The sequence below is a fragment of the Gordonia hankookensis genome (genome assembly GCF_014673215.1).
Lineage (GTDB): Bacteria > Actinomycetota > Actinomycetes > Mycobacteriales > Mycobacteriaceae > Gordonia > Gordonia hankookensis.
Genome location: NZ_JACWMS010000001.1, coordinates 1,379,978 through 1,436,718 on the forward strand (window position 1 = coordinate 1,379,978; position 56,741 = coordinate 1,436,718).

Annotated in this window: 54 protein-coding genes (2 of these 54 running past the window's edge); 19 read left to right on the forward strand and 35 right to left on the reverse strand. The window is 67.0% G+C overall.

Translation table 11 applies throughout. The features are described from left to right. Positions 1 to 86, reverse strand: partial view of a ferredoxin gene (locus tag IDF66_RS06185; RefSeq protein WP_164310824.1) — the 5' portion only. Its footprint begins 103 nt before the window's first position; the window shows 86 of its 189 coding nt (coding positions 1–86); its start codon is at positions 84 to 86; its stop codon lies off the left edge, out of view. Positions 87 to 244: 158 nt separating this feature from the next. On the opposite strand from IDF66_RS06185, the gene IDF66_RS06190 reads away from it, so the two are divergent. The 3 genes from IDF66_RS06190 (at position 245) to IDF66_RS06200 (ending at position 4,417) form a co-directional block, all read left to right on the forward strand. After that, complete coding sequence (locus IDF66_RS06190; protein ID WP_164310823.1) at positions 245 to 1,447, forward strand: acyl-CoA dehydrogenase family protein; 1,203 nt, start codon at positions 245 to 247, stop codon at positions 1,445 to 1,447. A gap of 139 nt (positions 1,448 to 1,586) precedes the next feature. Then, positions 1,587 to 2,735, forward strand: a complete 1,149-nt coding sequence (locus IDF66_RS06195; RefSeq protein ID WP_190266055.1) for an acyl-CoA dehydrogenase family protein — start codon at positions 1,587 to 1,589, stop codon at positions 2,733 to 2,735. Then, a complete protein-coding gene (locus tag IDF66_RS06200) occupies positions 2,732 to 4,417 on the forward strand; it encodes a long-chain-fatty-acid--CoA ligase (protein WP_190266056.1) in 1,686 nt (561 codons plus the stop codon). Before IDF66_RS06195 ends, IDF66_RS06200 begins: the two co-directional genes overlap by 4 nt. Here the strand turns inward: IDF66_RS06200 and IDF66_RS06205 are convergent. The 3 genes from IDF66_RS06205 to IDF66_RS06215 form a co-directional block, all read right to left on the reverse strand. Next, positions 4,381 to 5,199: a DUF1206 domain-containing protein gene (locus IDF66_RS06205; protein WP_190266057.1), complete on the reverse strand. Its 819-nt coding sequence runs from the start codon at positions 5,197 to 5,199 to the stop codon at positions 4,381 to 4,383. The genes IDF66_RS06200 and IDF66_RS06205 overlap by 37 nt on opposite strands. A 114-nt stretch (positions 5,200 to 5,313) precedes the next feature. Beyond that, positions 5,314 to 6,462: an NAD(P)H-dependent flavin oxidoreductase gene (locus IDF66_RS06210; protein WP_190266058.1), complete on the reverse strand. Its 1,149-nt coding sequence runs from the start codon at positions 6,460 to 6,462 to the stop codon at positions 5,314 to 5,316. Position 6,463: 1 nt separating this feature from the next. Further along, positions 6,464 to 8,107 (reverse strand): acyl-CoA synthetase, encoded by a 1,644-nt coding sequence (locus IDF66_RS06215; protein WP_190266059.1) that lies wholly within the window; start codon positions 8,105 to 8,107, stop codon positions 6,464 to 6,466. A 71-nt stretch (positions 8,108 to 8,178) separates the two neighbouring features. On the opposite strand from IDF66_RS06215, the gene IDF66_RS06220 reads away from it, so the two are divergent. Continuing rightward, positions 8,179 to 9,000, forward strand: coding sequence for a crotonase/enoyl-CoA hydratase family protein (locus tag IDF66_RS06220; RefSeq protein ID WP_190266060.1), 822 nt, complete (start codon positions 8,179 to 8,181; stop codon positions 8,998 to 9,000). 125 nt (positions 9,001 to 9,125) lie between these two features. Here the strand turns inward: IDF66_RS06220 and IDF66_RS06225 are convergent, their stop codons facing one another. The 3 genes from IDF66_RS06225 to IDF66_RS06235 all read right to left on the reverse strand — a co-directional run bounded on the left by IDF66_RS06225 (position 9,126) and on the right by IDF66_RS06235 (position 12,400). Next, the gene (locus tag IDF66_RS06225; protein WP_190266061.1) at positions 9,126 to 10,601 is read right to left on the reverse strand and encodes a cytochrome P450; all 1,476 of its coding nucleotides are present in this window, start codon (positions 10,599 to 10,601) and stop codon (positions 9,126 to 9,128) included. Continuing rightward, a complete protein-coding gene (locus IDF66_RS06230) occupies positions 10,588 to 11,232 on the reverse strand; it encodes a TetR/AcrR family transcriptional regulator (protein ID WP_190266062.1) in 645 nt (214 codons plus the stop codon). Before IDF66_RS06230 ends, IDF66_RS06225 begins: the two co-directional genes overlap by 14 nt. Positions 11,233 to 11,362: 130 nt before the next feature. Next, the gene (locus IDF66_RS06235; RefSeq protein WP_190266063.1) at positions 11,363 to 12,400 is read right to left on the reverse strand and encodes an LLM class F420-dependent oxidoreductase; all 1,038 of its coding nucleotides are present in this window, start codon (positions 12,398 to 12,400) and stop codon (positions 11,363 to 11,365) included. 92 nt (positions 12,401 to 12,492) lie between these two features. On the opposite strand from IDF66_RS06235, the gene IDF66_RS06240 reads away from it, so the two are divergent. From IDF66_RS06240 to IDF66_RS06250, 3 genes are read left to right on the forward strand one after another with little or no spacing between them, the layout of a single operon-like run. Then, positions 12,493 to 13,527: a Zn-ribbon domain-containing OB-fold protein gene (locus IDF66_RS06240; RefSeq protein WP_190266064.1), complete on the forward strand. Its 1,035-nt coding sequence runs from the start codon at positions 12,493 to 12,495 to the stop codon at positions 13,525 to 13,527. A 42-nt stretch (positions 13,528 to 13,569) separates the two neighbouring features. Continuing rightward, positions 13,570 to 14,619 (forward strand): thiolase domain-containing protein, encoded by a 1,050-nt coding sequence (locus tag IDF66_RS06245; protein ID WP_190266065.1) that lies wholly within the window; start codon positions 13,570 to 13,572, stop codon positions 14,617 to 14,619. Continuing rightward, complete coding sequence (locus tag IDF66_RS06250) at positions 14,619 to 15,797, forward strand: thiolase domain-containing protein (RefSeq protein ID WP_164310812.1); 1,179 nt, start codon at positions 14,619 to 14,621, stop codon at positions 15,795 to 15,797. Before IDF66_RS06245 ends, IDF66_RS06250 begins: the two co-directional genes overlap by 1 nt. Before the next feature lie 128 nt (positions 15,798 to 15,925). On the opposite strand, the gene IDF66_RS06255 is transcribed toward IDF66_RS06250, so the two are convergent. From IDF66_RS06255 to IDF66_RS06265, 3 genes are all read right to left on the reverse strand, one after another. Continuing rightward, on the reverse strand, positions 15,926 to 16,474 hold the full coding sequence (locus tag IDF66_RS06255; protein ID WP_190266066.1) for a carboxymuconolactone decarboxylase family protein: 549 nt from the start codon (positions 16,472 to 16,474) through the stop codon (positions 15,926 to 15,928). A gap of 142 nt (positions 16,475 to 16,616) precedes the next feature. Then, positions 16,617 to 17,078, reverse strand: coding sequence for a nuclear transport factor 2 family protein (locus IDF66_RS06260; protein WP_164310810.1), 462 nt, complete (start codon positions 17,076 to 17,078; stop codon positions 16,617 to 16,619). Beyond that, positions 17,075 to 18,364 (reverse strand): cytochrome P450, encoded by a 1,290-nt coding sequence (locus IDF66_RS06265; protein WP_388000308.1) that lies wholly within the window; start codon positions 18,362 to 18,364, stop codon positions 17,075 to 17,077. Before IDF66_RS06265 ends, IDF66_RS06260 begins: the two co-directional genes overlap by 4 nt. A 338-nt stretch (positions 18,365 to 18,702) precedes the next feature. Between IDF66_RS06265 and IDF66_RS06270 the strand changes: the two genes are divergently transcribed. Further along, entirely contained in the window at positions 18,703 to 19,866 is a 1,164-nt protein-coding gene (locus IDF66_RS06270) for a steroid 3-ketoacyl-CoA thiolase (protein WP_190266067.1), read from the forward strand. Further along, on the forward strand, positions 19,866 to 20,354 hold the full coding sequence (locus tag IDF66_RS06275; protein ID WP_190266068.1) for a nitroreductase family deazaflavin-dependent oxidoreductase: 489 nt from the start codon (positions 19,866 to 19,868) through the stop codon (positions 20,352 to 20,354). The genes IDF66_RS06270 and IDF66_RS06275 overlap by 1 nt, the downstream gene beginning before the upstream one ends. Here the strand turns inward: IDF66_RS06275 and IDF66_RS06280 are convergent. Beyond that, on the reverse strand, positions 20,335 to 20,988 hold the full coding sequence (locus IDF66_RS06280) for a TetR/AcrR family transcriptional regulator (protein ID WP_164310807.1): 654 nt from the start codon (positions 20,986 to 20,988) through the stop codon (positions 20,335 to 20,337). The genes IDF66_RS06275 and IDF66_RS06280 overlap by 20 nt on opposite strands. Positions 20,989 to 21,175: 187 nt before the next feature. Here IDF66_RS06280 and IDF66_RS06285 point away from each other — a divergent pair, with 187 nt between their 5' ends. Next, positions 21,176 to 22,432 (forward strand): cytochrome P450, encoded by a 1,257-nt coding sequence (locus tag IDF66_RS06285; protein WP_190266069.1) that lies wholly within the window; start codon positions 21,176 to 21,178, stop codon positions 22,430 to 22,432. A gap of 114 nt (positions 22,433 to 22,546) precedes the next feature. After that, positions 22,547 to 23,788, forward strand: a complete 1,242-nt coding sequence (locus tag IDF66_RS06290; RefSeq protein ID WP_190266070.1) for a cytochrome P450 — start codon at positions 22,547 to 22,549, stop codon at positions 23,786 to 23,788. 349 nt (positions 23,789 to 24,137) lie between these two features. Here the strand turns inward: IDF66_RS06290 and fadD8 are convergent, their stop codons facing one another. Continuing rightward, positions 24,138 to 25,778, reverse strand: a complete 1,641-nt coding sequence (gene fadD8, locus IDF66_RS06295) for a fatty-acid--CoA ligase FadD8 (RefSeq protein ID WP_164310804.1) — start codon at positions 25,776 to 25,778, stop codon at positions 24,138 to 24,140. A 182-nt stretch (positions 25,779 to 25,960) separates the two neighbouring features. On the opposite strand from fadD8, the gene IDF66_RS06300 reads away from it, so the two are divergent. Continuing rightward, a complete protein-coding gene (locus IDF66_RS06300) occupies positions 25,961 to 26,614 on the forward strand; it encodes a GNAT family N-acetyltransferase (protein WP_164310803.1) in 654 nt (217 codons plus the stop codon). Positions 26,615 to 26,712: 98 nt separating this feature from the next. Here the strand turns inward: IDF66_RS06300 and IDF66_RS06305 are convergent, their stop codons facing one another. Genes IDF66_RS06305 through IDF66_RS06315 form a run of 3 tightly spaced genes read right to left on the reverse strand, consistent with a single transcriptional unit; the run spans position 26,713 to position 28,833 of the window. Continuing rightward, on the reverse strand, positions 26,713 to 27,096 hold the full coding sequence (locus IDF66_RS06305; RefSeq protein ID WP_190266071.1) for a hypothetical protein: 384 nt from the start codon (positions 27,094 to 27,096) through the stop codon (positions 26,713 to 26,715). A gap of 2 nt (positions 27,097 to 27,098) precedes the next feature. Next, on the reverse strand, positions 27,099 to 27,995 hold the full coding sequence (locus IDF66_RS06310; RefSeq protein WP_190266072.1) for an SDR family oxidoreductase: 897 nt from the start codon (positions 27,993 to 27,995) through the stop codon (positions 27,099 to 27,101). Positions 27,996 to 28,041: 46 nt separating this feature from the next. Continuing rightward, positions 28,042 to 28,833, reverse strand: a complete 792-nt coding sequence (locus IDF66_RS06315) for an SDR family oxidoreductase (RefSeq protein ID WP_164310800.1) — start codon at positions 28,831 to 28,833, stop codon at positions 28,042 to 28,044. A 77-nt stretch (positions 28,834 to 28,910) separates the two neighbouring features. On the opposite strand from IDF66_RS06315, the gene echA20 reads away from it, so the two are divergent. From echA20 to IDF66_RS06335, 4 genes are read left to right on the forward strand one after another with little or no spacing between them, the layout of a single operon-like run. Continuing rightward, entirely contained in the window at positions 28,911 to 29,684 is a 774-nt protein-coding gene (gene echA20 / locus IDF66_RS06320) for a (7aS)-7a-methyl-1,5-dioxo-2,3,5,6,7,7a-hexahydro-1H-indene-carboxyl-CoA hydrolase (RefSeq protein WP_190266073.1), read from the forward strand. Further along, a complete protein-coding gene (locus tag IDF66_RS06325; RefSeq protein ID WP_164310798.1) occupies positions 29,684 to 30,619 on the forward strand; it encodes a CoA transferase subunit A in 936 nt (311 codons plus the stop codon). The genes echA20 and IDF66_RS06325 overlap by 1 nt, the downstream gene beginning before the upstream one ends. Further along, a complete protein-coding gene (locus IDF66_RS06330; RefSeq protein ID WP_164310797.1) occupies positions 30,616 to 31,398 on the forward strand; it encodes a CoA-transferase subunit beta in 783 nt (260 codons plus the stop codon). Before IDF66_RS06325 ends, IDF66_RS06330 begins: the two co-directional genes overlap by 4 nt. Further along, entirely contained in the window at positions 31,395 to 32,507 is a 1,113-nt protein-coding gene (locus tag IDF66_RS06335; RefSeq protein ID WP_190266074.1) for an NAD(P)H-dependent flavin oxidoreductase, read from the forward strand. The genes IDF66_RS06330 and IDF66_RS06335 overlap by 4 nt, the downstream gene beginning before the upstream one ends. Before the next feature lie 36 nt (positions 32,508 to 32,543). Here the strand turns inward: IDF66_RS06335 and IDF66_RS06340 are convergent, their stop codons facing one another. Next, positions 32,544 to 33,509 carry a quinone oxidoreductase family protein gene (locus tag IDF66_RS06340; protein ID WP_190266075.1) on the reverse strand — a complete coding sequence of 322 codons (966 nt, stop codon included), beginning with the start codon at positions 33,507 to 33,509 and terminating at the stop codon, positions 32,544 to 32,546. Between the two features lie 74 nt (positions 33,510 to 33,583). Between IDF66_RS06340 and IDF66_RS06345 the strand changes: the two genes are divergently transcribed. Beyond that, positions 33,584 to 34,006: a MarR family winged helix-turn-helix transcriptional regulator gene (locus IDF66_RS06345; protein ID WP_190266076.1), complete on the forward strand. Its 423-nt coding sequence runs from the start codon at positions 33,584 to 33,586 to the stop codon at positions 34,004 to 34,006. Here IDF66_RS06345 and IDF66_RS06350 read toward each other — a convergent pair. The 6 genes from IDF66_RS06350 to IDF66_RS06375 form a co-directional block, all read right to left on the reverse strand. Next, on the reverse strand, positions 33,981 to 35,594 hold the full coding sequence (locus IDF66_RS06350) for an acyl-CoA synthetase (RefSeq protein WP_190266077.1): 1,614 nt from the start codon (positions 35,592 to 35,594) through the stop codon (positions 33,981 to 33,983). The two genes, IDF66_RS06345 and IDF66_RS06350, sit on opposite strands and share 26 nt — an antisense overlap. A 70-nt stretch (positions 35,595 to 35,664) precedes the next feature. Next, positions 35,665 to 36,264, reverse strand: coding sequence for a TetR/AcrR family transcriptional regulator (locus tag IDF66_RS06355; protein WP_164310794.1), 600 nt, complete (start codon positions 36,262 to 36,264; stop codon positions 35,665 to 35,667). Between the two features lie 115 nt (positions 36,265 to 36,379). Continuing rightward, on the reverse strand, positions 36,380 to 37,888 hold the full coding sequence (locus tag IDF66_RS06360; RefSeq protein WP_190266078.1) for an aldehyde dehydrogenase family protein: 1,509 nt from the start codon (positions 37,886 to 37,888) through the stop codon (positions 36,380 to 36,382). 336 nt (positions 37,889 to 38,224) lie between these two features. Next, a complete protein-coding gene (locus IDF66_RS06365; protein ID WP_190266079.1) occupies positions 38,225 to 39,382 on the reverse strand; it encodes an acetyl-CoA C-acetyltransferase in 1,158 nt (385 codons plus the stop codon). Positions 39,383 to 39,424: 42 nt separating this feature from the next. Further along, complete coding sequence (locus tag IDF66_RS06370) at positions 39,425 to 40,246, reverse strand: SDR family oxidoreductase (protein WP_190266080.1); 822 nt, start codon at positions 40,244 to 40,246, stop codon at positions 39,425 to 39,427. Beyond that, positions 40,246 to 41,541 (reverse strand): acyl-CoA dehydrogenase family protein, encoded by a 1,296-nt coding sequence (locus IDF66_RS06375; RefSeq protein ID WP_190266081.1) that lies wholly within the window; start codon positions 41,539 to 41,541, stop codon positions 40,246 to 40,248. Before IDF66_RS06375 ends, IDF66_RS06370 begins: the two co-directional genes overlap by 1 nt. A gap of 42 nt (positions 41,542 to 41,583) precedes the next feature. Between IDF66_RS06375 and IDF66_RS06380 the strand changes: the two genes are divergently transcribed. Continuing rightward, entirely contained in the window at positions 41,584 to 43,137 is a 1,554-nt protein-coding gene (locus IDF66_RS06380) for a FadD3 family acyl-CoA ligase (RefSeq protein WP_190266082.1), read from the forward strand. Positions 43,138 to 43,205: 68 nt separating this feature from the next. Here the strand turns inward: IDF66_RS06380 and lysS are convergent, their stop codons facing one another. Continuing rightward, positions 43,206 to 44,774, reverse strand: coding sequence for a lysine--tRNA ligase (gene lysS / locus IDF66_RS06385; RefSeq protein ID WP_388000323.1), 1,569 nt, complete (start codon positions 44,772 to 44,774; stop codon positions 43,206 to 43,208). Positions 44,775 to 44,826: 52 nt separating this feature from the next. Then, positions 44,827 to 46,281 carry an aldehyde dehydrogenase family protein gene (locus IDF66_RS06390; protein ID WP_190266083.1) on the reverse strand — a complete coding sequence of 485 codons (1,455 nt, stop codon included), beginning with the start codon at positions 46,279 to 46,281 and terminating at the stop codon, positions 44,827 to 44,829. Positions 46,282 to 46,475: 194 nt separating this feature from the next. On the opposite strand from IDF66_RS06390, the gene IDF66_RS06395 reads away from it, so the two are divergent. Next, positions 46,476 to 46,916: a rhodanese-like domain-containing protein gene (locus tag IDF66_RS06395; RefSeq protein ID WP_190266084.1), complete on the forward strand. Its 441-nt coding sequence runs from the start codon at positions 46,476 to 46,478 to the stop codon at positions 46,914 to 46,916. A gap of 36 nt (positions 46,917 to 46,952) precedes the next feature. Here IDF66_RS06395 and IDF66_RS06400 read toward each other — a convergent pair whose 3' ends face one another. The 11 genes from IDF66_RS06400 to ftsH all read right to left on the reverse strand — a co-directional run. Further along, positions 46,953 to 47,762, reverse strand: a complete 810-nt coding sequence (locus tag IDF66_RS06400) for a type III pantothenate kinase (protein ID WP_190266085.1) — start codon at positions 47,760 to 47,762, stop codon at positions 46,953 to 46,955. A 1-nt stretch (position 47,763) separates the two neighbouring features. After that, complete coding sequence (gene panD / locus IDF66_RS06405) at positions 47,764 to 48,189, reverse strand: aspartate 1-decarboxylase (RefSeq protein ID WP_190266086.1); 426 nt, start codon at positions 48,187 to 48,189, stop codon at positions 47,764 to 47,766. A 32-nt stretch (positions 48,190 to 48,221) separates the two neighbouring features. Beyond that, positions 48,222 to 49,139 carry a pantoate--beta-alanine ligase gene (gene panC / locus IDF66_RS06410; RefSeq protein WP_190266087.1) on the reverse strand — a complete coding sequence of 306 codons (918 nt, stop codon included), beginning with the start codon at positions 49,137 to 49,139 and terminating at the stop codon, positions 48,222 to 48,224. Then, positions 49,136 to 50,107, reverse strand: coding sequence for a Rossmann-like and DUF2520 domain-containing protein (locus tag IDF66_RS06415; protein WP_190266344.1), 972 nt, complete (start codon positions 50,105 to 50,107; stop codon positions 49,136 to 49,138). Before IDF66_RS06415 ends, panC begins: the two co-directional genes overlap by 4 nt. A gap of 200 nt (positions 50,108 to 50,307) precedes the next feature. Further along, entirely contained in the window at positions 50,308 to 51,582 is a 1,275-nt protein-coding gene (locus IDF66_RS06420; protein ID WP_190266088.1) for a DUF6779 domain-containing protein, read from the reverse strand. 84 nt (positions 51,583 to 51,666) lie between these two features. Next, positions 51,667 to 52,200 (reverse strand): DUF3180 domain-containing protein, encoded by a 534-nt coding sequence (locus IDF66_RS06425; RefSeq protein ID WP_190266089.1) that lies wholly within the window; start codon positions 52,198 to 52,200, stop codon positions 51,667 to 51,669. Beyond that, entirely contained in the window at positions 52,197 to 52,724 is a 528-nt protein-coding gene (gene folK, locus IDF66_RS06430; protein ID WP_190266090.1) for a 2-amino-4-hydroxy-6-hydroxymethyldihydropteridine diphosphokinase, read from the reverse strand. Before folK ends, IDF66_RS06425 begins: the two co-directional genes overlap by 4 nt. Further along, positions 52,721 to 53,095 carry a dihydroneopterin aldolase gene (gene folB, locus IDF66_RS06435; RefSeq protein WP_164310781.1) on the reverse strand — a complete coding sequence of 125 codons (375 nt, stop codon included), beginning with the start codon at positions 53,093 to 53,095 and terminating at the stop codon, positions 52,721 to 52,723. The genes folK and folB overlap by 4 nt, the downstream gene beginning before the upstream one ends. Beyond that, a complete protein-coding gene (gene folP / locus IDF66_RS06440) occupies positions 53,095 to 54,072 on the reverse strand; it encodes a dihydropteroate synthase (RefSeq protein WP_455428725.1) in 978 nt (325 codons plus the stop codon). Before folP ends, folB begins: the two co-directional genes overlap by 1 nt. Positions 54,073 to 54,089: 17 nt before the next feature. Continuing rightward, a complete protein-coding gene (folE, locus tag IDF66_RS06445; protein ID WP_223309122.1) occupies positions 54,090 to 54,788 on the reverse strand; it encodes a GTP cyclohydrolase I FolE in 699 nt (232 codons plus the stop codon). Between the two features lie 63 nt (positions 54,789 to 54,851). Next, positions 54,852 to 56,741, reverse strand: partial view of an ATP-dependent zinc metalloprotease FtsH gene (ftsH, locus tag IDF66_RS06450; RefSeq protein WP_190266091.1) — the 3' portion only. It continues 480 nt past the right edge of the window; 1,890 of the gene's 2,370 nt are visible here — the last part of the coding sequence; the start codon falls outside the window, past its right edge — the gene reads right to left on this strand; it ends in the stop codon at positions 54,852 to 54,854.

Sequence of the window (56,741 nt, forward strand, 5' to 3'; positions counted from 1 at the left end):
TCATCATCGAGGTCGAATACATCCGGCGCCATGCCCACGCACACGGCGTTGGACTCGCAGAGGTCGAAATCTGCCTTGATTCGCATCCTGGCCACTCCTTCGAGACGGTTCGTCTGGTTGACGGGCTGTGTCATTCAGGTTAGAACGTGTTTCAGAAGTTGGCGAGTACCGCCTCGCCATCCCCGGTGGATCACTGTGACATATCGCCGGTACGCCCCATCAGCCCGAGGACACGGAGAGCCCGATGCGCATCGCCTACACCGACCAGCAGACAGACCTTCGTCGGGAGTTGCGATCCTACTTCGCGGCCCTGATGACCGATGAGCGCCGAGCCGCCCTGACCGGCGGCGAAGGTGAACTCGGCGAGGGTGACGCATACCGCGACGTGGTCGCCCAGATGGGTAGCGACGGGTGGCTGGCCCTGGGTTGGCCGACCGAGTTCGGCGGCCAGAACCGATCCATGATGGACCAGCTGATCTTCACCGACGAGGCGGCGATCGCCGGCGCCCCGGTCCCGTTCCTGACCATCAATTCGGTCGCACCGACGATCATGCACTACGGCACGGACGAGCAGAAGGCGTTCTTCCTGCCGAAGATCGCGGCGGGGCAGTTGCACTTCTCCATCGGCTATTCGGAGCCCGGCGCAGGCACCGACCTGGCGGCCCTGCGGACCACGGCCATCCGCGACGGCGACGAGTACGTGATCAACGGTCAGAAGATGTGGACCAGCCTGGTCCCCTACGCCGACTACATCTGGCTCGCCTGTCGGACCGACCCGAGCGCGCTGGAACCGGGCGGGAAGAAACACAAGGGCATCTCCATGCTGATCGTCCCCGCCACCGCGGAGGGCTTCAGCTACACGCCGGTGCACACGATGGCCGGGGTCGACACCAGCGCCACCTACTACCAGGACGTCCGGGTGCCCACCTCGGCGCTCGTCGGCGAGGAGGGCGGCGGCTGGCCCCTGGTGACCAATCAGCTCAACCACGAGCGTGTCGCACTGTGCAGCGCCGCTCCCATCCAAACCGCTCTACGGGAGACGGTCGAATGGGCGCAGAACACCAAGACCGGTGACGGGCAGCGGGTCATCGACACCCCGTGGGTCCAGAGCAATCTCGCCCGCGTGCACGCCAAGGTCGAGTTCTTGAAGCTGATCAACTGGAAGATCGCATCCATCGCTGCATCCGGTGCGTCGCCGAGCCCGGCCGATGCGTCGGCGACGAAGGTGTACGGCACCGAGTTCGCCACCGAGGCATACCGATTGCTGATGGAGACCGTCGGCCCCGCCGCGACCCTGCGGCGCGGCAGCACCGGCGCACACCTGCAGGGCCGCCTCGAGCGGTTCCAGCGTTCCTCGCTGATCCTCACCTTCGGCGGTGGGACGAACGAGGTCCAGCGCGACATCATCGGCATGCTCGCCCTCGGACTGCCGCACCAGCGCCGATAACCCGCCCGACCCCGCCCGAACCCGTTGGTCGAGTAGCCGCCCGAACCCGCTCCCCCGCTGGTCGAGTAGCCGCGCGAGCGCAGCGAGCCGGCGTATCGAGACCACTCCCCCGACCCACACCGAAAGCAGCAGAAGAACAATGGATTTCACACTTCCCGAATCCGGCGAGGACGTCCGCGGGCTCGCACGCGACATCGCCACCAAGATCAGCACGCCCGAGCGGGTGGCCGAGCTCGAGGCCGCCGACGCATCGATGGACGCCGACCTCTGGCGCGAACTCGGCGCCGCAGGCCTCCTCGGTCTGGAGCTGTCGACCGAGCTCGCCGGTGATCGCGGCGGCGACCTGTCGGCGATCGAGAACTCCCTCGTCGCCGAGGAACTCGGCCGGGTACTCGCCCGTGTCCCGTTCACCGCACACGCCTGTGCCGCACTCCCCGTCATCGCGACCCGGGGCACCGCCACACTGCGCGAGTCCGTCATCGTCCCCGGAGCCGGCGGGGACATCGTCGTCACCGTCGCGTTCGAGGAGGATCTCGGCACCGACGTGACGGCACCGATCACCGGCGTGACGCGGGCAGGCGACCGTCTCACCCTCACCGGCACCAAGGTCAATGTGCCCTACGCGGGGATCGCGAACACATTCGTGGTGAATGCGATCGGACCCGACGGTCCGGTTGTCGTCGTCGTGTCCGCCGACGATCCCGGCGTGGAGATCACCGCCACATCGTCGACGGGCAGGATCCCAACCGGTCAGGTCGACCTCACCGACGTGACCGTCGATGCCGATCACGTGCTGGACGGTGGCGTCACCGCAATTCACGACATCGCCGATCGACTCACGTTGGCAATCTGCGCGGAGCAATCCGGAATCGTCTCTCGTGCACTCGAACTCACTGCCGAGTATGCCCGCGAACGGGAGCAGTTCGGTCGCGCCATCGGTTCCTTCCAGGCTGTGGCGCAGCGTCTCGCCGACGGGTACATCGACTCACAGGGGCTCTCGCTCACCACCACACAGGCCGCGTGGATGCTCGCGAACCTGCACGGCGATGCGCCGACCGGCACCGAGACGGATCTGCGGACCGCGATCAACACCGCAAAGTTCTGGGCGACCGAGGCAGGCCACCGCGTCGCCCACACCACGGTGCACGTCCATGGCGGAGTGGGTCTGGACACGAGTCACCCGGTGCACCGATACTTCCTGCGCGCCAAGCAGAACGAGTTCACCCTCGGCTCGTCTCCGGTCGTGCTCGCATCCATCGGCGCCGTCCTCGCCGACACACCGGTGTGACTCTCGCGGAACTGCTGTCCGCGCTCGCCGAGGTCGATGATCGCGGGCTCCGCCACGAGGACGAGTTCGTCTCGTGGCGGTCCCACGTGGCCGCGTCGAACGCGCGGGGTGAGGTCCTACGGAAGCTGTTATCGGCAGATCGTCCACCGCACGTCGGCGTGCTCATGGAGAACTCCCCCGAGTTCAGCTACCTGCTCGGCGCGGCGGCGATGGGTGCGTTCGTCCTCGTCGGGCTGAACACCACCAGGCGCGGCGCAGGACTGGCCGCCGATGTCGCCCGTGCGGACTGCCAGATCGTGCTGACGGACAACCGGACACGACATCTGCTCGATGACGTGGACCTCGATGACGTGCCGGTGATCGACGTGGACGACGAGCAATGGGTGATCTCGATTTCGACAGGCTCAATCCGGCGGATACGCGACTCACTCCGTTCGCCGCTACTCGATCAGCAGGACTTCCGCCGGTCGAGTAGCCGCGACAACGGCGACGCATCCCCCCGCCCGCCGAGTAGCCGCAACCACAGCGACGCATCCCCCCGCCGGTCGAGTAGACGCGACGAAGGAGCGGCGTATCGAGACCACACCCCCGCTCCCGATGACCTCATGATGCTGATCTTCACCTCCGGCACCACCGGCGACCCGAAGGCCGTCCGGTGTACACAGCGGAAGTTTGCCGAGAGCGGCCGCATGCTCGCCGACCGGTTCGAGATCGGCGCCGACGACGTCGTCTATCTGGCCATGCCGATGTTCCATTCCAACGCGGTCATCGCCGGCTGGTCGGTCGCAGTCGCGGGCGGCGCGTCGATCGCCCTTCGTGATCGGTTCTCCGCCGGCGGCTTTCTCCGCGATGTCCGTCGCCACGGGGTCACCTTCGCCAATTACGTCGGCAAGCCACTCAACTACATCCTGTCCACGCCGCAACGCCCTGACGACGCCGACAACACGCTGCGAATCATGTACGGCAACGAGGCGTCGGCGCGCGATCGGGCCGCTTTCGCCGAACGGTTCGGCACCCGGGTGATCGACGGATTCGGTTCCACCGAGGGCGGCGTGGCCATCACTCGCACCCCAGACACCCCACCGGACGCCCTGGGCCCGCTGCGCGCTCCCACCGCGGTGATCGATCCGGCCACCGGCGATCCGGTGCACACCGGCCAGATCGGCGAGATCGTCAATTCATCGGGTCCGGGACTGTTCAGCGGCTACTACAACGATCCCGAGGCCTCCGACGAGCGACTCCGCGACGGCGTCTACCACACCGGCGACCTCGCCTGGGTCGACGAGGACGGCTATCTCCATTTCGCCGGGCGCCTGGGCGACTGGCTCCGTGTCGACGGGGAGAACCTCGGCACCGGTCCGATCGAACGAATCCTGCTGCGCCATCCCGATGTCCGGCAGGTGGCCGTGTACGGGGTGCCCGTGGAGATCGGCGACGAGATCGAGGCCGTGCTGGTCGTCGACGGCGGACTCGACCCGGAATCGTTCACCGAGTTCCTGCACAGACAAGGCGATCTGGGCCCCAAGCAATGGCCGCATCGGGTGCGGCTCACCGATGCGCTGCCCGACACGGCCACCTTCAAGACGGTCAAACGCGTCTTGCGCGACGACGCGGCCGCGCCCACCTGGGTCCGCGAGCAGGGTCGCTACATCCGCGACCAGCGCGCCATCACGAAGCAGTAGATGCCGTAGGCGGCGAGGCCCAGGGCGGCGAGGATGAGCAGGATCTGGCCCGCGGGCAGTCCGGCGAGTGTCTTGACCGCAGCGTCGACGCCTGCGGCCTTCGACGGGTCGGACCGGACGGCGGCCACGATGACCAGGATGCCGGCGCCGGCGAGAACCAACCCTTTGGCCGCGTAGCCGATCACCCCGGTCGTGGTGACCAATTTCCCGCCGCCGGTGCGCAGGTCGTCGAGGAAGTTGCGCGTCACGCCCTTGTAGACGAAGTATCCGCCCACCGCGATGATCACCAATCCAACCACGACGAGAGCCACCCGGCCGCCGGTGTGTTCCATGAGCCGAGCACTCATACCCGCGTTCTGCCGACCGCTCGATTTGCCACTGCCCAACGCGAAAGTGGCGGCAGACCAGGCGAACGCGAAGTAGACCACGCACAGCGACAACGCCTTGCCGCGGTCGAACCAACCACTGAGTCCGTCGTCGTCGGACCGCTGTTCGTTGGCCTTTCCGCCGACGATGGCCTCGGCCAGACGCCACAGGGCGAGCGCCACGAACGCGACCACAGCGATCCACAACGCCACTCGCCCGCCCGGCTCCTTCGCGAACACGGCCAGGGCGCCGGACTGGTCGGCGTTGCCCGAATCGCCGAACGCGAGCTGCGCGATGATGTAGGCGATCAGCAGGTGCAGCAGACCGGTGACGACGTATCCCGCGCGGGCGGCACGTTCGAACCAGTCACTGTCAGTGACGCGATCGACGGCCTGAGTCACCTGATTGCGTGTCATCGAAATCCATTCGTCGGTTGCGACCCCCGGATCGGGTGGCTCCGCCGATTCTGCACTGTCCGACGACCGAGGACCCAACCATCGACATACGACCTCCTGCGCGCGCCCCGACCGTCAGCTCACGGGAGCCTTCAGGGTCTCGTTCATCCGCCCGACGGCCTGCTCGTACTCACCGACCAGATCGGCGATCATGTCGGCGACCGGGACGATCTCGTTGCACCGTCCGACGATCTGACCGGCAGGCATCGCGACGACGTCCGGATCGTCGGCCGCGGAGATCCGTGCATGAGCCTCCGCGACGAGCAGGTTCTGCAACGGCATGGGCAGCGGGTCCGGCGCACCGGGTGCATCCCAGGCGTCGGTCCACTTGGTCTTCAGCAGCCGTGCGGGTTTGCCCGAGTAGATGCGACGACGCACGGTGTCGCGCGACGTCGCCTTCAGCAGCGCCTTCTGGACTGTCGACGGCCCGTCGGCGTCTGGCTCCATGCCCAGTTTGTATTCGGCGGCGGTGAGCCAGTAGGTACCCATCCACACGCCCTGCGCGCCCAGCGCGATCGCGGCGGCGATCTGACGACCGCTGCCGACGCCACCGGCGGCGAGCACCGGCGCCGAATCCTGCACCGCGTCCACGAGTTCCGGCCACAGGATCATCGACGTGACCTCACCGGTGTGGCCACCACCCTCGTAACCCTGCGCGATGACGATGTCGACGCCGGCCTCGACGTGATGCAGCGCATGCTCTTTGGCGCCGGCCAGGGCCGCCACCAGCACGCCATTGTCATGCGAGGTCTGGATGACATCGGAGGGCGGCGAGCCGAGTGCGTTGGCGATCAGCTTGATCTGACCGTACTTCCGCGTGTGTTCCATCGCGATGTCCACGTGGGACCGGGCCACCGAGTGCAGCCACCCCAGCACGCCGGCATCCACCCGCTCGCCGTTCGGCAGCGGTGGGACACCCAGGTCGTCGAGGGTGCGCTCGACGAACGCGCGATGCTCCGGCGAGATCATCGAATCGAGGTCGACCTTGCTGCCCTCGGTCGGGATCTTCGCGGGCATCACGATGTCGACGCCGAACGGCTTGCCGTCGGTGTTCTCGTGCATCCACTCGAGGACCTCGTCGAGTTCCTCGGCGTCGTTGAACCGGACACAACCGAGGACGCCGAGGCCACCCGCACGACTGATCGCAGCCGCCACGTCCTGACTCGGGGTGAACCCGAAGATCGGGTATTCGATGCCGAATCGATCGGCGAGTTCGGTGCGCATGTCAGCTCTTCTCCGGGGCGCCGAGCGCCTCATCTGCGGGACGTTCCTGGGTGATTCCGGCACCCCACCGGTAGTCGGGTTTGCCCGCAGGTGATCGCTTGATCTCCTCGACGAACCACACACTGCGGGGACACTTGTAGCCGGCGAGTTCCTTGCGGACGACGTCGTTGAGGTCGGCCAGTGTGGGACGCGCGCCTCCGCGAGTGGCGATCACCGCGGCGACCCGCTGACCGAACCGGTCGTCGGGAACACCGACGACGACGGTGTCGAACACGTCCGCGTGGGCCTTCAGAGCGCCCTCCACCTCCTCGGGGAACACCTTCTCGCCGCCCGTGTTGATGGACACCGAACCGCGGCCGAGCATCGTGATGCTGCCGTCGGCCTCCAGCTGGGCCGAATCGCCGGGAAGGGAATACCGAACACCGTTGAACTCCCGGAAGGTCTTCGCCGACTTCTCCGGATCGTTGTGATAGCGCAGCGGGATGTGCCCGGACCGCGCCAGCACACCGACCTCACCGCTGCCCGGCTCCACCGGCGTCCCGTCCTCGCGCAGGACGTGGGTCTCGCTGTCGGCGTTCACGCGCGGTCCGCCGGTGTGCGGGGTGTCCTTGGCGACCACGCCCAGCCCACCGAATCCGGTCTCCGACGAACCGATCGCGTCGATGATCACCGCATTGGGGAACCGGTCGAGGAACTGCTCCTTGATGCTCGGCGAGAACAGGCAGGCCGACGACGCGACCGACACCACACTGGAGAGGTCGTAGTCGTCCTTCTGATCGAGCGCCTCGATCATCGGCCGCCCCATGGCATCTCCGGTGATGAAGATGACGTTGACCCCGTGCCGCTCGACCGCCTCCCACGCGGCCGGGCCGCTGAAGTCCGGGTAGACAACGGCTTTCCCGCCGCCGAACAGTGCCTGGAACACCGCCCACTGCGAGCCGCCGTGGATGAACGGCGGTATCGGGAAGCGCACCAGCTGCCCACCGTCGGCGCCCGCACGGGCCAGCTGCCATTCGTCTGCCACGGGTTCGCTTGTGTACCAGTCGATGCCGCCTCCGAGGACACGCCAGACATCTTCCTGACGCCACACCACACCCTTCGGCTTGCCGGTGGTGCCTCCGGTGTAGAGCATGTACAGGTCGTCGCCGGAGCGCTCCTCGAAATCCCGTTCGCTCGAGGACGTGGCGATGGCATCCTCGTAGCCGATCGCATCCCCGTGGCCTGCACACTCCAGAGATGCGTCGGAGCCGTCGGCGATCGCGATCCGGTGCTCGATCGAGGGCGCCTTGGGCAACGTGTTGCAGACCCGTTCGCAGTACTGGCGCTCATGGATGAGCACCTTCATCCCCGAGTCGGTGAAGATGTGCTCGAGCTCGGCCTCCACGTAGCGGAAGTTGACGTTGACCATCACCGCCCGGGCCTTGAAGATGGCGACCATCGCCTCGACGGATTCGATGGTGTTCCGGCTGTAGAGCCCCACCCGGTCGCCCGGCTGCACGCCGAGATCACGCAGCTTGTGGGCGAGCGCGTTGGACCGCGCCTCCAGTTCGGTGTACGTCCGGGACTCCGTACCCGAGACGAGGGCTGTTCGTTCGGGCATGAGATCGACCGCATGCTCGATGAGGTCGGCAATCGTATAGGCCATGGCATCAAAATTAGAACGTGTTATCGTTTCGGGCAAGCAGCAATCACGTACTGGATTCGCGAGGGACGACGATGACCACATTTGCCGGTTCCGACACCACCACCGACCGAGGGCCGGACTGCCTCGTCGAGAAGCGCGGGCACGTTCTGATCGTGACGATGAATCGCCCCGAGGCACGGAACGCGCTGTCGGCCGAGATGATGCGGATCATGGTCGAGGCCTGGGATCAGGTCGACAACGATCCGGATATCCGGGTGGCCGTCCTGACGGGTGCCGGCGGCGCCTTCTGCGCGGGCATGGACCTCAAGGCGATGAACCAGAACTCCCCCGGCGACACCGCCGATTCGGGATCGTGGAATCCCGCCAGCCTGCCCGCCCTGCTCAAGGGCCGCCGTCTCACCAAGCCGTTGATCGCCGCCGTCGAGGGGGCCGCCATCGCAGGCGGTACGGAGATCCTGCAGGGCACCGACATCCGGGTGGCCGGCGAGAAGGCCAAATTCGGTGTCGCCGAGGCTCGCTGGGGGCTGTTCCCGCTCGGCGGCAGCGCGGTTCGACTGCCGCGTCAGATCCCGTACACGATCGCAGCCGACCTGTTGTTGACCGGCAGGCACATCACCGCCGATGAGGCCAAGGAGTACGGCCTCATCGGTTATGTGGTGCCCGACGGTTCGGCGCTCGACAAGGCGCTCGAGATCGCCGACACCATTGCGGCCAACGGCCCGCTCGCAGTCCAGGCGATCCTCAAGACCATGCGCGACACCGAGGGCATGCACGAGCTCGACGCCTTCGAGATCGAGTCCAAGCTCGGCATCTCGGTGTTCAAGAGCAAGGACGCCAAGATCGGCCCGAAGGCCTTCGCCAACAAGGAAAAGCCCGTCTTCACCGGCGAGTGAACGCCGGAGTTCCGAAACCCGGTCACACCCCAACGGCCGGTCGAGTAGTTCGAGGCGCCAGCCGAGAACGTATCGAGACCTGGCGTCCCGGCCTCGATACGGCGACTCGGCTGGCGCCTCGTCACCTACTCGACCATCGAAGTCGCCAGCTGCTTTCGCGGCTGTAGACCGAGTTCGAAGTCCCGTGGCACCATCGTGAGCCGTTCGTCGACGGCGAGTTCGTAGTCGGGATCGCCGGTCAGGTCGTATCGATGGAGCAGGCAAGCCAACACCAGCACCGCCTCGTGGATCGCGAACTGTCGGCCGATACATGCCCGCAGGCCGCTGCCGAAGGGTTTGTAGCTGTGCGCGGGACGTTTCTTGATGTTCGCCGGCAGGAATCGATCCGGATCGTAGACGTCGGGCTCCTCCCAGACCGAGGGATCGCGGTGCACCTGACCGAGCACGATCACCGCCCAGTCCTCCGGCCGCATCCGGTACCGATCCGCCAGCATCGTCTCCGACCGCGGGCTCCGTGCGAACGCCGGCACCGTGGGCCAGATCCGGAGCGCCTCGTCCAGACATCGGCGGATGTGGCGAAACTTCGGCACCTGCTCGAAGGTCGGCGTCGCCCGGGGATCGGCGCCGAGGATCTCATCGGCCTCCCGCTGCGCTGCTGCCAGCACTTCCGGGTTCCGGGACAGGTAGTAGAGCGTGAAGGACAATGCACCCGAGGTGGTTTCGTGTCCCGCCACCAGGAAGGTCAGGATCTGATACCGAATGTTCAACGGGGACAGCCGCTCTCCGGTCTCCGGATGCGACACGTTGAGCATGATCCCGAGCAGATCGTGCTGATCGGAGGACCCGGTGCGTTCGGCGATCAGGTCGTCGAGGAGCCGATCCACATACGCCTGCTGGTCGGCGTTGCGATGGTCCAGGTAGCGTCCGAGCAACCGACCGCCGGGGGCGGTCAACAGTCCCCCTTTGCGCCGCCCCGTCTCCAGCGCACGGATCATCGCCCCCACGAACGGATGCGGTTGCGACGTGGTGAACGAACCGAAGTCGTGACTGAACGCGGCACGGCTGAGCGTCTCCATGGTCAGCTTGGTCATCGACCGGGTGACGTCCACCGGTCCGCTCTGCCGGTCCCAGTAGTCGAACAGCTCGCCTGCCGTCTCCAGCATTGTCGGGTGATACGACTGCATGGCCGACTTCGTGAAGGCCGGCATCAGGAGTTCATGTGCGAGCTGCCAATTCGGCTCGTCGTTATGAGCCGTGAACAGACCGTCGCCTGCGTACTGGCGGAGCGCGGTGATGGCGGGCGGTAGCGCCTTGCAGAAGCGCGACTCGTCGCACAATTCGGCCGCGAGCTCGACGTTCGAGACGAACACGAAGTTCTGCCGGAATATCCGCATCTCGTAGATCGGCCCGAGGTCGGCTCCCCATTCGAGAAGACTCAGCAGCGGATGTCGGGGGTCGGACACGCCGAGATCACCGATGAAGGGTTTGCGCCGGCCGGCGTGCGGAAAGGCCTGCCCCGACCAATCGTTCTTCAGTTTCCTGCCCACGATTCGACGATGCGCGCGCCGACAACGGATGTCAATCCGCCTATGGGTGGACATTGGAGACGTCTACGCGTGCGCTCGCCGCATCCGCTCCGACCTCGACGGCCGGTGCGACCCACCGGCGCAGGTAGCACCGCAGGCTCTCCCCCGTCCGGGGTGGCTCGCCGGGATCGACGATGAAGGATTGCAGGGTACGCAACATGAACTCGACCAGTTCGTCGAGATCGGTGTCGCTCCAACCCCGGACATGCCAATCCACGTTGACCTCGTCGAGAATCGATCGCCCGATACCGATGGCCTCCGGCGAGGTGACCTCGTCGAGATACCGCGATCTGCCGGTGGCGTTGAACAGCAGGGCGAAACGTTGGTCGGCACGCAGTTGCTCGATCGTGATGGCGATCCCCTCCACCACCGCGTCGACTGGGCAGGCGGTCTCACGCAACGCCGTCGAGAGCTCCAGAATGAACGCCGCCGCCGCCGATTCGGCCGCCGCCAACACAATCGAGTCCGCGCTCGAGAAGTAGCGGTAGACGGTCTCGCGGGTCACGCCGGAGCGCTGCGCCACCCGTCGGATACTGACCGACTCGCCACATTCGATGAGATCGCCGGCGACTTGCACGATGCGATCGATCGCTTCGGCGTCATCGCCGGGTGCGGAGGCGCCTCGTCCGTGTGCCTGGTCGATCATGACTGGACAGTGTAGCCACGAAGTGTATGGTCGGCCCCACGCCAGGCCGCCGTTGCGCCCTCCGACGCCGGATGTCGGAGGCGGATCACCTTGGTGTCCAACATATTTCGCAAGATCCCCGCTCCGCGGATCAGACGAGAGTGGCGAGCTCGGCGATCGTCCCGGTGTCTCGAGCGGTCACCAGGAGCATGCTCACCCCGGCCGCCTCCCACTGCTTGATCTGGGCGCGGACCTCGTCAGCGGTCCCCGCGATCATCGTCTCCCGGACCATCTCGTCCGGCACCGCGGCCATCGCCTCGGCTTTCTTGCCCGCACGGAACAACGCGCCGATCTCATCGACCGCGTCGCCGTAGCCCATCCGGCGATAGAGTTCCGCGTGAAAGTTCTTCTCCTTGGCGCCCATCCCACCGACGTAGAGCGCCGTCGACGGCCGGTACCGCTCGATCGCGGCGGCGACGTCGTCGGTGATGACCACCTGAGCGGTCGCCGCCACCTCGAAGTCGTCGCGACTGCGCCGCGCACCGGGCCGCCCGAAACCTTCGGCCAGCCATTCCTCGTACTGGTCGGCCAGCCGCAGACTGTAGAAGATGGCCAGCCAGCCGTCGGCGATCTCCGCGGTCTGTGCCACGTTCTTCGGCCCCTCGGCCCCGAGCCAGATCGGGATGTCCGCGCGCAGCGGATGGGTGATCGGTTTGAGCGACTTGCCCAGTCCGCTCGATCCGGGCGCATCGTCCGGGTACGGCAGTGGGTAGTGCGGCCCGGGGTTGCGTACCGGCGCCTCGCGCGCCAGCACATCCCGCACGATCTGCACGTATTCCCGCGTCCTGGCAAGCGGCTTGGTGAACGGCTGGCCGTACCAACCCTCGACGACCTGCGGCCCCGACACCCCGAGACCCACGATGTGGCGTCCGCCCGACAGATGGTCGAGCGTCAGCGCGTGCATCGCCAGCGAGGTCGGCGGCCGCGCGGAGAGCTGAGCCACGGCGGTGCCCAGCCTGATGCGCTCCGTCGCCGCACCCCACCACGCAAGCGGCGTGTAGGCATCCGACCCCCACGATTCGGCCGTGAAGACCGCCTCGAAGCCTGCTTCCTCGGCGGCCGCGATCAATGCAGGCGCATTGTCGATGGGGCCCTGCCCCCAATATCCGAGCTGTAGTCCGAGCTTCATCTGGCGTCCTCCAACGTCGCCCCGGCCACGGCGGGTCCGAGTCTGTGACATGCACCTTGTGCCTCAATACTAGAACGTGTTCTACTCGATGCGTGAGCACCAGCACAACAGCACCCCGTCCGGCCCCGGCCAGCCCCGTCGCGGCGGTACCCGAGCCGGAGTCCCCGATCCTCACCGCTCCCCTGAAGAACTCGTTCGAATACACGCGTTCCCTGGGTCCGGTCCTGAGTCAGTTCGCACTCGCGTTGCGCGACGGTCGCATCGTGGGCTCCAAGAGCAGCGGTGGCACCGTCTCGGTTCCGCCCGTCGAGTTCGATCCTGCCGGCGGCGCCCCGACCACCGAATTGGTCGACGTCGCCCCGACCGGCACCGTCGTCTCCTGGTCGTGGCAGCAGGAACCTCTCGACCCCCAGCCCCTGGACAAGCCGTTCGCCTGGGCGCTCATCAAGCTCGACGGCGCCGACACGTCCTTGCTGCACGCGGTCGCCGTCGATTCCCCCGGCGACATCTCGACCGGCCTTCGCGTGCACGCGGTCTGGCGCCCCGCTCGGATCGGCCGGATCGACGACATCGCATACTTCGCTCCCGGCGAGTCCGGGGATGCCGCTCCCGCCAACGAGGCCGACAATCCCGAGGGCGACCTCGTGGTCATGACGACGCCGATCACCACCGAGATCGCGCACTCCGCAACCGAAGAGGAGTCCTGGTACCTCGAGGGGCTCAAGGCAGGCAAGCTCTACGGCTCCCGAATCGGTTCCGGAGTCGACGAGGGACGCGTGTACTTCCCGCCCCGCAAGGTCAGTCCGGCCGACGGGGCCGCTGCGGCCGAGCGGGTGGAGTTGGGCCACACCGGCATCGTCACGACGTTCTGCATCGTCAACGTGCCGTTTCAGGGACAGCGGATCAAACCCCCGTACGTGGCCGCCTACGTCCTGCTCGACGGTTCGGACATCCCGTTCCTGCACCTCATCCTGGACTGTGCCGCAGAGGACGTCCGAATGGGTATGCGAGTCAAGGCCGTCTGGCTTCCGGAGGACGAATGGGATCATTCGATCGGCAACATCAGCCACTTCGCACCGACCGGTGAGCCCGATGCCGAGTACGAGACCTACCGCGATCACCTCTGATCGATCAACTGACCCTTCTTCTCTGAAGAACTAGGAGCTCTTGTGACACTCCCCCGGATTGCGATCATCGGGTTCGCGCACAGCCCGAACATCGTCGGGACCCATGGCACCACCAATGGTGTCGAAATGCTGATCCCCTGTTTCCAGAAGCTGTACGCCGACATCGGCATCTCCCGCACCGACATCGAGTTCTGGTGCAGCGGATCGTCCGATTATCTTGCCGGCCGCGCATTCTCGTTCATCTCCGCGATCGACTCCATCGGGGCCATGCCGCCCATCAACGAGTCGCACGTCGAGATGGACGCCGCGTGGGCGCTCTACGAGGCGTGGGTCAAGATCGCCACCGGCGAGGTCGACCTCGCCCTGGCCTACGGCTTCGGTAAGTCCACCGCGGGCAACATGGATCAGACCCTCGCCCTGCAGACCGACCCGTACACCGTGGGGCCGTTGTGGCCCGACGCGCGTTCACTCGGCGCCCTGCAGGCCCGCGCAGGCATCGACTCGGGTGCCTGGACCGAGGCCGACATGGCCGCGGTCGCCGCACGTACCACCGGTGCATCGGTCGACGACCTGCTCTCGGCCGATCTCGTCGCCGATCCGCTTCGCGCCCACGACATCGCGCCGTACACCGATGCCGCCGCGGCCGTGATCATCGCGAGCGAACGACGGGCCCGCGAGCTCGTCGCCAACCCGGCATTCATCACCGGGTGGGATCACCGCATCGACACCCCGAACTTCGGCGCGCGAGATCTGACCGTCTCACCGTCGACGTCGCTCGCCGCCGACACCGCGTTCCGTCATCGCACGCGAGCGGTCGACGTAGCCGAGATCCATGCACCGTTCACGCATCAGGAACTGATCGTGCGCAACGCGATCGGCCTGCCCGATTCGGTGCGGATCAACCCGTCCGGTGGCGCGCTCACGGGGAACTCGCTGTTCTCGGCGGGGCTTCAGCGGGTGGGCTATGCCGCCCACGAGATCCTGACCGGCCAGGCAGAGACCGCGCTGGCACACGCGACGAGCGGGCCGCTGTTGCAGCAGAACATGGTGGTCACCCTGAGCGCAGACGAGAATGCGGGAGACGAGAACTGATGGCACACAACAATCGCGCAGCGGTCCTGGGCACCGGCCAGACCAAGTACGTCGCCAAGCGCCACGACGTGACGATGGCGGGCATGTGCCGCGAGGCCATCGACGCCGCACTGGCAGACGCGAAGGTCTCCATCGACGACATCGATGCGATCGTGATCGGCAAGGCCCCCGACCTGTTCGAGGGCTCGATGATGCCCGAACTGGCGATGGCCGAGGCCATCGGCGCGGTCGGCAAGCGGATGATCCGTGTGCACACCGCCGGTTCGGTGGGCGGCTCCACCGCCAACGTCGCCGCGTCTCTCGTTTTCGCCGGTGTTCACCGGCGGGTCCTCGCCGTCGCCTGGGAGAAGCAGTCCGAGTCGAATGCCATGTGGGCGTTGTCGATTCCGGTTCCCTTCACCAAGCCTGTCGGCGCGGGAGCGGGCGGCTTCTTCGCCCCGCACGTCCGGTCCTACATCCGGCAGTCCGGTGCGCCGTCACACATCGGCGCCATCGTCGCGGCCAAGGACCGGCGCAACGGCTCCAAGAATCCACTGGCTCACCTGCAGCAGGCCGACATCACCAAGGAGAAGGTGATGGAGTCCCAGATGCTGTGGGACCCCATCCGTTACGACGAGACCTGCCCGTCGTCGGACGGCGCGTGTGCAGTGGTGATCGGCGACGAGCAGGTCGCAGACGACGCTGTCACCGCGGGTGATCCGGTGGCCTGGATTCACGCCACGGCGATGCGCACCGAACCGCTCTCGTATGCCCACCGCAATGTGGTGAGCCCGCAGGCCGGCCGCGACGCCGCCGCGGCGCTGTGGAAGGCGGGCGGGATCAGCAATCCACTCCAGGAGGTCGACGCGGCCGAGATCTACGTGCCGTTCTCCTGGTTCGAGCCGATGTGGCTGGAGAATCTCGGGTTCGTCGCCGAAGGCGAGGGCTGGAAGCTCACCGAGGCAGGCGAGACCGAGATCGGCGGGCAGCTGCCCGTCAACGCATCCGGTGGCGTGCTCTCGTCGAACCCGATCGGCGCGTCGGGCATGATCCGCTTCGCGGAGGCCGCCATCCAGGTGATGAACAAGGCGGGCGATCATCAGGTGCCCGACGCCCGCAAGGCGCTCGGCCACGCGTATGGCGGTGGCTCGCAGTACTTCTCGATGTGGCTGGTGGGCGCGGACAAGCCCACTCACTAGGCGACCCATTGTCGGTCGAGTAGCCACCGGCGAGGCGGCGTACCGAGTCCACTCTCGACGAGTGATCTCGATACGCCGCCTCGCTTCGCTCGGTGGCCACTCGATCGGCGGGGCAAGTACTTCGGTGGTCAGGCTTCGGGCTCCGGCAACGCGCACGCGGCGCCGTCGGACATACCCGTCGGGCGGACGCCGAGTGACTGGTTGAGCCTGGCACGCTGGTTCTCCCACGCGATGGTCGCCGCGAGTTCGGCGATCTGCCCCTTCGACAGCTCTCGGGACAGCTGATCCCGCAGCTCCGCCAGGTCGTCGCCGACGGCCGGCGTCACCGTCATCGCCTCGGCGTAAGCGAGTACCGATTTCTCCAGATCGGTGTAGGCGTCGCTCGTCCGGAAATTCGGGAGATCGCGCATCTGCTGCTCGGTGACCCCGGCGCCGCGCGCCAGCGCGGACCCGATGTCGAGACAGAACTCGCAACTGACGAGACCGGCGGTCTTCAGCTCTGCGAGCTCTTTGAGCTTCGGGTCGAGGCGATTGCTGAACAGCAGCGCCGATTCGTAGACGCCGGTGGCCGCGAGTAGTTGCGGTCGGCGGCCCAGCCACCCGGCCAGGTCACCACGATGTCGCTTCGACGACCCCAAGGCGTTGACGTAACCACGGATACGCTCGATTGCACGCATGGCTCCACCCTTGCAGCTGCTGGTATGGGGCGATGCGGCAAACGAATCCACCCCACCTCTCGTCATCCACCTTCGTCCGAGACGAGGTGGAAAACAAGAGATGGGGTGGAAAAGTGGTGGCTACCTCAGGCAGGCTGCCGCCTCAGGCAGGCCGGACCGATTTGATCGTCTTCTCGACTTCCCAGAAGGCCCGCAGCGCACTCAGTTTCCCGTCGGCGTCGGCACGGTAGGTGAACACCCCGTGCGCCTCGGAGACATGCCCGGCGATGTGGGTGACGATCTTGCCGACGTAGGCGACCTCGCTGCCACAGATGATCTCGTCGTCGAAGACGAACTCGATGCTCTCCGTGGTGGCGATCGATTTGTCCCAGAACTCCGCGATCTCGTCACGACCGTGGAATCCCTTGCCTTCGGGATCGAACATCGACGGCCCGACCGGATCCTCCACCGACCCCTCAGCGGCAAAGTTGTCCAACCACGCCTGCTTGTCGCGTGCCGCGACCAGCTCACGTGATCGCCGACCCGCCACGACCGCGGGATGATTCTCGCGGTCGATGTTGAGGTAGGCGGGCGAGTCGTCGAGTCCGGTCTCCTGCGCGGTCATTTCGTGCCGTAGTCGACCCGGAGTTCCTTGACGCCGTTGATCCATCCGTGACGGAGACGACGCGGGGACTCGAGGCGGCTGATATCCGGGACGAGGTCGGCGAGCGCGTTGAACATCAGGTTGATCTCCATGCGGGCGAGGTTCGCTCCCACGCAGAAGTGGGCACCGTTGCCGCCGAAACCGACATGCGGGTTCGGATCGCGCAGGATGTCGAACGTGAACGGATCCTCGAAGACGTCCTCGTCATAGTTCGCCGAGCCGTAGAACAGACCGACGCGCTGACCCTCCTTGATGTCGACCCCACCGATCTGGGTGTCGCGCTTGGCCGTGCGCTGGAAGGTGTTCACCGGAGTGGCCCACCGGACGATCTCGTCGACCGCGGTGGCAGGGCGCTCCTTCTTGAACAGCTCCCACTGGTCGGGGTGCTCGAGGAAGGCGTTCATGCCGTGGCTGATCGCGTTACGCGTGGTCTCGTTGCCGGCGACCGTGAGCAGGATGAAGAAGAATCCGAACTCGGCCTCGTCGAGGCTCTGGCCGTCGATGTCGGCATTCACCAGCGTCGAGACGATGTCCTCGACCGGATTCTTCCGGCGCTCCTCGGCCATGTTGTAGCCATAACCGAGGATCTCGGCGGAGGCCATCTGCGGGTCGGCCTCGAAGTCCGGGTCGTCGTAGTTCATCATCGCGTTCGACCAGTCGAACAGCTTCTCGCGGTCCACCTCGGGAACGCCGAGCAGGTCGGCGATCGCCAGCAGCGGCAGATCGACGGCGACGTCCTCGACGAAATCTCCCGTGCCCTTCTCGGCAGCCTTGCCGACGATGGTGCGGGCCGCGGTGTCGAGCTTGTCCTCGAGCGCCTGCACGGCACGCGGCGTGAAAGCCTTCGACACCAGCTTGCGCAGACGGGTGTGATCCGGCGGATCGTGGTTGATCAGCAGCGCCTTGGTGACGTCGAGCTGCTCCTGGGTCATGTCGTCTTCGAACCGCATGATGACGCCATTGGGCGACGTCGCCCAGTCATCGTTGTTCTTGGAGATCTCCCGGATATGGGCGTGCTTGGAGACGACCCAGTAGCCGCCGTCGTGGAACCCTCCACCCTTCCCCGGCTGCTGGGCATTCCACCACACCGGAGCCGTCTTGCGGAGTTGGGCGAATTCCTGGACCGGAATCCCCTTCTCCAGAAGGAACGGGCTGGTGAAGTCCCAGCCTTCCTCTTCCATGAACGAACTACTCGCCGCAGCGCCCCCGATATCGGCGCCGGCTGTCGCACCCTGAGCCTGGGTCACGTCACACCACCTCGCTGTGAGATTAGAACCTGTTTCAATCCCATTAGAGCACACTGTGACCCAAAAGACAGTCCCCAATGAGAACTTGTTCTAGTTTTGCTCGCCGAGCAGGTCTGCGAGGTGGGAAAATGCTACCAACATTCATTGCAACATCCGGCCCGAGGGGCCGGTCACGAGGTCAGACCGGCCGACATCCCGCCCGCGTCCACCCAACGCCATTCCGGCAGAACGCGTTCTGGCCGCCGGCGTGATCACCACGTGCCCGGCCGTAGACGCGAATAGGAACTTGTTCTACTTTGAGGAGGTCGAAGTAGAACAGACCTGAAGAGGAGTTTGGCATGGGTGTGCCGGTTATCGTCGAGGCAGCGCGGACGCCGATCGGCAAGCGGGCCGGGTGGTTGTCCGGCCTGCATGCCGAGGAGCTCCTGGGACTCGCACAGAGCGGCCTGATCGCCAAGGCAGGCATCGATCCGGGCATCGTCGAGCAGGTGATCGGCGGCTGTGTGACCCAGGCCGGGGCGCAGGCGGGCAACATCACCCGCAAGGCATGGTTGTCGGCAGGCCTTCCGGAGCACGCAGGCGCCACCACCATCGACTGCCAGTGCGGGTCGGCCCAGCAGGCCAACCATCTCATCGCTGGACTGATCGCCACCGATGCGATCGACGTGGGCATCGCGTGCGGAATCGAGATGATGTCGATGGTCCCCCTCGGGGCGAACGTCGGCACCGACGCCGGTCCGTATCACGCGGATTCCTGGGCGGTCGACATGCCGAACCAGTTCGAGGCGGCCGAGCGCATCGCGACACGACGCGGCATCACCCGAGCCGACGTGGACGCCCTCGGCGAGCGCAGCCAACGGCTCGCCAAGCAGGCGTGGGACGAGGGACGGTTCGACCGTGAGGTCTTGGCGCTGAAGGCGCCGGAGCGCACCAAGGAGGGGGAGCTCACCGGAAACGTCCTCGACGTCAGCCGGGACCAAGGCCTGCGGGAGACCACCCTGGAGTCACTGGCCGGACTCAAACCGGTCCTCGACGGCGGCATCCATACCGCGGGCACGTCGTCGCAGATCTCCGACGGCGCCGCCGCGGTGCTCATCATGGACGAGGCGAAGGCTCGCGCGCTCGGCCTGACTCCCCGTGCACGGATCAAGGCCCAGGCGCTCGTCGGCGCCGAGCCGCACTACCACCTCGACGGGCCCGTCCAGTCGACCGAACGCGTACTCGCCAAGTCGGGAATGGCGTTGTCGGACATCGATCTGGTCGAGATCAACGAGGCCTTCGCGTCGGTGGTGCTCAGCTGGGCCCAGGTCCACAAGGCGGACATGGACAAGGTGAACGTCAACGGCGGCGCCATCGCACTCGGACACCCGGTGGGCAGCACCGGTTCCCGGCTGCTGACCACCGCACTGCACGAACTCGAGCGCACCGACGGCCAGACCGCGCTCATCACCATGTGCGCCGGTGGTGCTCTGTCCACCGGCACCATCATCGAACGCATCTGATGCCGGTCATGGATCCCGATTCACGGCCGAAACAGCTGAGCTCGCCTGCCGTGGCGGCGCTGATCAAGGTCGGCTCTCGCCTCAACGCGAAGGTGTACAAGGCCACCGGTGGGCGGCTGGGCAACACCTGGCGAATCGGCGCAGGTCTACGCAAACCCGTCCCGATGTGCCTGCTCACCACCATCGGACGTAAGTCCGGTGAACCCCGGACGGCGCCGTTGCTCTATCTCCGCACGGGCGACTCGTTCGTCGTGGTCGCGTCGCAGGGCGGGTTACCGAAGAATCCCGCGTGGTATCTCAACCTCGTCGCGAACCCCGAGGTGACCATCCAGGTGGGCAGGCAAACCTTCGACCTGCGGGCGCGTACCGCGTCGGATGCCGAACGCGACGACCTCTGGCCGCAACTCGTCGATCTCTACGCCGACTTCGACACCTACGCGGCGTGGACCGACCGGAAGATCCCGGTCGTCATCTGCGAACCGCGCTGACCCGGTTCGGCCGCGCCCCTCGCCGGGGCGCGGCCACCAGGCCACGTATCGACGCACCCATCCACACATCCAGGAACTCCCTGAGCTCCGATGCCGAGCGACCCGGCGAGCCCGGGTCGATGACCATGGATTGCAGTGTGCGCAAGACAATTTCGACCACGATGTCAAGATCGCGGTCGGCGTAGCCCGCCCCCGCCCAGTCGACGTCCATCCGATCGACCATCGACCGCGCGAAGACGCGGCCGATCTCCGAGGTGATCTCGCCGACGACCGGCACGCTGAGGCGGTCGTCGCGGAGCAACAGCCCGACGTAATCGTCGTCGCGGAGTTCTTCGAGCACGCCCGCAACGCCTTCCACCACTGCACCGTCGGCTGCCGTGATCCCGCGCAATCGCTCGGTCATCCGATCCAGGAGCGCACCGACGGCGTCGAGTGCGGTTGCCGAGAGCAACACCTCGGTGCTGGCGAAGTACCGGTAGACGGTCTGACGCGTGACGTCGAGCTCACGGGCGACATCGGCAATGCTCGTCGATGCCCCGCGTCTGTCGATGACCGTCCGGGTGGCGGCGAGAATCCGCGCGGTGGCCTCGTCGTCGTTGCGGGGCACCCGACCGCCCCAACCATGCGTCCTCATCGGCCTGCACCCGTCGACGCGATCCGGACCGGATTCATGGGAACAGACCCTACTGCCAGGCATGTTGTCGCGTCGAACCGCGCGGGCGATCGACCATACGCATGAGATAAAGATGTATGGTGTAGTGGCATCGGCCACACCGCGCGTGGTCCATCGCGACCCGCGCAGGCAAGAGCAGGGAGAACTCATGACGGCAACCAGCAGCGGAGTCTGTCCATTCGGCGAAGGCTATGACTTCACCGATCCCGACGTGCTCGAGCAGGGCATCCCCCGGGAGGAGTTCGCCCAACTCCGTCGCACCGCGCCGGTCTGGTGGAATGCACAGGCACCGGGCACCTCGGTGTTCACCGACGGCGGCTACTGGGCGATCACGAAGCACCGCGACATCCGCGAGATCTCGAAGCGCAGCGACGTGTGGTCGACCAACGCGAAGGGCGCCATCATCCGGCTGCCGGACTACATGACCCCCGATCAGCTCGAGTTCACCAAGGCACTCCTGGTCAACCACGACCCGCCCGAGCACACCCGTCTCCGCAAGATCATCTCCCGCCTGTTCACACCCAAGGCCGTGAACGCGCTCTCCGAGGTGCTCACGGATTACGCACGCGACATCGTGACCGAGGCCGCGTCGAAGGACACCGGAAACTTCGTCGACGACATCGCCATTCACCTACCGCTGCAGGCGATCCTGGATCTGATCGGCGTCGCCGAAGCCGACCGGTCACGAATCCACGTCCTGGTCGACGCCATCATCAACACCGACGATCCGGACCAGACGATCGACCCGACGATGGCCAATGCCGAACTGCTCGGGTACGCATACAACCTGGCAGAGGATCGGCGTAAGAACCCGACAGACGATGTGGTCACGATGCTGGTCAACGCCGATATCGACGGCGAGGCCCTCGACGAGACCGAATTCGGGTTCTTCGTCATCCTGCTGATCACGGCGGGTAACGAGACCACCCGCAACGCGACCACGCACGGGATGAATGCGTTTCTGGAGAACCCCGCGCAATGGGAGCTCTTCAAGCGTGACCGGCCCAGCACCGCCGTCGACGAGATCCTCCGCTGGTCGAGCCCCGTCAACGCCTTCCAACGCACCGCCCTGGTCGACGCCGAGGTGGGCGGGGTGGCGATCCGGGCAGGCGAGCGTGTCGGATTGTTCTACGGCTCGGCCAACTTCGACGAGGACGTGTTCGACGCGCCGTTCACCTTCGACGTCACACGCGATCCGAACCCGCATCTCGCATTCGGTGGCAACGGCCCGCACTTCTGCATCGGGGCCAATCTCGCCAGGCTCGAGCTCAATCTGATCTTCACCGCGATCGCCGACACCCTGCCGGACATCAGCAAGGTCGGCGACATGCGGCGCATCCGCTCCGGTTGGCTGAACGGCGTCAAGGACCTCCCGGTGCGCTATGGGGTCTGCCCGGCCTCCTGAGCCGTCCCACGAGTGCCTCGCGGGCACGGCATCGCGACCATACAGCGTCGAATTCGGTGTATTTTCGAGTGACGTGGGCCACACTCGGGCCACGACACGACCCGCGAGGACGACATGACTGCATCGGCCACCCGCAAGCTCGAGGACATCGACTTCACCGATCCCGACCTGCTGGAACGCGGTCTACCGCTGGCCGAGTTCGCCGTTCGCCGCGCAACCGCGCCCGTCTGGTGGAACAAGCAGGCGCTCGGCCAAACCTACTTCGACGACGACGGATTCTGGGTGATCAGTCGACACTCGGACATCAGGTCGATCTCGAAGGACACTGCGACGTGGTCGAACTGGGCCAAGGGCGCAGTGATGCGGGTGCCCGAACATGCGACGCGCGAGCAACTCGACGCATCGAGGTGCTTCCTGCTCAACATGGATCCGCCGGAGCACACCCGCATGCGCAAGATCGTCTCCCGCATGTTCACCCCGCGGGCGGTGGCATCACTCGTGGAGTCGCTGTCGTCGGCGGCGCGCGAGATCGTGACATCCGCAGCCGAGAAGGGCAGTGGAAATTTCGTCGACGACATCGCAATCCACCTGCCGTTGCAGGCGATCCTCGGTCTGCTCGGCGTGCCGGCCGCCGACCATGACCATCTCTGCGACCTCGCAGATTCGATGGTCAATCCCGATGACCCCGACTCCAAGTACGACCCGCTCACCGCCAACACCGAGATGCTCGCCTACGCGTATGCCATGGCCGAGGATCGTCGGAAGAATCCCCGCGACGACCTGGTCACCACGCTCGTCGAGGCCGACATCGACGGTCACGCACTGAGCGAGCTCGAGTTCGGCTTCTTCGTGATCCTGCTCGTCATCGCGGGCAACGAGACCACCCGAAACGCGATCTCGCACGGCGTCAACGCATTTCTCGACAATCCCGATCAGTGGGCCCGCTACCGAAGCGATCGACCGGCGACCACCGTCGACGAGATCATTCGCTGGGCGACGCCGGTGCACTGCTTCCAGCGCACCGCGATCACCGACACCGAGGTCGCAGGAGTGCCGGTCGCCGCCGGGCAGCGCGTCGGGTTGTTCTACAGCTCGGCCAATTACGACGAGACCGTGTTCGACGACCCGTTCACCTTCGACATCACGCGAGATCCCAACCCACACCTGAGTTTCGGCGGCAACGGCGCCCACTTCTGCATCGGCGCCAACCTCGCCCGGCTCGAGATGAACCTGATGTTCGGCACCCTCGCCGACATCGTCCCGGACATGTCCAAGATCGCCGAACCACAACGTGTCCGGTCGGGCTGGCTGAACGGGGTCAAGGAACTACGCGTCTCGTACGTTCCCGGCTCCTGAGACGCGCGGCACTCCCCCGCCGGTCGAGAAACCACCCCCGCCGGTCGCCCGCGAGAAACCACCCTCGCCGGTCGCCCGCGAGAAACCACCCTCGCCGGTCGAGTAGCCCGCGAGGAACGAGCGTGCGTATCGAGACCACCCACAACATCCCAGGTCTCGATACGCCACTCGCCTAACGGCTCGCGACTACTCGACCAGCGAGTCAACAACGGCACGCAACCACGTCGCCGGTCGAGTAGCCCGCGAGGAACGAGCGTGCGTATCGAGACCACCCACAACATCCCAGGTCTCGATACGCCACTCGCCTAACGGCTCGCGACTACTCGACCAGCGAAGGTGGTGACGACCCTCAGCCGACCCCGCGCTCCGAGTTCTCCCAAAACTTCGCGCGCAGAGCCTTCTTGTCCGGCTTACCCAACGCCGTCAGCGGAAGCGATTCGACGAAGACGACCTGCTTGGGCGACTGCACCGCACCCTTGCGGTCCTTCACCGACTGCTGGATCTCCTTGGTCACGAGCTCCTTGGCCTCGTCGCTCTGATCCGCGTCCCCGCGCAACACCACGACGGCGGTGACGGCCTCACCCCACTTGTCGTCGGGAACCCCGATCACGCCGACCTGACCGACCGACGCATGCTCGGCGACAACGTCTTCCACCTCGCGCGGGAACACGTTGAAGCCGCCGGTGACGATCATGTCCTTGGTGCGGTCGACGATGTACCAGAACCCGTCCGCGTCCTCACGGGCCACGTCGCCGGTACGCAGCCAGCCGTCCCGGAAGGTCTCCGCCGTCTGCTCCGGCAGACCCCAGTACCCCCCTGCCAGCAACGGCCCGGCCACGCAGATCTCGCCGGGCTCGCCCTGAGCCACCGGCTTGTCGTCGGGCCCCAGCAGCGCGGTCCGCAGGAATGCCGAGGGGCGGCCGCAGCTACTCAGCCGCCGGGTGTCCTCGCCGGGTTTCGGGTGGTCGTTCTTGCCGAGATAGCTGATGACCATCGGCGCCTCGGACTGCCCGTAGTACTGCGCGAAGATCGGACCGAAACGTTCGATCGCCTCCGCGAGGCGCACCGGATTGATCGCCGACGCACCGTAATACACGGTTTCCAGCGACGAGAGGTCGCGGGTGCGGGAGTCCGGATGATCCATCAACGCATAGAGCATCGACGGCACCAGCATCGTCGCGGTGATGCGCTCCTCCTCGATCACGCGCAGCACCTCTGCGGGATCGAACTTGGCCATGACGACCATGGACCCACCCTTGATGAGCGTCGGCACGAAGAAGGCCGCGCCGGCATGCGAGAGCGGCGTGCACATCAGGAATCGTGGGTTCTCCGGCCACTCCCACTCGGAGAGCTGGATCTGCGTCATCGTCGACATCGCACGCGCCGTACCGATGACGCCCTTCGGCTTGCCGGTGGTGCCGCCGGTGTAGGTGATCGAGACGACATGTTCGGGCGGAAGGTCGGCGGCGACGAGCGGCCTGGGCTGATAGTTGGCCGCCTCCGCGATCACGTCACGGCCGTAGGCGGCGAGTTCCTCGGGAACCGGCCCGAGCGTCAGCACCTGCTTGAGGCTCTCGACACGCTCCATCAGCGCTGCGGCACGCTCGACGAACATCGGGACGGGATCGATGACGAGGGTGGTGACCCCGGCATCGGAGAGAACGTAGGCGTGGTCGTCGAGGGAGCCGAGCGGGTGCAGCGCCGTGCGGCGCCACCCCTGGGTCTGCCCGGCACCGATCACCAACAGCACCTCGGGCCGATTGAGTGCGAGGAGCCCGACCGTCGAGCCGGTCCCTGCCCCCATCGATTCGAACGCCTGCTGATAGCGACTGACCGCGTCGGCCATCTCGCGTCCGGTGAGCTCGGTGTCACCGAGGAACAGCACCTTGCGGTCGGCGTGGCGGCCCAGCGCGGCCACCAGCAGGTCGCCGAGGTGGGTGCCGCCCCGCAGATGGTCGAAGTCGGTCGTCGCATCCTGAACATCAGTCATGGTCATCAAGACTAGGACGTGTTACAGACCAAGGGAAGCACCGGACCCATATTTGCCGCTATGACATGGTGATATGTCGACCTTGAATCCGGCAACCAAGACATAGAACACGTTTCAATTCCGAGTCCTCGGTCAAGACGTCTCCCGCACACACGCGCACCCACTGAACTACGATCATGGGCATGACCGATCTGGATCTGGCGACCACTCGCCGCGACATCACCGACGCTCTCCTGACCGCGCTGGAGCGCCGCCACGAAGTACTCGACGCCATCGTCGACGCCGAGAATCGCGCCGAGGCCGTCGCCACCGTCGCCACGCTGCTCGGCAAGTCGAAGCTCGGCGCCGAGGCGATCCTCGGCATGTCTCTCGAGCAACTCACCAAGGACGAGCGCCGGAAGAACCAGGCCGAGCTCGACGACCTGAACAACGCATTGACCTTCACCCTCGCCGAACGCCCGGCCAGTAGTGGCGACACGCTCGAACTCCGCGCATTCACCGCTGACGACGCAGACCTGTTCAAGGTCCGTACCGAGGAATTGAAGGTCGCGGGCGACGGTTCGGGTAGCCCTGCGGGCGACCTGTCCGACGAGATCGCGAAGGCCACCGAGCGCGTCGACAACGAGGACGCCGTCTGGCTGGTCGCCCTCGAGGGCACCACCAAGGTCGGGCTGGTGTTCGGCGAACTCATCAACGGCGAGGTCGACGTGCGGATCTGGATCCATCCGGAGCACCGCAAGAAGGGGTATGGCACCGCAGCCCTTCGGAAGTCCCGCTCGGAGATGGCGGCGGACTTCCCCGGGGTGCCGATGGTGGTGCGGGCCCCGAGCGCCTGACCTCTGACCTCGAGAGCCGATATGAATGCGGTGTGAGCGGGCGCCGACGACAACTATTGTCGCGGGTGCGCGCTCACACCGCATTCATATGTGCGGCGTCAGGACTTTCGCCGCGGCACCCCGAACCGAGCGACGATCGCCCGGATCTTGTTGTCCTCGTCGACGACGAAGGACTCGGTCACCTGCGCGGCCAGGCCGAGCGTCTTGGGACGGACGTGCACCCAGAATCGCGTCGACACCATGTGCCCGTCCACCTCGGCGGTGAAGCCACTGATGCGATGGATCAGCCGGAACTGCGGGCCACGTGCGAGCCCGCGTGCGATGTGGGCCCCGTTGCGTCCGGTCTTCATACCCATCTCGGTACGCGTGCAATCCGGATGCAGGGCGACCCCTGACGGGTCGTGACTGACCAGCGCGTCCACGTAGGCCCGCGCCGACGCGATGAGCTGCGCTTCGCGCTCGGGGCCGGCGGTCGGTGTCACGTCTACCGTGCGCCGTAGACGGGCACCGGGACCGGCGACTTCGCCAGGATCTCGTCGACAACGGGCCCGAGTTCACCCGGCGTCCATTGCGATCCCTTGTCCTGCTCGGCGCTGCGCTGGAATGCGTCGACCACGGTGATCTTGCCGCCCTCGACCTCGAAGACGCGTCCGCTCACCGACGACGACTCCGGCGATCCGAGCCAGACCACCAGGGGCGAGATGTTCGCGGGGTCCATGGCGTCGAACGACCCGTCTGCCGGCGCGGCCATCTGTGCGGCCATCGCCTCGCCCGCACCCATGGTCATCTGGGTCCGTGCCGACGGTGCGATCGCGTTCGCGGTGACGCCGTAGCCGCCCAGCTCTGCAGCCGCCTGAATGGTCAGGGCAGTGATACCGGCCTTGGCGGCAACGTAATTCCCCTGCCCGACCGACCCGAACAGTCCTGCGCCCGACGAGGTGTTGATGATCCGGGCCGCGCGCTGCTCACCGGCCTTCGACTGCGCGCGCCAGTACGCGGCGGCATGGTGCAGCGTGACGAAATGCCCCTTGAGATGGACGCGGATCACCGCATCCCACTCGTCCTCCGACATCGCCACGAGCATCCGGTCGCGGACGAATCCCGCGTTGTTGACCAGGATGTCGAGGCAACCGAATTCCTTCACCGCGGTCTCGACCAGCGCAGCACCGTCGGCCCAGTCGGCGACATCGGCCACTCCAGCCACGGCGGATCCACCCGCATCGGTGATCTCGCCGACCACGGCGTGCGCTGCGTCGGCGTCGAAGTCGTTGACCACGACCTTGGCCCCGTCGGCGGCGAAGGCCAGCGCATGCGCGCGGCCGATCCCCTGTCCAGCACCCGTCACGATCGCGACGCGTCCCTCATTCAGCTTGTCAGCCAAGACTTCTCCCCTTGTGTCGATTGTTCGGTGTCAGTGCGTGATCGGATCACACCTGATTGTCTGCGGTGGCGACGGCCAGGAACGCCGGCTTCTCACCACCACCATGCACGGTCAGTGTCGATCCGGTGATGTAACCGGCCAACGGGCTGAGCAGGAACGCCACCGCGTTGCCCACATCGGCGGGCATCGCGAGCCTGCCCATCGGGATGGTGGCCCCCACCGCGGCAACCCCGTCGTCGTCGCCGAGGTGTAGGTGCGCCTGCTCGGTCAGCACCGCCCCACACACCACCGAGTTGACGCGGACCTGCGGTGCCCACTCGATCGCGAGTGAGGTCATAGCGTTGTCCAGACCTGCTTTCGCCGCACCGTAGGCCGACGTGCCCGGCGACGGCCGATGTCCGCTCACACTGGACACGTTGACGATCGCGCCGCCGGTCTCCTGTTGCCGCATCACCGCGTGGGCGGCGCGCGCCACGGTCAACGGTGCCAGCAGGTTCAGTTCGACGATCTTGCTCGTGAAGCGGGGGGACGCGTCCGCCGCGAGCGCGAACGGCGAGCCGCCGGCATTGTTCACGACCCCGTCGAGTCTGCCGTGCGTCTGCGCGATCCCACGGATCATCTCGTCGACGGCATCGGCGTCCCGGACATCGCAGGGGACGAACTCGACATCCGTGTCCTCACCGGGATTGCGCCCGCACACGACCGGGACCGCGCCCAGCTCGGCCAACACCCTCGTGATGCCGGCGCCGACGCCACGCGTGCCGCCGGTCACCAGGACGACCTTCTTGTCGATGCCGAGGTCATGGCCCTGACCTGCGGCCTGCGACTGTGCCTTCATGGGTGCTACCCTACCAAACAACCAAGCACTTGCTTGGTTCCAGCTTGGTTCACAGGCAGTACCCGAGAGGAGCTGGTGTGCCGATCACCACGACACACACCGAGAACGGCATCGTGACCGTCACGGTGGACTACCCACCGGTCAACGCGTTGCCGTCGGCGGCGTGGTTCGAACTCGCCGACGCCATCACCGCCGCGGGCGAGGACATGTCCACGCACGTGGTGATCCTGCGAGCCGAGGGCCGCGGCTTCAACGCGGGCGTCGACATCAAGGAAATGCAGGCGACCGACGGCTTCGACGCCCTGATCGGAGCCAACCGCGGCTGCGCTGCAGCCTTCTCCGCGGTGTATGACTGCGCGGTGCCGGTGATCGTCGCGGTCAACGGCTTCTGCGTCGGCGGCGGAATCGGACTCGTCGGCAACGCCGACGTCATCGTCGCCTCCGACGATGCGGTCTTCGGCCTTCCCGAGGTCGACCGTGGCGCCCTCGGTGCCGCGACGCACCTGGCCCGGCTGGTGCCTCAGCACATGATGCGCACGCTGTACTACACGGCGCAGAACGTCACCGCCAAGCAGCTCGAGCACTTCGGCTCGGTGTACAAGGCCGTCCCCCGCGAAGAGCTCCTCGACACCGCGCTCGAGGTCGCCGAGAAGATCGCGGCCAAGGACACCCGCGTCATCCGGGCGGCGAAGGAAGCGATCAACCACATCGATCCTGTCGATGTGAAGGCCAGCTACCGCCTCGAACAGGGCTTCACCTTCGAACTCAACCTCGCCGGAGTCGCCGACGAGCACCGGGACGCTTTCGTCAGTACCGGTAAGACCTTGAACACCAATGGAGGACGCGCCTGATGACGCCCACCCCGACCGACAAGACCAGCTCCCTCGACGACGTCATCGGCGAGCTGCGCGACGGCATGACAATAGGCATCGGCGGCTGGGGCTCACGCCGCAAGCCGATGGCCCTGGTGCGCGCGCTGGCGCGCTCGGACGTCAAGGACCTCACCGTGGTCACCTACGGTGGGCCCGACCTCGGATTGCTGTGCGCCGCAGGCAAGGTCCGGCGTGCGTACTACGGCTTCGTGTCGCTGGATTCCGCACCCTTCTATGACCCGTGGTTCGCGCAGGCACGTACGTCCGGCGCCATCGAGGCGCGGGAGATGGACGAGGGCATGGTCAAATGCGGTCTCGAGGCCGCGGCCTCGCGCCTGCCGTTCCTGCCGATCCGTGCGGGACTGGGCTCCGATGTCCCGACGTTCTGGGACGGTGAACTCAAGACGGTCGCCTCGCCTTACCCGGCTGCCGACGGCCGCACCGAGACCCTGATCGCGATGCCTGCGCTGCGGCTCGACGCCGCATTCGTCCACCTCGACCTGGCCGACAGTCGCGGCAACGCCGCCTACACCGGCGTCGACCCGTACTTCGACGATCTCTACTGTGCCGCCGCGGAACGGCGCTACCTGGAGACCGATCAGCTGGTCTCCACCGAGGTCTTGGTGAAAACCGTTCCCACGCAACGGCTGCTGCTCAATCGCATGAACGTCGATCGGGTGGTTCACACGCCGAACGGTGCACATTTCACCTTCGCAGGCACGGCAAGCGAAGCGAGTGGTCCGAATGTCCACAGCGACTACGGCCGCGACGAGAAGTTCCAGCAGTTCTATGTCGAATCCGCCAAGGATCCCGAGAAGTGGGCGGCGTTCTCGCGCCGATTCCTCGAGGTCGACGAGGCCGCCTATCAGCGTGCGGTCACCGAATGGCAGGGCGAGCAGGAGGATCAGCAGTGAGCACCAGCACGAGTGACCCCAAGACGGTTGAGCCTGTCGAAACCACCCGGGCCGAATACTGCGTCATCGCCTGCGCCGAGATCTTCGCAGGCGCCGGGGAGATCATGGCCTCGCCGATGGCACCGACCCCGCTGCTCGGCGCACGGCTGGCCCGGCTGACCACCGAGCCCGATCTGCTCATCACCGACGGCGAGGCACTGATCCTCGCCGACACCCCGGCGATCGGCAAGACCGGCCCCATCGAGGGATGGATGCCCTTCCGCAAGGTATTCGACGTCGTGGCCTCGGGTCGCCGTCACGTTGTCATGGGCGCCAATCAGATCGACCGGCACGGCAACCAGAACCTCTCGGCCTTCGGCCCGCTGCAACATCCGACCCGCCAGATGTTCGGCGTGCGTGGCGCTCCCGGCAACACGATCAACCATCCGACGAGTTACTGGGTGGCCCGCCATTCGTCGCGCGTCTTCACCGACCAGGTCGACATCGTGTCGGGCGTCGGCTACGACAAGGTCGACGCCGACAACCCGGCCTACCGCTACCTGAACATCCCGCGTGTGGTGACGAATCTCGGCGTCTTCGACTTCGAGGGCCCCGACCACACCATGCGCGCAGTGTCATTGCATCCGGGGGTGAGTGCCGACGAGGTCGCCGAGAACACCGGCTTCGAGATCGCAGGCCTCGAGTCCGCGCCGGCAACCCGCAACCCCTCCGACGAGGAACTGACATTGATCCGAGATGTGCTCGACCCCAAGGGCGTCCGGAATCGAGAAGTGAAGTGACCGGACCCGAGACGGGCCGCCCGGGCGGTGTCCCCGCCCGGGCAGCCGGGCTGTCGACCAGATTCACCGAGCTCGTCGGTGTCGAGTACCCGATCGTCCAGACCGGCATGGGCTGGGTGTCGGGGCCGTCGCTGACGTCGGCGACGTCCAATGCGGGTGGTCTGGGCATCCTGGCGTCGGCGACCATGACCTACGACGAACTCGAGGCGGCGATCGCCAAGACGAAGTCGTTGACGGACAAGCCGTTCGGCGTCAACATCCGCGCCGACGCCACCGATGCCCCGGAGCGGATCGATCTCCTCATCCGCGAGGGCGTCAAAGTGGCGTCCTTTGCACTCGCCCCGAAGAAGGAGCTGATCGCCAAGCTCAAGGATCACGGCGTGGTGGTTATCCCGTCGATCGGCGCGGCGAAGCATGCCGTCAAGGTGGCATCCTGGGGCGCCGATGCGGTGATCGTGCAGGGCGGCGAGGGCGGTGGACACACCGGTCCGGTGGCGACCACCCTGCTGCTGCCGTCGGTTCTCGACGCCCTCGGCGACAACGGGATTCCCGTGGTCGCAGCGGGCGGCTTCTTCGACGGTCGCGGACTCGTGGCGGCGTTGTCCTATGGCGCCGAGGGCGTCGCGATGGGCACCCGCTTCCTGCTCACCTCCGACAGTGCGGTCCCCGACTCGGTCAAGCAGGAATACATCGGGCGCGGCCTGGGTGACACCGTGGTATCGGTCAAGGTCGACGGCATGCCGCACCGCGTGCTGCGTACCCCGCTCGTGGAGGCGCTCGAGAGTGGCAGCAAGGCCAAGGCGCTCTACGCCGCGGCGCGGAATGCCAACGAGTTCAAGCAGTTGACCGGGATGAAGTGGACGACCATGCTCCGCGACGGTCGCACCATGCGCAAGTCCGGCGAGCGGACCTGGCAGCAGGTCATCATGGCCGGCAACACACCGATGTTGTTACGCGCCGGGCTCGTCGAGGGCGACACCCGGGCAGGGGTGTTGGCATCGGGCCAGGTGGTCGGCATGATCGATGACCTGCCCAGTTGCGACGAACTGATCCAATCGATCATGACGCAGGCGCATTCACGATTGAAGGCGCTCGGCTCGCTGTCCTGACGGACGCTCGTTGTCCTGGTCGATCACCCTGATCGATCAGGGCACCAGCACCGTCCGGACACCCGGCACATCGGGCTCTGCCCAGATCCGCTCGACATCGGCGAGCGGGACGGTACGGGTCTGCACCCCGATCCGTCCGGCATCGATCTCGTCCACCAAGGCCGGTAACTCGGCCAGGTAGCCGCGTGGTGTCACCGAGCCCTGTCCGCTGCCCTGCAGCCGGAAGTTGGCCGAACGCAGTACCGCCGAGGGCAACTCGAGCGTCGGCCCGGCGGTCGAGCCGATCTCGATCCAGTTCATCTCCCGTCCACGGTCGGATCGGGCGGTCACCAATGCGACCATCGCGTCGGCAGCGGGCCTGCCCCAGACAAAATCGAGCACGATGTCGACATCGGCCGCGGCGTCGGCGAGTGCTCGTGCGGTCGCCTCGCGGTCGTCGGTCAGGGCGACGATGTCGTCCACGCCACGATCGCCGAGCGCGTCGAGCCGCGCCCGGTCACGGCCCGCGCCGACCACCCGCCCGGCGCCGAGCAACTTCGCGACCTCGACGGCCATCGAGCCGGCATTTCCGGTGGCGCCCAACACCAGTACGCTCTGCCCAGGCTCGATCGGCACACGCGTGCGTAGCGCCACCCACGACGACATCGCCGGATTCATCGCGGCCGCGATGGCGACCACGTCCGCGTCCGGGGGAAGTGCCACGCTGCGCCGGGAATCGATGACCGTGCGCGCGGCGAGAGTGCCGATCGTGTCGTCGTCGGCAGCGAAGTAGACCAGCGTGCCGTCGGCGCGACGACCGACGCCGTCGATCCCCGGAACCATCGGCAGGACGCCGGTACTCGTGTAGTGAGTGCCCGACGCTCCGGACCGGGTACGCGGGTGCAGCCCGACGGCAAGTACCTCGACCACTTCCTGCCCGCCGCCGACCGCCGGCAGTTCGAACGGTTGATGGTGCGGCGGCTCGTCGAAGGACGTCACCACCGCGGCATTGACCAGTACCATTCCGACCTCCTAATAGTTGGTGACACGTACCAATATAGTTTGTCTCACGTACTATGTCCAGCTAGACTTCCGCCATGGCACGTGCACCCGACCCTCTGAACGACGTCGACGCGTTGGCGCAGCTGTCCTTCGTCGTGCAGCAGAAGCTCCAACGACGTTCCGCCGACCACGACCTCTCGATGATCCAGACACGACTGCTCGGCGTCCTCCGCGATCGGCGGCCGACCATGAAAGAGCTTGCAGAACTGCTGGATCTGGACAAGTCGAGTATCAGTGGCCTGGTCGACCGCGCCGAGCAGCGCGGACTGGTGACGCGCAGCCCTGACGACACCGATCGTCGCGCCATGCGGGTGTCGCTGTCCGACGCGGGCGCCATCGTCGTCGCCGACGTGACGGACAGGTTCTCCGACGACATGTCCGCGTTGCTCGATCCACTCTCGGCCGCCGACCGTCGGAACCTGACCGAGTTGATCAGCCGGATACTGCCGAATCCGTAGCCAGCTCCGCGTGCCGGACGCGCAGATCCTTCTTGAGGATCTTGCCGCTCGGGTTCTTCGGCAGCGCGTCAGCGAAGACCACGAATTTGGGACGCTTGAAACCCGCGAGAACGCCGGCAAGGTGGTGCTCGACGGCCTCCTCGGTCAACGTGGCACCATCCTTGGGCACGACGACGGCGGTCACCGCCTCGATCCATTTCGGGTGTGGCACACCGAAGACCGCGACCTCGGCGACTCCGTCGAGCAGGTAGATGGCCTCCTCGACCTCGCGGGAGGCGACATTCTCGCCGCCGGTCTTGATCATGTCCTTCTTGCGGTCGACCACCGACAGGTACCCGTCCTCGTCGACGATGCCGAGGTCACCGGAATGGAACCAACCGTTCCGGAACGCGACGGCGGTCTTCTCCTCGTCGTTGAAATACCCGAGACAGGCATGCGGGCTGCGGTGCACGATCTCACCGACCTCGCCGACCGGGACGGGGTTGTCCTCGTCGTCGACGACCCGCGTCTCCACGTTGAGCGCGGCCCGGCCCGCGGACCCGGCGCGGTCGATCTGCTCATGCGGCTGCAGGATGGTTGCGAGCGGCGACATCTCGGTCTGGCCGTAGAAGTTCCACAGCGAGACGTCCGGCAGACGCTCCGACATCTCGCGGAGCACCTCGACCGGCATCGGTGACGCGCCGTAGTAGCCCTTGCGCAGCGACGACAGGTCGCGGGTGTCGAAATCGGGATGCCGCAACAACGAGATCCACACCGTCGGCGGACAGAACAGCTTGGTCGCCCGGTGCGATTCGACCGTCGCGAGGATCGCGGCCGGATCGGGACCGGGCAGGATGATGCTCGTCGCACCCAGGTAGACGTCGACCGACAGAAAGCAGTCCAGCTGTGCGCAATGGAAGAGCGGCAGCGAGTGGACCTCCACGTCGTCACCGCTCATACCGCCGTCGACGATGCACGAAACGTACTGATTGATGAGCGATTTCGACGACAGCAGCACACCCTTCGGACGCGACTCGGTGCCGGAGGTGTACATCAGGCGAAGCGGATCGTCGTCGGCGACGGGCACCTGGGGCGGCGTGGGGTCACCGGCGAGCATCCAGTCGTCGACGCTGTCCCAGTCTGCGCCCGGCGCGCCCCCACCCATCGTGATCACACCCGTGATCGCGTCGGTGACGCCGGACAATCGCATCGCCGTGGTCACCGTGGGCACCAACGCGTCCTCGGCGACCACCGCCCGCGCGCCCGAGTGATCGAGGATGTAGGCGATCTCCTCGGGTCCGAGTCCGAAGTTCACCGGCACCAGGACCACCCCGAGCCGTGCGGTCGCATAGTGCAGCACCGCGAACTGCCAGCAGTTGTGACTCACCAATGCCAGACGTTCGCCCTTGACCAGGCCCCGCGCGGTGAGCGCGTTGGCACACCGGTTCACGGCCGAATCGAACTCGCCGAACGTGAGCGTCATGTCTCCGCTGATGATGGCGGCCTTGGTAGGGCTCCGCAGTGCGCTTCGACGTAGCAGATCACCGAGGGTGTGTTGGCGGGCAGTGTCGATCGCGGCCGCCGTCGGGGATGTGAAGCGCTCTGCCATGGGTGTCCTCCGCTACGTTCCGGACCATCGGTGTTATCCGGGTCACAGTACCGAACGCGGGGCAGCCCGGTCAGCGCGGCAGGATCCCGTCGAGGACGATCGACAGATACTGGGCGGCGATGTCGTCGGCCGACAACGCACCGCCCGGGCGGTACCAGCGCACCGCGACCCAGACCGTGTCGCGCAGAAAGCGATAGGCCAGCTCGACGTCGAGGTCGGCGCGGAACTCGCCGTCGTCGACGCCCCGCCGCAGGACGGCATGCCACAGCAGTCGGAACTCCGTGTTGCGCTCCCCGATGTAGGCGAACCGCTCCTGTCCGGCAAGCCGTTTGGCCTCGTCCTGATAGATCGCGACGGCATTGCGCTGCTCGTCGATGGCCTCGAACGACGAGACGATGAGGCCGCGCAATGTCTCGGCGGCGGTCAGTCCGGCGTCGGCGATCACCCGGTACCGTGCGAAGAGGTCGTCGAGAAAGCCCCGGAGGATCTCGTCGACGATGGATTCCTTGGAGTCGAAGTGATGGTAGAGGCTGCCGGACAGGATGCCGGCGGCATCGGCGATGTCACGCACGGTGGTGGAGCGCAGGCCCTGCTCGGCGAACATCTTTCCCGCCGTGGTCAGCAATTCGTCGCGCCGAGTGGAGCCGGAGACGGTGCCGCGGGGTGCCATGCAGTCACCCTAGCAAGCGCTTGGCCGGTTTCGTGGACCGTCGCGGCACGGTCGAGCGTCCCGAACGCGACATCGGCCGGGCACAGTGGATGCACCCGGCCGATGTCGGTGAGGATCAGCGCTTCTTGAGCTTCTTGATGGCGCGCTTGTTCAGCCGCCTCCAGAGTTTCATCTGACCGTTGGTCATCTTGGCGTCGCGGGCCGTGAACGGCGGCGACATCATCTCGGCGACCTTCAGCGGCATCGAGGACACGGCGATCGCACGCGCATGACTGAACGTGTCGAAGCCCGTCTTGCCGTGATAGCCGCCCATCCCGCTGCGACCGACACCGCCGAACGGGAGTTCGGCACCGAACATGTGCAGGGCGAAGTCGTTGGCGTTGATCGACCCGCTGCGGGTGCCGTCGGCAAGACGAGCGAGGTTCTCGTTGTCGTCGCCGCACCAGTACATGGTCAGCGGGTGCGGATGCGCGGCGATGTAGCGGATGGCCTCGGCCAGATCGCGGTACGGGTACACGGTGAGGACCGGCCCGAAGACCTCGTCCTCTTCGATCTTCATGCCCGCCTTGACCCCGGTCAGCAGCGTCGGCGCGATCTTGCGCTTCTCGGCGTCCGGCAGCGGCTCGCCGGCAGGCACCACCTGGCGGACGTCGGCCCCGAGTTCCTGCGCGTCGGCGATCAGCCCGAGGATGCGGTCGTAGTTCTTCTGGTTGATCGTCGCCGTGTATTCGGGGTTGTTGCGGACGGTCGCGAAGTTCGCCGTCCAACGCGCTATGACCTTGTCGGTGAACTCGCCGACCTTGGCCTCGGGCACGAACACGTAGTCGGGGCACAGGCAGACCTGGCCGCCGTTGACCATCCGCGCGTCGGCGAGCATCGTGGCCGCCTTGTCGATGTCGGCATCCGGATCGACGACCGCGGGGTTCTTGCCGCCGAGCTCCAGGGTGACGGGCACCAGGTTCTTCGCAGCCTCCTGGGCCACCGACGCTCCGACCTCCGGTGACCCGGTGAAGAACATGTGGTCGACCTTGAGCTTGGCGAAGTCGGCGCCGCCACCGTGCTTGCTGGTGATCACGGCGAGCTCTTCGATCGAGAAGTAGTCGGGTGCGTGCTTGGCGATCACATCGGTGGTCCGCGCGGTGATCGACGACGGGCGCATGAGCACCCGGTTACCCGCGGCGAAGGCGGCACCGGCCGGGACGAAGGTCAGCTGCAGCGGGAAGTTCCACGGCCCCATGATGCCGACGACGCCGAGTGGATCGTGTCGGATGCGCTGCTTGAAACCCAACGCCCCCTGCACTTTTGCGGTGTTGCTCTCCTGCATCCACTTCTCGACACCACGGCGCTGATGGGTCAGGTCGACCATGCAGCCCGCGACGTCGGCGGCGAGGGACAACTCACGCGGCCGGGTGCCGAAGTCCTCGTTCAGCGCCTCCGCGATCTCGTCGGCGTTGTCGAGAAGCAACGACGAGAGGCGAGTGATCCGGTCGATACGGGTCTTGGCATCGGGGATGCCGTCCCGCAGGAACGCGGCGCGCTGGATGTCCAGCAGTTCGGGCATGGTGTGCGCTTCCGACGACACCCGGCCCGAAACCGCGGTGTTCACCTCTGCTGGCTTGGTCATCGAGATCCTCCGATAGTGCTGGTGGCGAGCGCCCTCAAGAGACGAACTCGCGCGTTTGTTCCAGCATAGTATGCGTCAGATCACACGGTTCTGGCCACATGCGTTTTCAGATGATCTCGATACGGCACCTCGCTGATCTCGATACGGCACCTCGCTGATCTCGATACGGCACCTCGCTTCGCTCGGGGCCTACTCGATCAGCGGAACCAGCGCCCGCCCCTCCGCCGGTCGAGTAGCCGCGAGGCGCCAGCCGAGCAGCGTATCGAGACCACCCGCCACGACGATCTCGATTCGAGCACCCACTCGACCAGCAATACGGGCGGTCCGCCGGTGAGCTCAGGACAGGCGTTCGATGATGGTGACGTTCGCGGTTCCGCCACCCTCGCACATGGTCTGCAGCCCGTAGCGGCCGCCGGTGCGCTCGAGTTCGTTGAGCAACGTCGCGAACAGCTTGGCGCCGGTCGCCCCCAGCGGGTGGCCGAGCGCGATACCGCCGCCGTTCGGGTTGACCTTGGCCGGATCTGCGCCGGTCTCCTTGAGCCACGCCAACACCACCGACGCGAAGGCCTCGTTGATCTCGATGACGTCGATGTCGTCGATGGACAGCCCGGTCTTCTTCAGCGCGTATGCGGTCGCCGGGATGGGCGCCGACAGCATCATCACCGGATCGGCACCCCGCACCGAGAGGTGGTGGATGCGCGCCCGCGGCGTGAGGCCGTACTCCTTGAGCGCATTCTCCGAGACGACCAGAGTTGCCGATGCGCCGTCGCAGATCTGCGACGCGACGGCCGCGGTCAATCGCGAACCCTCGGCGAGCGGATCGAGTCCGGCCATCTTCTCCAGTGAGGTCTCACGGGGGCATTCGTCGACGACACAGTCGCCGAGCGCGACGAGTTCGGAGTCGAATCGCCCCTCGGCGATGGCCTGCTTGGCCCGCTGATGCGACTGCAGCGACCAGCGCTCCATGTCCTCGCGGCTGATGTCCCACTGGGTCGCCATCATGTCTGCGCCGTTGAACTGCGAGATCGCTGCGTCGCCGAACCGTTCGCGCCAGCCGACGGATTCGGCAGTGGGCGTGGTGAACCCGAACTCCTGGCCGGCGATCATGGCCTGCGAGATCGGGATGGCACTCATGTTCTGCACGCCACCGGCGAGCACCACATCCTGCGTGCCGCTCAGCACACCCTGCGCGGCGAAGTGGATGGCCTGCTGCGACGACCCGCACTGACGGTCGACGGTGGTGCCGGGGATGTCCAGGGGCAGACCGGCGGCCAGCCACGCCGTACGCGCGATGTTCCCGGCCTGCGGGCCGATGGCATCGACGCAGCCGAACACCACGTCGTCGACGACATCGGGGTCGATGCCGGTGCGATCGATGATCGATGACATGACGTGCGCACCCATGTCGGCGGGATGGGTCTTGGCGAGCGACCCGTTACGCTTGCCGACCGGGGTCCGGACGGCGTCGACGATGTAGGCCTGTGGTGTGGACATGTGGTCCTCCTGGTGTGGATGGTGTGTGAAGGTTCTTGCGGCCTAAGCCCTCTGGCTGGAAATCGAGACCACCTCGCCGGTGAGATAGGTGGTGTAGTCGCTGGCCAGCATGGCGATGGTCGCGGCCACCTCCCACACCTCGGCGGCCCGTCCGTAGGCCTCCCGCGACGCGAGCTCGTCGAGGAGTTCGTCGCTGGTGACCTTTGCGAGGAACGGGTGCTTGGCGATCGACGGGGCGATGGCGTTGATCCGCACGCCGAAGTCGGCTGCTTCCACCGCGGAGCATCGGGTGAGCGCCATGACGCCTGCCTTCGCCGCCGCATAATGCGCCTGCCCGCGCTGGGCGCGCCAGCCCAGCACCGACGCGTTGTTGACGATCACACCGCCGTGCTCGACGGCCCGGAAGTAGCGCAGTGCCGCGCGAGTGGCCCGGAACGTGCCGTTGAGTGTGATGTCGAGGACGCGGTCCCATTCGTCGTCGGTCATGTCGGCCACCGGCGTCTCGCCGCCGAGCCCGGCATTGTTGACCAGGACGTCGATGCGTCCGAGTTCGCCTGCGGCAGCGGAGATGAGCGCGTCGACCTCGGCCGACTCCTGCACGTTGCACACGACCTGCCCGACGGTCTGGTCGCCGAATTCCGACGCCAGCTTGTCGCGCGCCTCCCCCAGTCGTCGTTCGTGCCAGTCGCTGATCACCACATCGGCGCCTTCGAGCAGTGCACGACGCGCCGTGGCGAAGCCGATCCCGGTACCGGCGGCCGCGGTCACCACCACCTTGCGGCCGAGGAGCAGGCCGTGCCCGGGGGTCTCCTCCGGCGCCGTGGCCAGCGGTGAACGATTCTGTGCGACAGTGGTTTCAGACACTAGCGGGCCTCTCGCGGTAGGCCGAGCACACGCTCGGCGATGATGTTGCGCTGCACCTCGTTCGAGCCGCCGTAGATGGTGTCGGCGCGCGTGAACAAGAAGAGTCGTTGCCAGTCGTCGAGTTCGACGTTGTCGGGGTCGGTGATGTCGTTGACGACGCCCTCGACCGTGGCGGTCGGTCCGATCAGCGACGGCGCCCCGACCACGGCCATCGCCAGCTCGCCGAGGTCGCGATGCCAGTTGGCCCACAACAACTTCGCGACCGAGGCCTGCCCGGCCTCGGAGACGATGTCACCGGCCAGGGTGCGCTGTGCATGAGCCCGCATCACCTTCAGCCCGATCCAGGCCCGGGTGATCCGCGACGCGATCTCCGGATTCTGCGCGGACCCGTTGGATTCGGCGATCTCCATGAGATTGCGCAGTTCCCGGTCGAAACCGACCTGCTGACCGAGCGTGGAGACACCGCGCTCGAACTGCAGCAGGCCCATCGCGACCTTCCAGCCGTCACCAGGCTCGCCGACGATGAGGTCGGCGTCGGCGACCGCGTCGTCGAAGAAGACCTCGTTGAACTCCGAGGTGCCGGTGAGCTGTTGGATCGGCCGGACGGTCACACCCGGCTGATCGATCGGCACCAACAGAAAGCTCAGCCCTTTGTGCCGCGTCGAACCCTTCTCGGTACGGCAGATGACAAAGCACCACTGTGCGACGTGCGCGAGGGACGTCCACACCTTCTGGCCGTTGATGATCCAACGGGCGCCGGACGCGGAGGGCGCGGACCCATCAGTACTGCCGTCGTCGAGGCGCGCGGTGGTGGACACGCCTGCGAGGTCGGAGCCGGCGCCCGGCTCGGAGTAGCCCTGGGCCCAGAGTTCGGTGACATCGACGATGCCCGGCAGGAAGCGCTGCTTCTGTTCCTCGGTGCCGTATTCGATCAGTGTCGGACCCAGCAGTTCCTCGCCGAGGTGATTGACGCGTGCCGGAGCGTTCGCCCTGGCGTACTCCTGGTGGAAGATGATCCGCTGTTCCAGCGTCGCGCCCCGACCTCCGTATCGGGTCGGCCAGCCCAGACACGTCCATCCGGCGCGGGCCAGATGACGGTCCCAGGCCAGCCGGTCGTCGAAGAACTCGTGTTCGCTGCCCGGCCCGCCGCGACCCTTGAGGTGCGCGAACTCGCCTGCGAGGTTCTCGTCGAGCCAGGCGCGCACCGCGGTGGCGAACGTCTCCGCCGCATCCGGCGTCGTCCGCGCCCATTCGCCGAGGTCAACCGACCGATCGGCAAGGTTGATCGAGGTCATGACCGCTAGCATAACGCACCAAGCAAGTGCTAGGTTGGGGCCATGGAGGCGATCCTGACGACCCCGGCTGCCCTGCGCCGGGCCGCACAGACCTGGCCCGACCGAACCGCACTCGTCGACGAGCAGTGGGCTGAGCGTCCGACGGTCGAGCTGACCTGGTCGGAGTTCGCCGAGGCCGTCCGCACGTTCGCGGCCGCGCTCGTCGCATCGGGCATCAACGCCGGCGACCGCGTCGCCCTCTGGTCGCCGAACAGCCACCACTGGCCGGTCGCGGCGTTGGGTATCCACTACGCGGGGGCCACACTGGTCCCGCTCAACACCCGGTACACGAGTGGCGAAGCGGTCGAGATCATCGAGCGCTCCGATGCGCGTGCCGTCGTGGTGTCCGGCGAGTTCCTCGGCGGCGACCACCTGGCCGACCTGCTCGGCGAGCACGCGGCGGCCATGCCCGACGTCGTGGTCGGGGTGACCCTCGGCGCGTCGTCGTCGGTGCCCGACGGTGCTGTCGAGTGGGCGGAGTTCCTGGCCCGGGCCACCGAGGCCACCCGCGCCGAAGCTGACGCGCGCGCCGATGCCGTCGCTCCCGACGACATCTCCGACATCCTGTTCACGTCGGGTACCACCGGGAAGTCGAAAGGCGTGCTGGCCGAACATCAGCAGACGATGGCCGGATCGCAGGCGTGGGGGGCCAACGGCCGGCTCTCCGCCGACGACCGGTACCTGATGGTCAATCCGTACTTCCACACCTTCGGCTACAAGGCCGGCATCCTGCCGTGCATGCTGTTCGGCGCGGCGATGCTGCCGTTGGCGGTCTATTCCCCCGCCGAGGCGATGAAGCTGGCCGGCGCTCAGCGGGTGACGGTGTTCCCCGGTGCGCCGACGATCTTCCAGACCATCCTCGACGACCCGGCACGCCCGGATCACGACCTGTCGTCGTTGCGGCTCGTGGTGACCGGTGCGGCCATCGTTCCGGTCGTCCTCATCGAGCGGTTGCAGCGCGACCTCGGCGTCGAGACGGTGGTCACCGCATACGGACTGACCGAAGCCAGCGGTTTCGTCTCCACGTGTACCCCCGAGGACGACGATCAGACCGTCGCCAACACCTGCGGCCGGGCCTTCGACGGCATGGAGATCCGATTGTCCGACGAAGGCGAGGTGCTGGCGCGCGGCAAGATGGTGATGCGCGGTTACCTCGACGACGAGGCCGCCACCAAGGAGACGATCGACCCCGACGGCTGGCTGCACACCGGCGACATCGGGACCATCGACGATCGCGGCAACCTCACCATCACCGACCGCCTCAAGGACATGTACATCTCCGGCGGATTCAACGTCTATCCCGCCGAGGTCGAGCAGACCCTCGCGCGGCTGGAAGGCGTCACCGAGTCGGCCGTGATCGGTGTCCCGGACGAGCGCCTCGGCGAGGTCGGTCGCGCCTTCCTCACCCTGCGCGATGGCGTCGATCTCGATGAAGCGGCGGTGATCGCCTACTGCAAGATCCACCTCGCCAACTTCAAGGTCCCCCGCTCGGTGGTGTTCGTGAACGCCTTCCCCCGCAACGCCGCAGGAAAGATCCTCAAGCGCAACCTCACTTAGCCTCCCGCCCCGCCCGCGATGTCGTGGCAACAATCCGCGGCTGACGCGGATTGTTGCCACGGATCGCGTCAGAGGCGCGGCTTGACCAGCGGGAACAGGATGGTCTCACGGATACCGAGACCGGTCAGCGCCATCAGCAGGCGGTCGATGCCCATGCCGGTGCCCGCGGTCGGGGGCATACCGTACTCGATGGCGGTCAGGAACTCCTCGTCGAGCTGCATGGCCTCGTCGTCGCCCGCGGCGGCGAGCCGGGCCTGATCGACGAAGCGCTCACGTTGGATCACCGGGTCGACGAGCTCGGAATAGCCTGTGGCCAACTCGAATCCGCGGATGTAGAGGTCCCATTTCTCGACCACACCGGGCACCGAACGATGCGATCGGACCAATGGCGAGGTCTCCACCGGGAAGTCACGGATGAATACCGGCTGCATCAGGTGCCGGCCCACCATGTGCTCCCATAGTTCTTCGACGAGCTTGCCGTGGCCGTAACCCTTGTCCTTGGGGACCTCGAGTCCGACGCGGGCTGCGATGGCGAGCAACTCGTCGACCGTCGTCTGCACGGGGACGATCTCCTCCCCCAACGCCTCCGACAACGACGGATACATCTCCAGCGACGTCCACTCGCCGGAGAGGTCGTAGTCCGATCCGTCCGGCATCGTCGGCGTGAGGGTGCCGAGTGCGTTCTGCGAAACCTCCTGCACCAGTTCACGAGTCATCACCGCGGCGTCGTCGTAGGTGCCGTAGGCCTGGTAGGTCTCCAGCATCGCGAACTCGGGTGAGTGGGTGGAGTCGGCACCCTCGTTGCGGAAGTTGCGATTGACCTCGAAGACCCTCTCGATGCCGCCCACGATGCAGCGCTTGAGGAACAACTCGGGCGCGATCCGCAGGAAGAGATCGATGTCGAACGCGTTGGAGTGGGTGACGAACGGCCGGGCGGCGGCACCCCCGTGCAGGGTCTGCAGCATCGGCGTCTCGACCTCGAGGAAACCCCGATTGCCCAGTGCCTGACGGAGTTCGGCCATCACCGCGACGCGGGTGCGGGCGATGCTGCGCGCTTCCGGCCGGACGATCAGGTCCACGTAGCGCTGCCGCACCCGCGATTCCTCGCTCATGTCCTTGTGCGCGACAGGCAAGGGCCGCAAGGCCTTCGACGCCATCTGCCAGTCGTCGGCCATCACCGAGAGCTCGCCGGTGCGGGAGCTGATCACCTCGCCGTGGATGAAGACGATGTCGCCGAGATCGACCTCGGACTTCCACCGCCCGAGGGACTCCTCGCCGACTCCGTTGAAACTCACCATGGCCTGCAGCTGGGTGCCGTCCCCCTCCTGCAGGGTCGCGAAGCACAGCTTGCCCTTGTTGCGCAGGAAGATGACACGGCCGGTCACGCCGACGATCTCGCCGGTCTCCGTTCCCGCCTCGAGGTCGGGGAAGGCGGCGCGGATCTCGGCCAGGCTGTGGGTGCGCGGGATCGCAACCGGGTACGCCTCGCGCCCCTCGTCGAGGATGCGGTCGCGCTTCTCCCGACGAATCCGGATCTGCTCCGGGGCGCCGTCGTCGGTGGCGTCGGACACGGGCGCGTCGGACCCGCCGGCCCCGCTCCCGGCGCCTGCGTTCGTGGTGGTGGGGCTGTTGCTCACCCCCCGAACCCTATCGGATCGCCGAGTGGCCGGATCGTCGGCCGGTACCGCCTCAGAAGGGATATCTCTCGATCTCCGCCTGCATGGTGACCCATTGCAGATCGCAGAACGTGTCCAGATTCGCCGAGGTCCCGAAGTGTCCACCGGTACCCGACGCCTTGGTGCCGCCGAACGGCGCGACGGCCTCGTCGTCGACGGTCTGGTCGTTGATGTGGATCGCGCCGGAGCGGATCCGATCCGCGAGGTCGAAGGCCTTGAAGGCGTTGGCGGTGAGGATCGACACCGACAACCCGTATTCCGACGAGTTGATGATGTCGATCGCCTCGTCCACGCTCTGGTAGGTGCTGACCGGAGCGACCGGACCGAAGATCTCCTGCGTGAAGGCCTGGGCGTCGGTCGGGACGTTGCCGAGAACCGTCGGCCGATAGAACAAGCCCTGGTAGGTGCCACCCACCTCCAGCGTCGCGCCCGCCAGCACCGACGACTGCACGATCTCGTCGACCTTCTTCAGCTGGCCTTCGTCGATGATCGGCCCGAGTGCGTTCGCGGGGTCGGTGGGATCACCGACCGGGATGTGGCGGGCCTTCTCGGCCAGCTTCGCGGTGTACTCGTCGGCCAGCGCGGCCGGGACGAGATGACGACCGGCCGTCATACAGATCTGGCCCTGATGGAGGAAGGAGCCCCAGGCGCCTGCGGACGCCGCGGCATCGACGTCGGCGTCCGGCAGGACCAGCACCGCGTTGTTGCCGCCGAGCTCGAGATGGACCTTCTTGAGCAGCGGCGCGGCGGCCCCACCGATCGTGCGGCCCGCGGCCGTCGACCCGGTGAAGGAGATGCACGGGATGTCGGGGTGAGCGACGAGCGCGGCTCCGACGTCGGCGCCACCTGGGAGGACATGCAGGAGACCGGCCGGCAGGCCCGCATCGGCGAGCAGTTCCGCCAGGGCGAGTCCACCCGCGATCGGGGTGCGCGGATCGGGTTTGAGGATCACGGCATTCCCCAGGGCGAGCGCAGGCGCGACCGACCGCATCGAGAGGATCGCGGGGAAATTGAACGGACTGATCACCCCGACGACGCCGACGGGGACGTGCCTGCCGATCGACATACGCGGCTTCTGGCTGCGCAGGACCTGCCCGTACGGCTGCGATGCCAGCCCGGCCGCCTCGGACAGTTCGGATGTGACGAGTCCGGCCTCGAAGGCCGCCTTGCCCTGACCGGAACCCGACTCGGGTACCAGCCATCGGGTGAGGCGCGACGGATCGTCGCTGAGCAGCGCGGCGGCCCGGGTCATCACGGCGGCGCGTTCGGTGTAGGGCAATGCTGCCCAGGTGCGTTGGGCGGAGGTCGCGGCGCGCGCCGCGGCGTCGAGGTCGTCACGGTCGGCGGCACCAACGGTGGCCAGCACCTCGCCGGTCGCCGGAGCGGTGACGTCGAGGGTTCCCGCGCCGCCCGCGATCCACCCGCCGTCGAAGATCTTCTCGTCCCAGGGATTGCTCGAGGTGCTCATACCTCGACCATAGATAAGAGGTCCACAGTGCGGTCGGGGATTCGGTCGGCGCAGGGTGGTGGCCCGCTCGGATGTGTGGCACACTGTTCGCCGTGATCAAGAGCTGTCTGGAGTGTTGTCAGGGCTGAGTACCGCATCTGCGGCCGCCCTTCTTCGACGACCCCCGCTCATCTCGATCACCTTCAGGACCTCTCATGACCGCCGTTCTCGCATCCCTCGATGCCGCCGTTGATCCCTCCCATCCGATCGTCGCAACCCCGACCGACGCTCCCCTGTCGATCCAGGGCGTCGAATACGCCGAGCATGTCGTCGACGGGGCAATCGCCGTCGACGTACGCAGCCAGCGCAAACGCCAGACCGACGGGGTGCTCACCGGCGCACTCGCGATCGATCCGACCGACGTTCTCGCACGCCTGACGCCCGGCGATCCGGAGTCGTTGCGCGGTGCCACCGCCGATGCGCGCTGGCTGCTGGTCAGCGACGACGGGCACGAGGCCGAGTGGCTGGCCTGGCATCTGCAAGCGCGTGGCGTCACCGGCGCGGTCTTCGTCGTCGGCGGTTTCCGGGCGCTACGTCGGGCGCGGGTTGCCGGTCGTTTCAGCGATCAGGAACTCGCCGCCATCTCCGCTCACTGAAGCCCGCGGAACTGCGCACGAACGGCGAGTGATGGTCTAGCGGCTGCGGCCGCGCTGTTGCTTCGACCGCTCGTGCACCAACCGGAGACCGTCCAGCGTGAGATAGGGATGGTGGACGGTGAGCGTCTCGCACTCCTCGAACATCAGCGGCGCCAGGTAGCCGGTGGCCACCACCGTCACGTCATCGGAGTCGAATCCGTCGACCGTGTCGCGCACCCGGTCGACGAGGCCGTCCACCTGCCCGGCGAAACCGTAGAGGATGCCCGATTGCAATGCCTCCATGGTGTTCTTGCCCAGCACGCTGCGGGGTGGCATCAACTCGACCTTGCGCACCGTGACGGTGTGATCCGACAGCGCCTCGACCGCGAGGTTCACACCCGGCGCGATGGCACCACCGAGGAACTCCCCCTTCGCCGAGATCGCGTCGACGACCGTTGCCGTCCCGAAGGCCACCACGATGACCGGACCGCCCGGATAGTTGTGATGCGCCGCAACACAGTTCGCGACGCGGTCGGTGCCGACCTCTTTCGGGTTGTCGACGAGCAGCGGAACCCCGGTCCGCACACCGGGTTCCAGCAGGACATGGTGGTGGCCGTCGCCGTAGTAGCGGGGCACCATCACGCGCAGCTCGCGCAGCAACGACGGCACGGTGGACAGCGCAGCGACGCCGGTCACCTGCTCGACGTCGGAACCGAGCAGGCCGCGGAAGAGCAGTGCGAGCTCATCCGACGTCAGATTCGGCTCCGTGTGAATTCGCCAGTCGCGCACCATGGTCGCGTGTTCGCCGCTGCCGGCGAACACGCCGAGGTGGATGTTGGTGTTCCCGACGTCGACGGTGAGCAGCATGTCAGGCGGGCGCCTGCACGAGCTCGCGCGGATCCAGCAGCCCGGAGCCGTCCGGCACACGGGCCGGGTCGGAACCGGATTCGAGAACGCTGTTCCGGTCGTCCACGAAGACCACCGACGGGGAGTACTCGCGCAGTTCGGCCTCGTCGAGGATGCCGTAGGCGATGATGATCACCAGATCGTCCGGATGAACGAGATGAGCTGCCGCACCATTGATCCCGATGACCCCGGACCCACGCTCGCCGGCGATCACGTAGGTCTCGAGGCGGGCACCGTTGTCGATGTCGACGATGGTGACCTGCTCACCCTCGAGCAGGTCCGCGGCGTCGAGCAGATCCTGGTCGATCGTCACCGACCCGACGTAATGCAGGTCGGCCTGGGTGACCCGGGCGCGGTGGATCTTCGATTTCATCATGGTGCGGAACATCTGTCGGGTTCCCTTCGTGGGTCGATCTGTGGTCAGTTGGCGGTCTGTTCGGGGTCGCGGCCGGCGAATCCGGTTCCGATGGCCACGCCGACGTTGTCGATGAGTCGCGCCGCACCGATACGCGCGGCGATCAGCAGGCGGCCGTCGCCACGTTCCGGCGGTTCCTCGAGCTGTCGGCCGGTGAGGGCGAGATAGTCCACCTCGATGCCCTGGTGAGAGTCCAGCACCGACTGTGCCGCAGCGAGAATCGCGTCGCGACCACCGGCCGCGGCATGAGCGCCTGCGAGCAGTGCCGCCGACAACGTGGTGGCGAGCTCGCGTTGCCCGGGGTCGAGGTAGCGGTTGCGCGACGACAGCGCGAGGCCGTCGGACTCGCGAACCGTCGGTACCCCGACGATCTCGATGTCGAGGTCGAGATCGTCGACCATCTGCTTGATCAGGACCAGTTGCTGATAGTCCTTCTCACCGAAGAAGGCCGCGTGCGGTGCCGCGATGTTGAGCAATTTGAGGACCACGGTGAGCATCCCGGCGAAGTGCGTGGGCCGCGCCACCCCGTCGAGGACGCCACCGGCAGGACCGGGCTGCACCATGGTCCGCCGGCCATTCGGATACATGCCGGCTGCGGTGGGCGCGAACACGAGTTCCACGCCAAGCGGACGCAGCAGCGCGCAATCGTCGTCGAAGGTGCGCGGGTAGGCGTCCAGGTCCTCGTTCTCACCGAACTGCAAGGGATTCACGAAGATCGACACGATGACGACGGTGTTGCCGCGTGACTTGGCGGCGCGGACGAGTTCGAGGTGGCCCACGTGCAGCGCGCCCATGGTGGGCACCAGCACCACCCGTTTACCCGCCTGACGCAGCGCCCGGCTCACCCGCTGCAGCGTCGCGGGATCACGATGGACAGTCAGTTCTCCTGGGGTGTACGACTTTTCACCCAGACCAGATGTCATCTCGCCTCCAGAACATCGAGGAGATCGTCGGGGGCATCGGTGTAACCAGCGGTGCGGCGGGCCAGCACGCGGTAGGCCTCGGCGATGTCGGTGTCGCCTGCCCGGTCGGCCGGTAGGGCGCGCAGGGCGGCGAGGTGATCGGCGACGGCGGCGGCGTCACCACGGGCCACCGGACCGGTCAGGGCGCCCGGCCCGAGTTCGAGCACGTTCTGCAACGCTGCGCTCACCAGTGGGCCGAGGATGCGCTCGGCAAGACGGATGCCGTTGCCGTCGACGGTCGCCGCGTCACGCGCAGACCGGCCGTCGAGACCCTCGATGGCCGTGTTGAGGGCGCGGACGGCGTCCGAGATGAGGGTGACCAGGTGGTTGGCGCCGTGTGCCAGAGCGGCGTGGTACAGAATGCGATCCGATTCCGCGATGCGCACGGGCTCGCCACCCATCTCCAGCACGAGGGCCTGCGCGATGGCGTATCCGACCTCGTCGGCTGCGGTGACGGCGAAGGTCGCCTGCCGCAGACGGTTGGTGTCCTCGCCGGTCCCGACGAAGGTCATCGCGGGATGGATCGCCAACGGCAACGCGCCACGTTCGGTGAGCGGTGCCAGGATGCCGATGCCCTTGGCACCGGCGGTGTGCGCCACCAGGGTGTTCGGGCGCAGCGTTTCTGCCTTCACGACGTCGTCGATCACATCGGCGAGCGCGGCGTCGGGGACGGCGATGATCAGGAGTTCGGAGCGGGCGACCACTGCGGGGAGGTCGAGGATCTCGGATTCGGGCAGCCGGTCGGCGGCGCGACGGCGAGATCCCTCCGACCGCGCGACCACCGCGCCGACCACGTGACCGGCCTGCTCGAGTGCGGCGCCGAGCGCCGTCCCGACGCGCCCGGCCGCGATCACGCCGACGGTGAGCCGGGCAGGCGCGGGCAGATTGGAGAGACCGGACAGGTAGCGGGAATCATCATCACGGCCCATGCCGGGGCCGAGACCATCGCTCGGTGAGGTCACCGCTGTCCTCCGAATTGAAAGTTCCAGTCCCGGCTTCGGCTCGGGTACCAGACGTTGCACAGCAAGGTTAGGCCTTGCGAGCGCTCAGAGGCCAACGCCTGTGACAGGCCTCACGCGACGCCATGGTTGCGAGCCGCACACACGCGACGAGGAGCCGATGGGCGCGATCAGTCCTCGCGACGGCGACGGCCACCGCCCGGTGAGCCGGACTGGCGCAGCTGACTCAGCAGCTCCGACACGGGCAGGCCGGCCGAATGAGCGCTGTCGCCGTCGTCATCGTCACGCCGACGACGTCGTCCCTGCTGCAAGACCGGGCTGCTGCTCTCCCCCGACGACTCGTGACGGCCCGAGGTGGTGGACGCCGGCTCGCCTGCCGCCTCCTCCTCGACGACCTGCTCCTCGCCCGCCTGCTCCTCGCCCGCCTGCTCCTCGACGGCCTGGGGCTCGACGGCCACCGGGACCTCGGTCGCAGGGACCTCGGTCGCGGGGGCCTGGGCGGGTGCGGCCTCGGCGACGATGGTCTCCTCCGCATCGACCGCGACGTCGTCGGGGTCGACCGGAGCTCCCGACCGTGCCGCCACCTTCCACTCGTCGGTCGGCGTCTCGTCGACGTATCCGGCCGGTGTCGGCTGCGCGGGTGCAGGCGGTTCGGGCACGGATGTGGTGACGAACGACCCGGACGGCGGGCCCACATCCTCGGTCTCGGCCAGCACGGCGTCCTCGACCTGCTCGTCGATGGTGTCCTCGGGCACCTCGGTCGCGATCCGGCCCGACATCGGGTCGTCGTCGGTGATCACGGGGATGACCTCGGTCATCTCGTTCGGATCGACGTCGGCGGGCACGTGGCGGCCCGCGGCCGCCGCAGGCGCGGTGGCCGCGAAGTCGCGGGCGGCCAGCACGCTGTCGTCGGTGCCGAAGCTCTGGCCGTACGTCGAACTCGTACTCGGGCGCTCACCGCCGATGCCGGAGGCCAGCTCGCGCAGTTTCTCGTTCGGCAGGGCGGTGCGTTGCTCGGGCAGCGATTCGCCGAGCAGCATCTCCAGACTCGACCGCAACGCCAGCACCTGCTGCTTGAGCTCGGCGAGTTCCTCATTGGATTCCGCGCTGACCTCTTTGCGGATGGTGGTCTCGACGTCGAGTTCGTACTGACGGCGTGCGGCGATCTCGCGCTCGAGCTGGAGCTCGTAGACCAGACGCAGATCCCGGCTCTTCGACTCGGCGGTCTCGGCCTGCCGCCGGAACTTGGTGACCAGGATCGCCCCGATCACCGCCGCCCAGAGCGCCGCGATCACCGCGAGAGAGCCCGACACGGACAGCTGATCGGTGAAGACCATCAGAATGCTGGCGACCAGGGCGAGCACGATGAGCAGACCGAGCAGCCACTGTCCCACCGATCTACCGGATCGCCGCGACTCGGTGGAACGGCCGTTCGAGGTCGTCATGTTCGTGAACATACCGCCTGACAGCATCGATGTCGGCGAACCGGAGCGGAGAGTCCCCGATTCACGATCTCCCGCGGGCCCCTGTCAGGCCGGCCCCGGATGGCCACCGACCGGGTCGTCGGTCGGATCGTCCGGCGCCCGGCAGCAGTACTCGAGCCACAGCGCCGCGACCACCAGCACCACGCCGCCGACGACCCCGACGATGGAGCCGGGCAGGTCGTGATCGGCCGCCGCCAGATCGTGTCGGGTGGCGAGGAAGATCAGCAGACCCGTCCAGACACCGACCGCGATAGCGCCCAGGATGGCCGACGCCTTGGCCAGCGCCAGGACGCGGGCCGCCGTGATCGGGTGCAACTGTCCCCGCGCCCGCCCGACGTCGCGCGACGCGACCCGGGCACGGACGATGAAGGCGATCAGCACCTCGAGGGCGGCCAGGACGTAGAGCACGATCCCGGCGAGCAGCGGCATCGGCGGAAGGCTGCCGTAGTTGTAGCGCACCAGGACGAAAGCCGTCACCGCGACGATGACGGCGATCACCGTCAGATCGCGCAGCCGGGTCGGCCCGAGCCCCGGCTCTTCGTCCTGATCGCGGCGCGAGCGCCGTCGTGGCTCGGTCATCGGCGCCTCGCGACCGGCAACTGTGCCACCGGCACCACCCCGGCACACTCCGACGGATCGATCCGATCGACCAGCGCCGCCACGGGCTGCGTGCCATCGGGCGTCCACAGGGTCGCATCCGGTTCGATCACGAGCCACGGGATGAGCACAAAAGCCCGTTCGGCGGCCCGGGGATGCGGGAGCAGCAGCCGCGGATCGTCGCTGCGCACCACCTCGTCGCCCTCGCTCACCGTGATCACGTCGACGTCGAGCGTCCGTGGACCCCACCGGACCTCACGCGTGCGGTCGGCCGCCTGCTCGAGTTCTGCGCCGATCGTCAGCCACTCGTACGGACCGCGCCGCCCCTCGACGATCAGCGTGATGTTGTAGAAGTCCTCCTGCTCGACCCCACCCCACGGCGGCGTCGAGTACACCGGTGACACGGCGACGAGGTCGTCGGCGAACCGCTCGACCACCGAGTTCAGGTGGCCGAGCCGGTCACCGATGTTGGAACCGGCCGACAGCACGGCCCGCGTCGTCGTCATCGGGACATGCCCTTCCGGGAGCGTCGCGTCACCACCGCGACATCGCCGAACTGCAGCGGGATCGGCGCGGACGGCTTGTGGACGGTCACCTCGCACGCCGCGATCCGCTCGTCGTCCATGATCGATTCGGCCACCTCGCCACCGACCGCCTCGATGAGATTGCGCGGTTCGCCCGCGACGATGTCGTGGGCCTTCTGCGCGAGCGCACCGTAGTCGACCGTGTCGTCGAGATCGTCGGTGGCCGCGGCGACCGCGAGGTCGAGCCACAGCGTGATGTCGAGGATGAACTCCTGGCCGTCACGTCGCTCATGCTCGAAGACGCCGTGATTGCCGCGGACGACGAGTCCCCGCAGTTCGATCCGATCGGCCATCAGTGGCTCACCGCTCCTGTGTCGTCGGCTCCCTGGACTTCTACGTCCCGGAGAGCGGCCTCGTTGGCCTCGGTGTCGCGGTGCGGGAGGCCCGTTCCCCTGCTACCCCCGCGGCGCCAGGCACTCGCCACGGCGACCGCATCGCGGCTCTTCTCGACATCGTGCACCCGCACGGCCCAGGCCCCGTCCATCGCGGCCAGCGCCGAGATCGACGCGGTCGCGATCTCCCGGCCGGCCGGTGGACGCAGCTCGCCGTCGCGCGCGAGCAGCGTACCCAAGAACCGTTTGCGCGAGGCACCGACGAGTACCGGGAATCCGAGACCGACAAATGTGGGGAGCGCGTGCAGCAACGCCCAGTTGTGTTCGGCGGTCTTGGCAAAGCCGAGGCCGGGGTCGAGCACGATGCGGTTGGGATCGACCCCCGCCGACACCGCGCTGTCGACCTGCGCCAGCAGTTCACCCGACACCTCGGCCACCACGTCACGGTATCCGCCGACTTCCCCGATGCCGTGTGTGAACGCACCGTCGCGGTTGTCGCGGTCGATCGGTCGCCAGTGCATCAGAATCCATGGCAGGCCGGCATCCGCGACCACACGGGCCATGTCGGTGTCGGCGCGCCCGCCGGAGACATCGTTGATCACCGCGGCACCGGCCTCGATGGCCGCTGCCGCGACCGGTGCGCGCATCGTGTCGACCGAGATCGGCACCCCCGCGCCTGCCAGTCCCGCGATCACCGGCGCAACACGCTTCGCCTCGTCGGCGGGATCCACCCGGCTGGCTCCGGGCCGCGTCGACTCACCACCGATGTCGATCAGATCGGCACCCTGTGCGATCAGTTCGTGCCCGTGCGCGATGGCCGCGTCGTGGTCGAGGTAACGACCACCGTCGGAGAACGAATCCGCCGTCACATTGATGACGCCCATCACGAGCGTGCGGTCGGCCGGCGCGAGCACGCAGTCCCGTTGTTCTGACGGCATCGGTCGGCGAACCGCCCTCAGGTCCGCGAGATCAGGTCGAGGGCCTCACCGCGGGAGACCGCACTCGTCTTGAACAGACCACGCACGGCGGAGGTGGTGGTGGTGGCGCCCGGCTTGCGGATGCCGCGCATGGCCATGCACAGATGCTCGGCCTCGATGATGACGATCACCCCACGCGGATCCAGGCGCCGCACGATCGCGTCGGCGACCTGACTGGTCAGCCGCTCCTGCACCTGCGGGCGTTTGGCGTACAGATCCACCAGTCGCGCGAGTTTCGACAGCCCGGTGACCTGGCCGGAGACACCCGGGATGTAACCGACATGGGCCACACCGTGAAACGAGACGAGGTGATGCTCGCATGTCGAGTACAGCGGGATGTCCTTGACCAGGACGAGCTCGTCGTGGTCCTCGTCGAACATGGTGCCCAGCACCTCGCTGGGATCGGTGTAGAGACCCGCGAACATCTCCCGATACGCGTTGGCCACGCGCTTCGGCGTGCGCTGCAGCCCCTCTCGGGTCGGGTCCTCGCCGACCGCGATCAGCAACTCGCGGATCGCGGCCTCGGCGCGCTCCTGATCGAAGTGTCTACCCTGCGGCGTCGTGAGCTCGCTTCCGGCGGCTGCATTCGCACCGCTCGGCCCGCTCGCTTCGCTCCCGGCGCCGTCCACACCGTCGCGGGCGTTCACGCGGGCGTCCTGATGTTCACTGACCGTCATCGTTCATCTGATCCGTTCTACGAACGTGTGTGCGGGCAGCCGACCGGTTGGCCGGCGCCCTGATCAACCGCCGGGGTTCTCGGAATGTCCCTGGTGGCCAGAGCCATTCGTTCCATTGCCATTCGACCCACCGCCGTTGGTGCCTGATCCGTTGGGACCGCCCGGCGAGGGGGTGGAGTCCTGCGGGGGCCACCCCGGCGCCGACCAGTCGCGCGGAGCGCCGTAGTCGGGTCGCGTGCCATGGGTCGGCTGACCCGGATAACCCTGCGGCCCCGGGTGGCCACTGTGTTGACCTGGATAGCCTCCGCCGCCGTACTGCTGACCGGGCGCCGACTGCGGCGGGTAGGCAGGCGGATATGCCTGTCCCGGAGTCGGATTCGGATAACCCGAACCCGGCTGCCCTGCTCCGCTTCCGGCGCCGCCCGAATGCGGCCCGCTCGCTCCGCTTCCGGCGCCGACCGGCTCCGGCACCGGGTCCGGGGTGACCGGCTCGGGCGGCCACGGCTCGCCACGCTCGATCGCGAGTTCGCCCGGCGTCTTGACCGGCGGCTTGTCACTCGGCGTGCGTTCACCGAACTCGTTGAAGGTGGTTATCCGCGGGCGCTTCTCGACGCCGGAGAAGATCTTCTCGAGATCCTTGCGGGTCAACGTCTCCCGCTCGAGGAGTTCGGTCGCCAGCACGTCGAGGGTGTCGCGGTACTCCGCGAGGATCGCCCACGCCTCGGTGTGCGCGGCCTCGATCAGCCTGCGCACCTCCTCGTCGATCTCGCTGGCGATCTCGGCCGAATACGAGGCCTGGTTGCCCATCGAACGCCCCAGGAAGGGGTCACCCTGTTCTTGCCCGTAGTGGACCGCGCCCAGCTTGGCACTCATGCCGTACTCGGTGACCATCGCACGCGCGATCTTGGTGGCCTGGTCGATGTCCGACGACGCGCCGGTGGTCGGCTCGTGGAACACCAGTTCCTCGGCCGCCCGGCCGCCCATGGCCATCACCAGACGCGCGATCATCTCCGACCGCGTCATCAGGTCCTTGTCCTGTTCCGGCACCGCGAGCGCGTGACCGCCGGTCCGCCCGCGGGCGAGGATGGTGACCTTGTAGATCGGGTCGAGGTCGGGCATCGCCCACGCGGCGAGGGTGTGGCCACCCTCGTGGTAGGCGACGGTCTTCTTCTCGTGTTCGCTGATGATCCGGCTCTTGCGGCGGGGCCCACCGATCACCCGGTCCACGGCTTCTTCGAGCATCTCGGCGGTGATCGTGTTCTTGTTCTCACGGGCCGCGAGCAGGGCGGCCTCGTTGACCACGTTGGCCAGATCGGCACCGGACATGCCCGGCGTGCGCTTGGCCAGACCGTCGAGATCGGCATCGGAATCGATCGGCTTGCCCTGGGCGTGCACCTTGAGGATGGCGCGACGACCCGCGATGTCGGGGTTGCCGATCGGGATCTGACGGTCGAAACGGCCGGGACGCAGCAGCGCGGGATCGAGGATGTCGGGACGGTTGGTCGCGGCGATCAGGATCACGCCGGAGCGGTCACCGAAGCCGTCCATCTCCACGAGCAACTGGTTGAGGGTCTGCTCACGCTCGTCGTGACCGCCGCCAAGTCCCGCACCGCGCTGGCGGCCGACCGCATCGATCTCGTCGACGAAGATGATGCAGGGGCTGTTGTTCTTGGCCTGCTCGAACAGGTCGCGCACGCGGGATGCACCGACACCGACGAACATCTCGACGAAGTCGGACCCGGAGATGGTGAAGAACGGCACGCCGGCCTCACCGGCGACGGCCCGTGCGAGCAGCGTCTTACCGGTACCGGGCGGACCGTAGAGCAGCACGCCCTTGGGGATCTTGGCGCCCAGCGCCTGATACCGCGCCGGATTCTGCAGGAAGTCCTTGATCTCGTAGAGCTCTTCGACGGCTTCGTCGGCACCGGCGACGTCGGAGAAGGTGGTCTTCGG

Excerpts from the sequence above, each read along its gene's own strand:
- IDF66_RS06210 (WP_190266058.1), bottom strand. The coding sequence starts at position 6,462 with ATGCGCACCGAACTCGCCGATCGATTCGGCATCGAATACCCGATCTTC.
- IDF66_RS06195 (WP_190266055.1), top strand. The coding sequence starts at position 1,587 with ATGGATTTCACACTTCCCGAATCCGGCGAGGACGTCCGCGGGCTCGCA.
- IDF66_RS06230 (WP_190266062.1), bottom strand. The coding sequence starts at position 11,232 with ATGATCGACCAGGCACACGGACGAGGCGCCTCCGCACCCGGCGATGAC.
- IDF66_RS06395 (WP_190266084.1), top strand. The coding sequence starts at position 46,476 with ATGACCGCCGTTCTCGCATCCCTCGATGCCGCCGTTGATCCCTCCCAT.
- IDF66_RS06285 (WP_190266069.1), top strand. The coding sequence starts at position 21,176 with ATGACGGCAACCAGCAGCGGAGTCTGTCCATTCGGCGAAGGCTATGAC.
- folE (WP_223309122.1), bottom strand. The coding sequence starts at position 54,788 with ATGACGGTCAGTGAACATCAGGACGCCCGCGTGAACGCCCGCGACGGT.
- IDF66_RS06190 (WP_164310823.1), top strand. The coding sequence starts at position 245 with ATGCGCATCGCCTACACCGACCAGCAGACAGACCTTCGTCGGGAGTTG.
- IDF66_RS06220 (WP_190266060.1), top strand. The coding sequence starts at position 8,179 with ATGACCACATTTGCCGGTTCCGACACCACCACCGACCGAGGGCCGGAC.
- IDF66_RS06350 (WP_190266077.1), bottom strand. The coding sequence starts at position 35,594 with ATGGCAGAGCGCTTCACATCCCCGACGGCGGCCGCGATCGACACTGCC.
- IDF66_RS06300 (WP_164310803.1), top strand. The coding sequence starts at position 25,961 with ATGACCGATCTGGATCTGGCGACCACTCGCCGCGACATCACCGACGCT.
- folK (WP_190266090.1), bottom strand. The coding sequence starts at position 52,724 with ATGACGACGACGCGGGCCGTGCTGTCGGCCGGTTCCAACATCGGTGAC.
- IDF66_RS06205 (WP_190266057.1), bottom strand. The coding sequence starts at position 5,199 with ATGACACGCAATCAGGTGACTCAGGCCGTCGATCGCGTCACTGACAGT.
- folP (WP_455428725.1), bottom strand. The coding sequence starts at position 54,072 with ATGCCGTCAGAACAACGGGACTGCGTGCTCGCGCCGGCCGACCGCACG.
- IDF66_RS06380 (WP_190266082.1), top strand. The coding sequence starts at position 41,584 with ATGGAGGCGATCCTGACGACCCCGGCTGCCCTGCGCCGGGCCGCACAG.
- IDF66_RS06275 (WP_190266068.1), top strand. The coding sequence starts at position 19,866 with ATGCCGGTCATGGATCCCGATTCACGGCCGAAACAGCTGAGCTCGCCT.
- IDF66_RS06225 (WP_190266061.1), bottom strand. The coding sequence starts at position 10,601 with ATGTCCACCCATAGGCGGATTGACATCCGTTGTCGGCGCGCGCATCGT.
- folB (WP_164310781.1), bottom strand. The coding sequence starts at position 53,095 with ATGGCCGATCGGATCGAACTGCGGGGACTCGTCGTCCGCGGCAATCAC.
- IDF66_RS06425 (WP_190266089.1), bottom strand. The coding sequence starts at position 52,200 with ATGACCGAGCCACGACGGCGCTCGCGCCGCGATCAGGACGAAGAGCCG.
- IDF66_RS06375 (WP_190266081.1), bottom strand. The coding sequence starts at position 41,541 with ATGACCTCGATCAACCTTGCCGATCGGTCGGTTGACCTCGGCGAATGG.
- IDF66_RS06250 (WP_164310812.1), top strand. The coding sequence starts at position 14,619 with ATGGCACACAACAATCGCGCAGCGGTCCTGGGCACCGGCCAGACCAAG.
- IDF66_RS06365 (WP_190266079.1), bottom strand. The coding sequence starts at position 39,382 with ATGTCCACACCACAGGCCTACATCGTCGACGCCGTCCGGACCCCGGTC.
- fadD8 (WP_164310804.1), bottom strand. The coding sequence starts at position 25,778 with ATGACTGATGTTCAGGATGCGACGACCGACTTCGACCATCTGCGGGGC.
- IDF66_RS06255 (WP_190266066.1), bottom strand. The coding sequence starts at position 16,474 with ATGCGTGCAATCGAGCGTATCCGTGGTTACGTCAACGCCTTGGGGTCG.
- IDF66_RS06415 (WP_190266344.1), bottom strand. The coding sequence starts at position 50,107 with ATGGGCCGTGATGATGATTCCCGCTACCTGTCCGGTCTCTCCAATCTG.
- IDF66_RS06355 (WP_164310794.1), bottom strand. The coding sequence starts at position 36,264 with ATGGCACCCCGCGGCACCGTCTCCGGCTCCACTCGGCGCGACGAATTG.
- IDF66_RS06420 (WP_190266088.1), bottom strand. The coding sequence starts at position 51,582 with ATGACGACCTCGAACGGCCGTTCCACCGAGTCGCGGCGATCCGGTAGA.
- IDF66_RS06390 (WP_190266083.1), bottom strand. The coding sequence starts at position 46,281 with ATGAGCACCTCGAGCAATCCCTGGGACGAGAAGATCTTCGACGGCGGG.
- IDF66_RS06215 (WP_190266059.1), bottom strand. The coding sequence starts at position 8,107 with ATGGCCTATACGATTGCCGACCTCATCGAGCATGCGGTCGATCTCATG.
- IDF66_RS06400 (WP_190266085.1), bottom strand. The coding sequence starts at position 47,762 with ATGCTGCTCACCGTCGACGTCGGGAACACCAACATCCACCTCGGCGTG.
- IDF66_RS06290 (WP_190266070.1), top strand. The coding sequence starts at position 22,547 with ATGACTGCATCGGCCACCCGCAAGCTCGAGGACATCGACTTCACCGAT.
- IDF66_RS06340 (WP_190266075.1), bottom strand. The coding sequence starts at position 33,509 with ATGGTACTGGTCAATGCCGCGGTGGTGACGTCCTTCGACGAGCCGCCG.
- IDF66_RS06360 (WP_190266078.1), bottom strand. The coding sequence starts at position 37,888 with ATGACCAAGCCAGCAGAGGTGAACACCGCGGTTTCGGGCCGGGTGTCG.
- IDF66_RS06315 (WP_164310800.1), bottom strand. The coding sequence starts at position 28,833 with ATGAAGGCACAGTCGCAGGCCGCAGGTCAGGGCCATGACCTCGGCATC.
- IDF66_RS06270 (WP_190266067.1), top strand. The coding sequence starts at position 18,703 with ATGGGTGTGCCGGTTATCGTCGAGGCAGCGCGGACGCCGATCGGCAAG.
- IDF66_RS06345 (WP_190266076.1), top strand. The coding sequence starts at position 33,584 with ATGGCACGTGCACCCGACCCTCTGAACGACGTCGACGCGTTGGCGCAG.
- IDF66_RS06260 (WP_164310810.1), bottom strand. The coding sequence starts at position 17,078 with ATGACCGCGCAGGAGACCGGACTCGACGACTCGCCCGCCTACCTCAAC.
- IDF66_RS06235 (WP_190266063.1), bottom strand. The coding sequence starts at position 12,400 with ATGAAGCTCGGACTACAGCTCGGATATTGGGGGCAGGGCCCCATCGAC.
- IDF66_RS06280 (WP_164310807.1), bottom strand. The coding sequence starts at position 20,988 with ATGAGGACGCATGGTTGGGGCGGTCGGGTGCCCCGCAACGACGACGAG.
- IDF66_RS06325 (WP_164310798.1), top strand. The coding sequence starts at position 29,684 with ATGACGCCCACCCCGACCGACAAGACCAGCTCCCTCGACGACGTCATC.
- panC (WP_190266087.1), bottom strand. The coding sequence starts at position 49,139 with ATGACATCTGGTCTGGGTGAAAAGTCGTACACCCCAGGAGAACTGACT.
- panD (WP_190266086.1), bottom strand. The coding sequence starts at position 48,189 with ATGTTCCGCACCATGATGAAATCGAAGATCCACCGCGCCCGGGTCACC.